This window comes from Peribacillus alkalitolerans (assembly GCF_010882125.1).
GTDB lineage: Bacteria > Bacillota > Bacilli > Bacillales > DSM-1321 > Bacillus_BN > Bacillus_BN alkalitolerans.
In genome coordinates this window covers 56,588-104,804 of the sequence record NZ_JAAGVZ010000014.1, presented here as the reverse complement: position 1 = coordinate 104,804, position 48,217 = coordinate 56,588, and the positions used below count along the sequence as shown (strand labels likewise).

53 protein-coding genes, 10 tRNA genes, 1 rRNA gene and 3 pseudogenes (1 of these 67 only partly in view) are annotated in these 48,217 nt (G+C 37.6%); 51 read left to right on the top strand and 16 right to left on the bottom strand.

Features of this window, described 5'->3' with window-relative positions:
* From rrf to rocF, 12 genes are all read left to right on the top strand, one after another.
* Positions 1-99 (top strand): 5S ribosomal RNA (gene rrf / locus G3O09_RS16285); the annotation flags it as partial.
* A gap of 9 nt (positions 100-108) precedes the next feature.
* A tRNA-Asn gene (locus tag G3O09_RS16280) sits at positions 109-183 on the top strand.
* A gap of 5 nt (positions 184-188) precedes the next feature.
* Positions 189-261 (top strand) — tRNA-Thr (locus tag G3O09_RS16275).
* A 16-nt stretch (positions 262-277) separates the two neighbouring features.
* Positions 278-352 (top strand) — tRNA-Glu (locus tag G3O09_RS16270).
* Between the two features lie 9 nt (positions 353-361).
* A tRNA-Val gene (locus tag G3O09_RS16265) sits at positions 362-437 on the top strand.
* Between the two features lie 9 nt (positions 438-446).
* Positions 447-522, top strand: a tRNA-Thr gene (locus G3O09_RS16260).
* A 14-nt stretch (positions 523-536) separates the two neighbouring features.
* Positions 537-621, top strand: a tRNA-Tyr gene (locus G3O09_RS16255).
* Positions 622-708: 87 nt separating this feature from the next.
* Positions 709-783: transfer RNA gene (locus G3O09_RS16250), tRNA-Gln, on the top strand.
* Between the two features lie 3 nt (positions 784-786).
* Positions 787-859 (top strand) — tRNA-Lys (locus G3O09_RS16245).
* A gap of 8 nt (positions 860-867) precedes the next feature.
* A tRNA-Gly gene (locus G3O09_RS16240) sits at positions 868-942 on the top strand.
* A gap of 20 nt (positions 943-962) precedes the next feature.
* A tRNA-Ala gene (locus G3O09_RS16235) sits at positions 963-1,038 on the top strand.
* Between the two features lie 209 nt (positions 1,039-1,247).
* A complete protein-coding gene (gene rocF / locus G3O09_RS16230; RefSeq protein ID WP_163102525.1) occupies positions 1,248-2,141 on the top strand; it encodes an arginase in 894 nt (297 codons plus the stop codon).
* A 49-nt stretch (positions 2,142-2,190) separates the two neighbouring features.
* Here rocF and G3O09_RS16225 read toward each other — a convergent pair whose 3' ends face one another.
* The gene (locus G3O09_RS16225) at positions 2,191-2,355 is read right to left on the bottom strand and encodes an aspartyl-phosphate phosphatase Spo0E family protein (RefSeq protein WP_163102524.1); all 165 of its coding nucleotides are present in this window, start codon (positions 2,353-2,355) and stop codon (positions 2,191-2,193) included.
* Between the two features lie 174 nt (positions 2,356-2,529).
* Between G3O09_RS16225 and sigW the strand changes: the two genes are divergently transcribed.
* From sigW to glmS, 6 genes are all read left to right on the top strand, one after another.
* Complete coding sequence (gene sigW, locus G3O09_RS16220) at positions 2,530-3,093, top strand: RNA polymerase sigma factor SigW (protein ID WP_163102523.1); 564 nt, start codon at positions 2,530-2,532, stop codon at positions 3,091-3,093.
* Positions 3,094-3,110: 17 nt separating this feature from the next.
* Positions 3,111-3,749 carry an anti-sigma factor family protein gene (locus G3O09_RS16215; RefSeq protein WP_163102522.1) on the top strand — a complete coding sequence of 213 codons (639 nt, stop codon included), beginning with the start codon at positions 3,111-3,113 and terminating at the stop codon, positions 3,747-3,749.
* Between the two features lie 238 nt (positions 3,750-3,987).
* Positions 3,988-4,809 (top strand): diadenylate cyclase CdaA, encoded by an 822-nt coding sequence (cdaA, locus tag G3O09_RS16210; protein WP_163102521.1) that lies wholly within the window; start codon positions 3,988-3,990, stop codon positions 4,807-4,809.
* Complete coding sequence (locus tag G3O09_RS16205) at positions 4,802-6,109, top strand: CdaR family protein (RefSeq protein ID WP_163102520.1); 1,308 nt, start codon at positions 4,802-4,804, stop codon at positions 6,107-6,109. The genes cdaA and G3O09_RS16205 overlap by 8 nt, the downstream gene beginning before the upstream one ends.
* A gap of 47 nt (positions 6,110-6,156) precedes the next feature.
* On the top strand, positions 6,157-7,506 hold the full coding sequence (gene glmM, locus G3O09_RS16200; RefSeq protein ID WP_163102519.1) for a phosphoglucosamine mutase: 1,350 nt from the start codon (positions 6,157-6,159) through the stop codon (positions 7,504-7,506).
* Between the two features lie 506 nt (positions 7,507-8,012).
* Positions 8,013-9,818, top strand: a complete 1,806-nt coding sequence (glmS, locus tag G3O09_RS16195; protein ID WP_163102518.1) for a glutamine--fructose-6-phosphate transaminase (isomerizing) — start codon at positions 8,013-8,015, stop codon at positions 9,816-9,818.
* Positions 9,819-10,183: 365 nt separating this feature from the next.
* On the opposite strand, the gene G3O09_RS16190 is transcribed toward glmS, so the two are convergent.
* Together G3O09_RS16190 and G3O09_RS16185 are read right to left on the bottom strand one after the other, a co-directional pair.
* On the bottom strand, positions 10,184-11,080 hold the full coding sequence (locus G3O09_RS16190) for a DMT family transporter (RefSeq protein ID WP_163102517.1): 897 nt from the start codon (positions 11,078-11,080) through the stop codon (positions 10,184-10,186).
* A gap of 278 nt (positions 11,081-11,358) precedes the next feature.
* A complete protein-coding gene (locus G3O09_RS16185) occupies positions 11,359-11,733 on the bottom strand; it encodes a GNAT family N-acetyltransferase (RefSeq protein WP_240338469.1) in 375 nt (124 codons plus the stop codon).
* Positions 11,734-11,913: 180 nt separating this feature from the next.
* On the opposite strand from G3O09_RS16185, the gene G3O09_RS16180 reads away from it, so the two are divergent.
* From G3O09_RS16180 to G3O09_RS16155, 6 genes are all read left to right on the top strand, one after another.
* Positions 11,914-12,717, top strand: coding sequence for an extracellular solute-binding protein (locus G3O09_RS16180; RefSeq protein ID WP_163102516.1), 804 nt, complete (start codon positions 11,914-11,916; stop codon positions 12,715-12,717).
* 38 nt (positions 12,718-12,755) lie between these two features.
* Positions 12,756-13,229, top strand: a complete 474-nt coding sequence (locus G3O09_RS16175) for a hypothetical protein (RefSeq protein WP_163102515.1) — start codon at positions 12,756-12,758, stop codon at positions 13,227-13,229.
* A 97-nt stretch (positions 13,230-13,326) separates the two neighbouring features.
* Positions 13,327-13,872 (top strand): RNA polymerase sigma factor, encoded by a 546-nt coding sequence (locus G3O09_RS16170; protein ID WP_163102514.1) that lies wholly within the window; start codon positions 13,327-13,329, stop codon positions 13,870-13,872.
* A 59-nt stretch (positions 13,873-13,931) separates the two neighbouring features.
* The gene (locus tag G3O09_RS16165) at positions 13,932-14,591 is read left to right on the top strand and encodes an anti-sigma factor (RefSeq protein ID WP_240338468.1); all 660 of its coding nucleotides are present in this window, start codon (positions 13,932-13,934) and stop codon (positions 14,589-14,591) included.
* Between the two features lie 278 nt (positions 14,592-14,869).
* Complete coding sequence (locus tag G3O09_RS16160; RefSeq protein WP_163102512.1) at positions 14,870-15,451, top strand: DUF4256 domain-containing protein; 582 nt, start codon at positions 14,870-14,872, stop codon at positions 15,449-15,451.
* Between the two features lie 390 nt (positions 15,452-15,841).
* Entirely contained in the window at positions 15,842-16,321 is a 480-nt protein-coding gene (locus G3O09_RS16155; protein ID WP_163102511.1) for a GNAT family N-acetyltransferase, read from the top strand.
* 273 nt (positions 16,322-16,594) lie between these two features.
* On the opposite strand, the gene G3O09_RS16150 is transcribed toward G3O09_RS16155, so the two are convergent.
* A complete protein-coding gene (locus G3O09_RS16150; RefSeq protein ID WP_163102510.1) occupies positions 16,595-16,867 on the bottom strand; it encodes an alpha/beta-type small acid-soluble spore protein in 273 nt (90 codons plus the stop codon).
* Positions 16,868-17,125: 258 nt separating this feature from the next.
* Here G3O09_RS16150 and G3O09_RS16145 point away from each other — a divergent pair, with 258 nt between their 5' ends.
* The 4 genes from G3O09_RS16145 to G3O09_RS16130 all read left to right on the top strand — a co-directional run bounded on the left by G3O09_RS16145 (position 17,126) and on the right by G3O09_RS16130 (position 20,416).
* Positions 17,126-17,794 (top strand): hypothetical protein, encoded by a 669-nt coding sequence (locus tag G3O09_RS16145; RefSeq protein ID WP_163102509.1) that lies wholly within the window; start codon positions 17,126-17,128, stop codon positions 17,792-17,794.
* Positions 17,791-18,921, top strand: a complete 1,131-nt coding sequence (locus tag G3O09_RS16140) for a SpoIID/LytB domain-containing protein (protein ID WP_275898324.1) — start codon at positions 17,791-17,793, stop codon at positions 18,919-18,921. Before G3O09_RS16145 ends, G3O09_RS16140 begins: the two co-directional genes overlap by 4 nt.
* 422 nt (positions 18,922-19,343) lie before the next feature.
* The gene (locus G3O09_RS16135) at positions 19,344-20,111 is read left to right on the top strand and encodes a nucleotidyltransferase domain-containing protein (protein ID WP_163102507.1); all 768 of its coding nucleotides are present in this window, start codon (positions 19,344-19,346) and stop codon (positions 20,109-20,111) included.
* Positions 20,112-20,209: 98 nt separating this feature from the next.
* Positions 20,210-20,416 (top strand): hypothetical protein, encoded by a 207-nt coding sequence (locus tag G3O09_RS16130; protein WP_240338467.1) that lies wholly within the window; start codon positions 20,210-20,212, stop codon positions 20,414-20,416.
* A 384-nt stretch (positions 20,417-20,800) separates the two neighbouring features.
* Here the strand turns inward: G3O09_RS16130 and G3O09_RS16125 are convergent, their stop codons facing one another.
* Both G3O09_RS16125 and G3O09_RS16120 read right to left on the bottom strand, forming a co-directional pair.
* The gene (locus G3O09_RS16125) at positions 20,801-20,980 is read right to left on the bottom strand and encodes a hypothetical protein (protein WP_163102506.1); all 180 of its coding nucleotides are present in this window, start codon (positions 20,978-20,980) and stop codon (positions 20,801-20,803) included.
* An 84-nt stretch (positions 20,981-21,064) separates the two neighbouring features.
* Positions 21,065-21,208 carry a hypothetical protein gene (locus tag G3O09_RS16120; protein WP_163102505.1) on the bottom strand — a complete coding sequence of 48 codons (144 nt, stop codon included), beginning with the start codon at positions 21,206-21,208 and terminating at the stop codon, positions 21,065-21,067.
* Positions 21,209-21,469: 261 nt separating this feature from the next.
* On the opposite strand from G3O09_RS16120, the gene G3O09_RS16115 reads away from it, so the two are divergent.
* From G3O09_RS16115 to G3O09_RS16095, 5 genes and pseudogenes are all read left to right on the top strand, one after another.
* Positions 21,470-21,946 (top strand): RNA polymerase sigma factor, encoded by a 477-nt coding sequence (locus G3O09_RS16115; RefSeq protein ID WP_045520132.1) that lies wholly within the window; start codon positions 21,470-21,472, stop codon positions 21,944-21,946.
* Complete coding sequence (locus G3O09_RS22540) at positions 21,943-22,401, top strand: DUF3955 domain-containing protein (RefSeq protein WP_163102504.1); 459 nt, start codon at positions 21,943-21,945, stop codon at positions 22,399-22,401. Before G3O09_RS16115 ends, G3O09_RS22540 begins: the two co-directional genes overlap by 4 nt.
* 395 nt (positions 22,402-22,796) lie before the next feature.
* Positions 22,797-22,990 (top strand): annotated as a pseudogene (locus G3O09_RS16105) (PadR family transcriptional regulator); the annotation flags it as partial.
* 72 nt (positions 22,991-23,062) lie between these two features.
* On the top strand, positions 23,063-23,416 hold the full coding sequence (locus G3O09_RS16100; RefSeq protein WP_163102503.1) for a DUF1048 domain-containing protein: 354 nt from the start codon (positions 23,063-23,065) through the stop codon (positions 23,414-23,416).
* A complete protein-coding gene (locus tag G3O09_RS16095; protein ID WP_163102502.1) occupies positions 23,413-23,745 on the top strand; it encodes a DUF1048 domain-containing protein in 333 nt (110 codons plus the stop codon). The genes G3O09_RS16100 and G3O09_RS16095 overlap by 4 nt, the downstream gene beginning before the upstream one ends.
* Positions 23,746-23,785: 40 nt before the next feature.
* On the opposite strand, the pseudogene G3O09_RS16090 reads toward G3O09_RS16095, so the two are convergent.
* Positions 23,786-24,001 (bottom strand): annotated as a pseudogene (locus G3O09_RS16090) (SDR family NAD(P)-dependent oxidoreductase); the annotation flags it as partial.
* A gap of 388 nt (positions 24,002-24,389) precedes the next feature.
* Between G3O09_RS16090 and G3O09_RS16085 the strand changes: the two are divergent.
* Both G3O09_RS16085 and G3O09_RS16080 read left to right on the top strand, forming a co-directional pair.
* On the top strand, positions 24,390-24,653 hold the full coding sequence (locus G3O09_RS16085; RefSeq protein ID WP_163102500.1) for a CD3324 family protein: 264 nt from the start codon (positions 24,390-24,392) through the stop codon (positions 24,651-24,653).
* 196 nt (positions 24,654-24,849) lie between these two features.
* Positions 24,850-25,491 carry a FusB/FusC family EF-G-binding protein gene (locus tag G3O09_RS16080; RefSeq protein WP_163102499.1) on the top strand — a complete coding sequence of 214 codons (642 nt, stop codon included), beginning with the start codon at positions 24,850-24,852 and terminating at the stop codon, positions 25,489-25,491.
* Positions 25,492-25,518: 27 nt separating this feature from the next.
* Here G3O09_RS16080 and G3O09_RS16075 read toward each other — a convergent pair whose 3' ends face one another.
* Complete coding sequence (locus G3O09_RS16075; protein ID WP_163102498.1) at positions 25,519-26,688, bottom strand: MFS transporter; 1,170 nt, start codon at positions 26,686-26,688, stop codon at positions 25,519-25,521.
* Between the two features lie 140 nt (positions 26,689-26,828).
* On the opposite strand from G3O09_RS16075, the gene G3O09_RS16070 reads away from it, so the two are divergent.
* The gene (locus G3O09_RS16070) at positions 26,829-27,587 is read left to right on the top strand and encodes a TrmB family transcriptional regulator (RefSeq protein ID WP_163102497.1); all 759 of its coding nucleotides are present in this window, start codon (positions 26,829-26,831) and stop codon (positions 27,585-27,587) included.
* A gap of 135 nt (positions 27,588-27,722) precedes the next feature.
* Here the strand turns inward: G3O09_RS16070 and G3O09_RS16065 are convergent, their stop codons facing one another.
* Positions 27,723-28,256: a YceI family protein gene (locus G3O09_RS16065; RefSeq protein WP_163102496.1), complete on the bottom strand. Its 534-nt coding sequence runs from the start codon at positions 28,254-28,256 to the stop codon at positions 27,723-27,725.
* Positions 28,257-28,437: 181 nt separating this feature from the next.
* Here G3O09_RS16065 and G3O09_RS16060 point away from each other — a divergent pair, with 181 nt between their 5' ends.
* The 4 genes from G3O09_RS16060 (at position 28,438) to G3O09_RS16045 (ending at position 31,479) form a co-directional block, all read left to right on the top strand.
* The gene (locus G3O09_RS16060) at positions 28,438-29,304 is read left to right on the top strand and encodes a GNAT family N-acetyltransferase (RefSeq protein WP_240338466.1); all 867 of its coding nucleotides are present in this window, start codon (positions 28,438-28,440) and stop codon (positions 29,302-29,304) included.
* A 429-nt stretch (positions 29,305-29,733) separates the two neighbouring features.
* Positions 29,734-30,120, top strand: coding sequence for a sporulation protein (locus G3O09_RS16055; RefSeq protein ID WP_163102495.1), 387 nt, complete (start codon positions 29,734-29,736; stop codon positions 30,118-30,120).
* An 88-nt stretch (positions 30,121-30,208) separates the two neighbouring features.
* Positions 30,209-30,853: a Type 1 glutamine amidotransferase-like domain-containing protein gene (locus tag G3O09_RS16050; RefSeq protein WP_163102494.1), complete on the top strand. Its 645-nt coding sequence runs from the start codon at positions 30,209-30,211 to the stop codon at positions 30,851-30,853.
* 170 nt (positions 30,854-31,023) lie between these two features.
* On the top strand, positions 31,024-31,479 hold the full coding sequence (locus G3O09_RS16045) for a hypothetical protein (RefSeq protein WP_163102493.1): 456 nt from the start codon (positions 31,024-31,026) through the stop codon (positions 31,477-31,479).
* A gap of 58 nt (positions 31,480-31,537) precedes the next feature.
* Here G3O09_RS16045 and G3O09_RS16040 read toward each other — a convergent pair whose 3' ends face one another.
* Entirely contained in the window at positions 31,538-32,374 is an 837-nt protein-coding gene (locus G3O09_RS16040) for an STAS domain-containing protein (RefSeq protein WP_163102492.1), read from the bottom strand.
* Positions 32,375-32,584: 210 nt separating this feature from the next.
* Here G3O09_RS16040 and G3O09_RS16035 point away from each other — a divergent pair, with 210 nt between their 5' ends.
* Entirely contained in the window at positions 32,585-34,042 is a 1,458-nt protein-coding gene (locus G3O09_RS16035; protein ID WP_163102491.1) for an FAD-binding oxidoreductase, read from the top strand.
* Entirely contained in the window at positions 34,032-34,586 is a 555-nt protein-coding gene (locus G3O09_RS16030) for an MFS transporter (protein ID WP_163102490.1), read from the top strand. The genes G3O09_RS16035 and G3O09_RS16030 overlap by 11 nt, the downstream gene beginning before the upstream one ends.
* 416 nt (positions 34,587-35,002) lie before the next feature.
* Here G3O09_RS16030 and G3O09_RS16025 read toward each other — a convergent pair whose 3' ends face one another.
* The 5 genes from G3O09_RS16025 to G3O09_RS16005 form a co-directional block, all read right to left on the bottom strand.
* Positions 35,003-35,626 carry a hypothetical protein gene (locus G3O09_RS16025; protein WP_163102489.1) on the bottom strand — a complete coding sequence of 208 codons (624 nt, stop codon included), beginning with the start codon at positions 35,624-35,626 and terminating at the stop codon, positions 35,003-35,005.
* Between the two features lie 57 nt (positions 35,627-35,683).
* A complete protein-coding gene (locus G3O09_RS16020) occupies positions 35,684-36,661 on the bottom strand; it encodes a sensor histidine kinase (RefSeq protein WP_163102488.1) in 978 nt (325 codons plus the stop codon).
* The gene (locus G3O09_RS16015) at positions 36,658-37,365 is read right to left on the bottom strand and encodes a response regulator transcription factor (RefSeq protein WP_163102487.1); all 708 of its coding nucleotides are present in this window, start codon (positions 37,363-37,365) and stop codon (positions 36,658-36,660) included. Before G3O09_RS16015 ends, G3O09_RS16020 begins: the two co-directional genes overlap by 4 nt.
* A 92-nt stretch (positions 37,366-37,457) precedes the next feature.
* Positions 37,458-39,383 carry an FtsX-like permease family protein gene (locus G3O09_RS16010; RefSeq protein ID WP_163102486.1) on the bottom strand — a complete coding sequence of 642 codons (1,926 nt, stop codon included), beginning with the start codon at positions 39,381-39,383 and terminating at the stop codon, positions 37,458-37,460.
* The gene (locus G3O09_RS16005; protein ID WP_163102485.1) at positions 39,358-40,128 is read right to left on the bottom strand and encodes an ABC transporter ATP-binding protein; all 771 of its coding nucleotides are present in this window, start codon (positions 40,126-40,128) and stop codon (positions 39,358-39,360) included. The genes G3O09_RS16010 and G3O09_RS16005 overlap by 26 nt, the downstream gene beginning before the upstream one ends.
* A gap of 359 nt (positions 40,129-40,487) precedes the next feature.
* On the opposite strand from G3O09_RS16005, the gene G3O09_RS16000 reads away from it, so the two are divergent.
* The 6 genes from G3O09_RS16000 (at position 40,488) to G3O09_RS15975 (ending at position 45,745) form a co-directional block, all read left to right on the top strand.
* Entirely contained in the window at positions 40,488-41,738 is a 1,251-nt protein-coding gene (locus G3O09_RS16000) for an MFS transporter (RefSeq protein WP_163102484.1), read from the top strand.
* A 108-nt stretch (positions 41,739-41,846) separates the two neighbouring features.
* On the top strand, positions 41,847-42,425 hold the full coding sequence (locus tag G3O09_RS15995; protein WP_163102483.1) for a GNAT family N-acetyltransferase: 579 nt from the start codon (positions 41,847-41,849) through the stop codon (positions 42,423-42,425).
* Between the two features lie 224 nt (positions 42,426-42,649).
* Positions 42,650-43,543, top strand: coding sequence for a DMT family transporter (locus tag G3O09_RS15990; RefSeq protein ID WP_163102482.1), 894 nt, complete (start codon positions 42,650-42,652; stop codon positions 43,541-43,543).
* Positions 43,544-43,571: 28 nt separating this feature from the next.
* Complete coding sequence (locus G3O09_RS22785) at positions 43,572-43,670, top strand: SDR family oxidoreductase (RefSeq protein WP_163102481.1); 99 nt, start codon at positions 43,572-43,574, stop codon at positions 43,668-43,670.
* Positions 43,667-44,296, top strand: a complete 630-nt coding sequence (locus G3O09_RS15980; RefSeq protein WP_163102480.1) for an SDR family NAD(P)-dependent oxidoreductase — start codon at positions 43,667-43,669, stop codon at positions 44,294-44,296. Before G3O09_RS22785 ends, G3O09_RS15980 begins: the two co-directional genes overlap by 4 nt.
* 633 nt (positions 44,297-44,929) lie before the next feature.
* Positions 44,930-45,745 (top strand): alpha/beta fold hydrolase, encoded by an 816-nt coding sequence (locus G3O09_RS15975; protein ID WP_163102479.1) that lies wholly within the window; start codon positions 44,930-44,932, stop codon positions 45,743-45,745.
* A 30-nt stretch (positions 45,746-45,775) separates the two neighbouring features.
* On the opposite strand, the gene G3O09_RS15970 is transcribed toward G3O09_RS15975, so the two are convergent.
* Complete coding sequence (locus G3O09_RS15970) at positions 45,776-46,252, bottom strand: GNAT family N-acetyltransferase (RefSeq protein WP_163102478.1); 477 nt, start codon at positions 46,250-46,252, stop codon at positions 45,776-45,778.
* Positions 46,253-46,439: 187 nt separating this feature from the next.
* Between G3O09_RS15970 and G3O09_RS15965 the strand changes: the two genes are divergently transcribed.
* The 3 genes and pseudogenes from G3O09_RS15965 to G3O09_RS15955 all read left to right on the top strand — a co-directional run.
* Positions 46,440-47,051 carry a TetR/AcrR family transcriptional regulator gene (locus G3O09_RS15965; RefSeq protein ID WP_163102477.1) on the top strand — a complete coding sequence of 204 codons (612 nt, stop codon included), beginning with the start codon at positions 46,440-46,442 and terminating at the stop codon, positions 47,049-47,051.
* Positions 47,052-47,614: 563 nt separating this feature from the next.
* The gene (locus G3O09_RS15960) at positions 47,615-47,755 is read left to right on the top strand and encodes an FbpB family small basic protein (RefSeq protein ID WP_163102476.1); all 141 of its coding nucleotides are present in this window, start codon (positions 47,615-47,617) and stop codon (positions 47,753-47,755) included.
* A 112-nt stretch (positions 47,756-47,867) separates the two neighbouring features.
* Positions 47,868-48,217, top strand: a pseudogene (locus tag G3O09_RS15955) (uracil-DNA glycosylase); it runs 296 nt beyond the window's last position.

The following is a 48,217-nucleotide window of genomic DNA, read 5'->3' as shown; positions in this document are numbered from 1 at the left end:
AGAGGTCACACCCGTTCCCATTCCGAACACGGAAGTTAAGCTCTTCAGCGCCGATGGTAGTTGGGGGTTTCCCCCTGTGAGAGTAGGACGTTGCCAGGCTGATATTATTCCGCAGTAGCTCAGTGGTAGAGCACTCGGCTGTTAACCGAGCGGTCGTAGGTTCGAATCCTACCTGCGGAGCCAAATATGCTTCCATAGCTCAGCAGGTAGAGCACTTCCATGGTAAGGAAGAGGTCACCGGTTCGAGTCCGGTTGGAAGCTTATTTAATTCAAGTATGGCCCGTTGGTCAAGCGGTTAAGACACCGCCCTTTCACGGCGGTAACACGGGTTCGAATCCCGTACGGGTCACCACTTAATAATGGAGGATTAGCTCAGCTGGGAGAGCACCTGCCTTACAAGCAGGGGGTCGGCGGTTCGATCCCGTCATCCTCCACCATTTATTTATGCCGGTGTAGCTCAGTTGGTAGAGCAACTGACTTGTAATCAGTAGGTCGTGGGTTCGACTCCTATCGCCGGCACCAGTTTATTAATATGTGGAGGGGTAGCGAAGTGGCTAAACGCGGCGGACTGTAAATCCGCTCCCTCCGGGTTCGGCGGTTCGAATCCGTCCCCCTCCACCATTTAAAAAACCATGTGGATCAGTTATATTAATCCAAGATCAGGGGATTATATAATTACCACCTATTTTTTTGCCTGTTTTTACATATTGGGGTATAGCCAAGCGGTAAGGCATAGCACTTTGACTGCTACATGCGTTGGTTCGAATCCAGCTACCCCAGCCATTAGAGCCATTAGCTCAGTCGGTAGAGCATCTGACTTTTAATCAGAGGGTCGGAGGTTCGAGTCCTCCATGGCTCATCTTTAATGCGGAAGTAGTTCAGTGGTAGAATACAACCTTGCCAAGGTTGGGGTCGCGGGTTCGAATCCCGTCTTCCGCTCCACTTGAATTACTATATATCATGGGGCCTTAGCTCAGCTGGGAGAGCGCCTGCCTTGCACGCAGGAGGTCAGCGGTTCGATCCCGCTAGGCTCCACCATCAAACTACATAACACCAATTCTTGTCTTAAATCAATTATGATTTAAGACTTTTTTTATAAAAAGGATTATAGTTTTCTCCTGTCTCAACGAGAATAGGCATTGTTTTGCTTTTTTAAAGAGCGAATAATCATACATTTTTTTGTCGAGTTGAGTCATTCATTTTTTTCAGGATACAATGTAAGTAGATAATGATTAGGAGGAGATTATATGAAGAATATTTCAATCATTGGAGTGCCAATGGATTTAGGGCAAACACGACGTGGAGTAGATATGGGACCTAGTGCCATCCGATATGCTGGAATTGTAGAGAGATTAGAAGCACTGCACTATGATATCGAGGATTTAGGTGACATCAGCATTGGACAGGCTGAACGCGCTTCAACAGAACTTAAATTACGTAATTTGAAATCGGTTGCAGAAGGAAATACAAAATTGGCTGAACAAGTAGATCAAGTCATATCCAATGGCTCATTCCCGCTTGTCTTGGGTGGGGATCATAGTATTGCTATAGGAACCATTGCTGGTGTGGCGAAACATTATCAGAATCTAGGGGTCATTTGGTATGATGCACATGGAGATCTTAATACTTCAGAAACATCTCCTTCTGGAAATATCCATGGGATGCCCCTTGCTGTTAGTCTTGGATTAGGTGATCCGACATTGACTAATATCCTTGGGTATGCTCCTAAAATTAAGCCTGAAAACGTTGTTATTATTGGTGCTCGTTCACTTGATGAAGGGGAAAGAGAACTGATAAAGGAAATTGGCATTAAGGTCTATACCATGCATGAAATCGATCGTATGGGGATGGCAAAGGTAATGGAAGAAGCAATTTCTTACTTAAAGGGTAAGACAGATGGCGTCCATTTATCATTGGATTTGGATGGTTTAGATCCAGCAGATGCACCGGGAGTTGGAACACCAGTACTTGGTGGGATTAGTTATCGTGAAAGCCACTTGGCTATGGAAATGCTTGCAGAAGCGCAGTTGATCACTTCAGCAGAGTTTGTTGAGGTTAATCCTATCCTGGACGAGAAAAATAAGACTGCTACAGTGGCTGTGGCACTAATGGGTTCATTATTTGGAGAAAAGCTACTTTAATTTTTAACAATAGTAAAGTCAGGGAGGTTTCTTGCTCCCTGGCTCCTTGTTATAGTTTTCCTCTCATGAGAAGATACTGATTTATTAAGGAATCTAATTCAATACTGGCTTGAATTACTTTAGAGTTTTCTAATGAAGTTTTTTGAGCTAAAGTTATCATTCTTTCCCTTACTTCTTCGATATTCTGTAATAATTGCTGCATTTCAACGGGCATATAGATTCCCCTCTTTCTCCCTATAAATAGTATTACATCTTTTTTCCCTTATTTTGGATAATTAAACACTATTTTTATTTTTTTTGTTACACTATTTTTGTAGGAATTATGAAACCTTTACGCTTACGATTCGTACATATCGTATAGCCGCATAGGGCGGAGGGTAAATAGAAGATGGAACTACTCGTCAAACAGAGAATTAAAGAAGTGCTAAAAGGCGATCAAAATGCCTATAGTGAGATTGTTGAAATATATAAGGATAAGGTTTATCAAATATGTTATCGTATGCTGGGGCATCGTCATGAAGCAGAGGATATGGCACAAGAAGCCTTTGTCAGGGCATATGTTAATATACACAGCTTCAATATCAATTTAAAATTTTCTACTTGGCTATATAGAATTGCTACAAACCTTTGTATAGACCGTATACGAAAGAAAAAGCCAGACTATTATTTAGATGCAGAGATCGCTGGCACAGATGGTCTGGATATGTACTCACAGGTAGCATCAAATTCTCCTGGACCTGAAACTGAAGTGGAAAGTTTAGAATTGCAGGATACAATCCAAGCAGAAATTATGAAATTACCTGAAAAATATCGATCGGTGATTATCTTGAAATATATTGAAGAGTTATCATTAAAAGAAATTAGTGAAATACTGGATATGCCAGTAGGAACGATAAAAACTAGGATTCATCGTGGAAGAGAAGCATTACGTAAACAGCTGAGCCATTTATAAAAAAGCAGGTGATGAAGATGAAATGTCCAATCGAAATAGAAGAATATATGCATGAGTTTCTAGACCATGAAATTAGCGCCGAGCATGAAAGGATACTTCGACACCACTTGCAGGGGTGCAAGGATTGTCAAATTCATTTTCATGAATTAAAAAGGGCCATTGCGTTAGTCCAAAGCACTTCTCATATTGAAGCACCATCAGACTTTACTCAAAAAGTAATGGCAAGCCTTCCAAAAGAAAAGAAGAAGGTAGGGGTACAGCGTTGGTTAAAGCACCATCCTATTTTAACAGCCGCCGCAGTATTTGTTGTATTAATGGGTGGAACCATGTTTACTTCTTGGAACGAGGATCATCAGTTTTCTTTCTCGAAACAACCAGAATTAGTCGTTGAAAAAGACACTGTGATCGTACCGGCTGGGAAAACGATCAATGGGGATGTTACTGTTAGAAACGGGAATATCAAAATTGAAGGAAAAGTGAATGGGAATGTCACGGTCATCAATGGAGATAAGTATTTGGCTTCCGCTGGGAACGTGACTGGTGATATAGAAGAAGTGAATCAAGTATTCGAATGGCTTTGGTATAAAATCAAAGATACAGCCAAGAAGTCTCTTCAATTTGTAAAGGGAGAAGAGAAGGGCGTGTCATCCAAATAGGATGGCTTTTCTTTTTGTATATTAGGACAGTAGTAAGGGCATTAATATTCCCAATTCTGGAATAAGAGTACCCTTTACCCTTATTTATTTTTTTGAAAAGTTCGTCAATCGATGAGTTTCTTAAAAGAACGGTGCATATTGGGAGAGAAATTATAGTTTGTGGTATAATAGTAAAGTTATCGGAAAAAATCGGAGGAAACATTATATAGTTTCTTATTCACCGACTGGAGGAAGTAACGTGTCATTATCAAATCTTACTTTCCTTGATGTATTCATAAATATTATTGATGTTTTGGTAGTGTGGTATGTCATTTACAAACTACTGATGGTAATACGTGGAACGAAAGCTGTTCAGCTACTAAAAGGGATTTTTGTGATTGTTATAGTTCGCAGCTTAAGTAGTTTCTTTGGGCTTACCACTCTAGGATGGTTGATGGAACAAGCGATGACATGGGGATTCCTAGCTATCATCATCATTTTCCAGCCAGAGCTAAGAAGGGCACTTGAGCAATTGGGAAGAGGAAAGATTTTTGCCAGGTCCACCATGCAAGAGGAAGAGGAACAAGAGAAATTGGTTGATGCCATCGTTAAAGCGACTGCCTATATGGCAAAGCGACGAATTGGTGCTCTAATCTCAGTTGAGAGGGAAACTGGTTTGAGTGATTATATTGAAACAGGGATTGGTCTTCAATCTAAAGTTTCATCTGAATTGCTAATCAACCTGTTTATACCTAATACACCTCTTCATGATGGTGCGGTCATTATACAAAATAATAGTGTGGCGGCAGCTGCCTGTTATCTTCCACTTTCCGAAAGTCCATTTATCTCAAAGGAACTTGGAACACGCCATCGTGCTGCCCTAGGTGTCAGTGAAGTGACAGACTGTGTGACCATAGTCGTTTCTGAGGAAACAGGGGCCATTTCTTTGACTAAAAACGGAGAATTGCACCGCGACCTAAGTCAGGATGCATTCAAGGAATTATTAACTAATGAACTACTGCTCGCCAATAAAACACAGGCTACTGCCCGTTGGAACTGGAGGGTGAAGAAACATGGATAAGTTGATGAACACCTCATGGTTTATTAGGGTAGTCGCTTTATTGTTAGCTGTTTTATTGTACATATCGGTTAGTTATGACCCCGAGACTACTCCAGGTGGTCTAGGCTTTTCTACTCCTTCCAAGTCTGACGAAGAAGTAGTAGAGGATGTACCGGTAGAGCTTTATTATGATCGTGAGAATTTAGTCGTGACGGGAGCCCCCGAAACAGTCGACGTAAAATTACAGGGTGTTAAGAGTTTGCTGATTTCAGCCAAGAACAATCGGGAATTCAAGGTATATATTGATTTATCCGACCCTGAAATTACATTAGGTCGAAAGCAAGTGCCTATAAAAATTAGGGATATCAGTGATAAATTGAAAGCTACTATTGAACCGGCATATGCAAATATTACGATTCAAGAAAAAGTAACAAAGGAATTCACCGTTGAACCCGAATTTAATCGTTCATTGCTTGAAGAAGGGTATTTGGCTGAAGAGCCTACTGTAAGTCCAGCAAAGGTCAAAATTACAGGAGCTAAAGATATTATTGATCAGATATCTTATGTGAAGGCTACTGTTGAGTTAAATGGCACTGTGAATGATACAGTCTACCGACAGGCTAGAGTACGAGCTTTAGACCGAGATTTAAATAAATTGGATGTCTCCATTGAGCCAGAAATAGTGGATGTTAAAGTCCCAATCAAGAGTCCAAGTAAATCTGTAGCGATTACTCCTATTCAGAAGGGGAATCCAAAAGAAGGATATGTTATTAAATCTATTTCCATCAGTCCAAATACAATATCCCTCTTCGGAAAAAAATCTGTGTTAGATTCTATTGATAATGTGGAGGTCCCATTCGATGTAAATGGATTGGATCAGGATACAGAATTAAACATACCAGTTAGCTTACCAGAAGGGGTTAAGACTGCATCCACTCCAGAAGTGAAAGTAATCCTTGATATTGAAAAAGTAGATGAAGCTGGCACTACTTTACCTGGTGAAGAAGGTAATGAAGAGAATGGTGAGGATATTTCTAGAACGTTCCAGAATGTTAGAATCCGATATGTGGGGTTAGGAAAGGATTTTGAAATAGCTTTCCTTTCCCCCCAATTGGGTACTTCAAATGTCACGATTTCTGGTAATACAATTGATGTAAACGATATAAAAGCATCAGATATTCAATTATCGCTAAATGTAGAGGGATTACAAGAAGGGGAGCATGAACTTCCTTTGCTTCTTAAGGTACCAAATGCGGTAAGAGGAAATGCTGACATAGATAAAGCATTGGTTTCCATAACGAGAACTACAGAAGGAACTTAAACAGTGGACTAATAGAAAACATAGCAAGCATAAGGAGCGAATAGATAATGGGTAAATATTTTGGAACTGACGGAGTCAGAGGCGTCGCAAATAGCGAATTAACACCAGAATTAGCCTTTAAACTTGGTCGTTTTGGGGGATATGTGTTAACAAAAGATACGCAACGTCCCAAAGTTCTAATAGGACGAGATACGCGTATTTCTGGTCATATGTTAGAAGGTGCATTAGTTGCAGGTTTGCTTTCGATAGGGGCGGAAGTCATGCGATTGGGTGTGATTTCAACACCGGGTGTGGCTTATTTAACAAAGGCATTAAATGCGGAAGCCGGCGTTATGATTTCAGCTTCTCATAATCCAGTAGCGGATAATGGTATTAAATTCTTTGGTCCGGATGGGTTCAAGTTGTCAGATGAGCAAGAATTAGAAATAGAACATTTGATGGATCTTGAGCAAGATACACTTCCAAGACCAGTTGGGGCAGAATTAGGACATGTGAATGATTATTTTGAAGGTGGACAAAAGTACCTTCAATATTTAAAACAAACAGTGGATGAAGAGTTCACTGGAATTCATGTAGCGCTTGACTGTGCACATGGGGCAACATCTTCCCTTGCTACGCATTTATTCGCAGATTTAGATGCGGATATCTCGACGATGGGAGCATCTCCAAATGGTTTGAATATCAATGAAGGAGTCGGGTCTACCCATCCTGAAGCACTTGCGGCATTCTTAAAAGAAAAAGGCGCTCACGTTGGACTAGCATTTGATGGTGATGGAGATCGTTTAATTGCAATAGATGAACTAGGAAATATTGTCGATGGCGATCAGATTATGTACATTTGCGGGAAATTCATGAAAGAGCAAGGTCGTCTGAAGCATTCGACTGTTGTTTCGACTGTAATGAGCAATCTTGGCTTCTACAAGACATTGGAAGAACATGATGTAAGAAGTACTCAAACAGCGGTTGGAGATCGTTATGTTGTAGAAGAAATGAAAAAAGGTGGCTTTAATCTAGGTGGCGAACAATCTGGGCACATCATCTTCTTGGATTACAACACAACAGGAGATGGATTGCTGACAGGTCTGCAACTAGTGAATATTATGAAGGTTACTAAAAAGCCCCTTTCTGAATTAGCAAACGAAATGAAGAAATACCCACAAAAGCTGGTTAACGTCCGTGTAAATGATAAACATGGCGTGACGGAAAATGAAAGGGTACATGAAATTATTACACAAGTAGAGGAAGAAATGGGCGGAAATGGTCGCATTCTTGTTCGTCCTTCTGGAACGGAACCACTGGTTCGTGTAATGGCAGAGGCTCCAACACAAGAAAAGTGTGACGAGTATGTCGGGCGTATCGTATCTGTTGTGGACGCGGAAATGGGACTAAAAGAATAGGTTCGTAAAAATATGCATAAGTGGCACTAATTGTCCTCTTATGCATATTTTTATTATAGGGGTTGTTGTTTATTTCATGAGCATGCAGGGAAAAGAAGCGTTGGAGTGATATCCCTTTTCTCTTGAGAATTCTACTGCCTTATATTTTCAGTTGACGGATTTGCATCCATCATGTATGATTATCCTGTTTTTGCAAAATCCATTTGTAAAAACTGTCAGTCGTCCAAATTCATAATGAAAGGTGGATCGTTTCATACTAACTTTATATAATTAAAGCGCCTGAACTAGGCTACGGACGTGAAAAAAGCTTAGTTGACGAGGAGGAGGAGTATCGAAGTTTCGGCGGATACCTCCCGGCTGTAAGTGCACAGCCGCAGAAATTTTTTCTTTAAAACATTGGGGCAACCTTATGGACAAAGAGAAAAAAATGCACACATTCAGAGATAAGGGGACAAGGGTGTCCCCGTACATTCTTGTCCCCCTTCAATTTTGGGAGGATACTAATTATGTGTGGAATTGTTGGATATATTGGAAATAAAGATTCGAAAGAAATTTTATTAAAAGGCTTAGAAAAGCTTGAATATAGAGGATACGATTCAGCTGGAATCGCAGTGATGAACGAAGTAGGCGTAACGGTTTTCAAGGAAAAAGGTCGCATCGCTGATCTTCGTGAAGTCGTAGAAGAGAATCTCATTGCACAAACAGGAATCGGTCATACTCGCTGGGCAACTCACGGAGTACCAAGCAGAGTGAATGCGCATCCCCATCAAAGTACTTCAGGTCGTTTCACATTAGTGCATAATGGAGTGATTGAAAACTACTCTTCTTTAAAGCGTGAATATTTAGAAGGTGTGGAACTTATTAGTGAAACGGACACAGAAGTAATTGTTCAGATGATTGAAAAGTTTGTGGAAAACGAAGATTTATCTACTGAAGATGCATTCCGTAAAACTTTAAAGTTATTGAAGGGTTCTTACGCTATTGCATTATTGGATTCCGAAAATGATCAAACGATTTTTGTTGCTAAAAACAAAAGCCCTTTACTTGTAGGTGTAGGAGAAGGCTTTAATGTTGTAGCTTCTGACGCAATGGCTATGATTCAAGTGACAGATCAATTCGTGGAATTAATGGATAAGGAAATGGTCGTTGTTACAAAGAATAAAGTAACCATTACTAAATTAGATGGTCAACATGTTGTTCGTGACCCTTATACTGCTGAGCTTGATGCTAGTGATATTGAAAAGGGAACGTACCCTCACTACATGCTAAAGGAAATCGATGAGCAGCCTCTTGTAATGCGTAAAATCATTCAAGCCTATCAAAATGAAGCTGGTGATTTAACAATTGATGCGAAGATTTTAGATGCGATGAACAGTGCGGATCGCATCTACATCGTAGCTTGTGGAACGAGCTATCACGCAGGATTGGTTGGAAAGCAGTTCATTGAGAATATGGCTAAAATCCCAGTTGAGGTTCATGTTGCTTCTGAATTCAACTATAATATGCCATTGCTTTCAGAAAAACCATTATTCATCTTCATTTCTCAAAGTGGGGAAACAGCTGATAGCCGTGCAGTACTTGTATCTGTTAAAGAGCTTGGACACAAGGCTTTAACCATTACAAACGTTCCGGGATCAACTCTTTCTCGTGAAGCGGACTACACATTGTTGCTACATGCAGGACCTGAAATTGCGGTTGCATCTACTAAAGCTTATACAGCGCAAATTGGTGTTCTTGCGATTTTAGCAAATGTAACTGCTGAGCACCGTGGAATCAAGTTGGGCTTTGACCTAGTGAAAGAGCTTGGAATTGTAGCAAATGCGATGGAAGTTCTTTGTGATACGAAGGATGAGTTCGAAAACATTGCTCGTAACTTCCTTTCAACTACACGTAACTGCTTCTTCATAGGTCGTTCTCTAGACTTCTTCGTTGGTTTAGAAGGTGCATTGAAGCTAAAAGAAATTTCCTATATTCAAGCTGAAGGCTTTGCTGGTGGAGAATTAAAGCACGGTACAATTGCTTTGATCGAAGACGGTACTCCAGTTATCGCACTTGCTACTCAAGAAGCGGTTAACTTAGGTATCCGTGGGAATGTAAAAGAAGTTGTTGCCCGTGGTGCAAACCCATGTATCATCTCTATGAATGGTCTTCAAGAAGAAGATGACACATTCGTCGTACCAGCTGTGCATGAACTATTAACACCTCTTGTCTCTGTAATTCCATTGCAGCTTATCGCTTACTATGCTGCCCTACACCGCGATTGCGACGTAGATAAGCCACGTAACTTAGCGAAAAGCGTGACTGTGGAATAATCCTATAAATGTAATAAATTTAAAAGTACAAATAATGATGGTAAGTAACAAATAAAGTTGGTAATTAACTTATTTCGTTATTTTATCAAAGGGATAGAGTTTAGATAACTCTATCCCTTTTTATGAATTTTTTTAAAGTAGTTATCCAAAAAAAGAGACAGTGTTTAGTAACTCTTTATCAATTAATTTAGAATAATTATGTTGAAATAAAGTGAAGGTTGTGTAGGAATATACTTAAACTAAAAGGAGAATTAGTTTACCAAGAAAAGCAGATGTTCCAAGATCCATACAAGACAGTGTGTTGCATCTAAAAACACTCTAAAATACAAAACAGTGGGAAACGAAGCTTCCCACTGTTTATTACGTTATTTAGCTGGTTTTTTCAATAATAGTTTTGAAAATTTCATTGATTGATTTTCGCTAACAAATGTGGAACCTAAAAGCAATGCCCCACCACACAATTGAACAAATGTCATATGTTCTTGCAAGATAACAGCAGAAATCAATAAAGATGTGATTGGGTCTATATAACTTAATGCAGCGATACTCTGTCCTTTTAATTTCTGCATACCAGAGAAGAAAAACAAGAATCCAATACCTGTGTGTACCATCCCTAAGATTAAAATAAATGGAATTGAAGAACTTGATACATCTAAAAAACCGAATCCTTCAGTAAAGAATACATATGGCACGAGAAGTAATGTCGCTGTTCCAAGCTGAATTAATGTAGTTTCTAACCCATCCATGTTTTTGATGAACTTGTTGAATAGCATTAATGAAGCGTAGAATACGGCTGCCATTAATCCATAGCCTATCCCAATTAAATCATCTAATCCTGATGTACTTAAACCACCATTACCAACAATTAATAACATACCTACCATGGCTACACCAATGCAGATTATTTTCTTTGTTGATAATTTTTCCTTAAGTACATGTGGAGAAAGAATCAGGACAAACACAGGTGCAAAATAATAACTTAGTGCTGCGTTAGAAATAGTCGTATGCTTGTATGCTTGGAAAAGGAAAATCCAATTTCCACCCAATGCAACACTCGAAAGTAATAACACTAAGGCATTTACTTTAACCAATCCCCATGAAATTTTTTTCTTCATCATGAAAATGACTGTAATTAAAAATAAACTACCAATTATACCACGTAATAAAGCTATTTCACTCGAAGCTAAATCAATGTATCTTACAAATACACCAATCGTACCAAAGATTATCATTGATAGTAGGAATTGAATTTTAGATTTCATCGTCTACTCCTTCGAATCTGCGAAACAGCTTATATTTCGCAGATTCTTAATCTGTTTTTAATATAAGCTTATTTTGTGCTGATTCAACAGCTGGAGTAAACGGAGGTGGTGATGTTGAAAATGACTTCCCAGTGTATAAATGTAAATTTGATAATGGCACAATAATCCCCCTATTTCTATTAGCATATTGTTATTACCAATTTTATCATATAAATGCTTTTATTGGACTAAAGGGAGATTAGTTAAATAACAACAGAGGAGCTTTGTGACCTCGGCTCCTATTCCATTAGTAGTTTTTCAATCAACTCTTTCTTAAATACTTGTTGTGACTTTGTGTTTTTGAAACCTAATTGGGTATAAAACTCAAGTGCATCTAACCTTGATTTATTGGTCCGTACTCTTATTTCATGGAACCCTGATAATTCAGTCCATTCTTCACATTTTTCCACTAGAGTTTTGCCAATTTTTAACCCTCTGAAATTATTGTCAACAATCAATCCCCCAATCTCTATATAAGGTGGTGATTCAATCAAATAACGACCGTGAGCATGAATCCACCCAATAAGTTTATCTGAAAGTTCTGCAACATAAACAACATTATCTTCTTGATTTAGTATTCTACTTAATCTCTCAATAACTAGATTTTCTTCCACAAATGCATGTTTTGAATCGAACTTTATTCAAAACCAACATATTTATTCTTTACCAGACTAATTTTCAATTGATTTATGAAACTTTCTAACTATTTTGTAATTATAATCAAACCGTTTACAGCCTGCCTTCGTTTCCTTTAATAGTACTGTAAAAATCATGTTTGAAATGGAGGAAGAATCATGAAGAAGACTGTGTTCCTATCAGCTCTACTGCTCTTTGTAATTACGGCTGCCGGATTGTCAGCCTATGCAAAAATGGACCGTAAGACGGTGACTCAGGTGACGTCAATTTCCAGCCAAAGTGATCCTGTCATCCGAGTGTACGGACCGGGCGGACCACTTGGACCGATCAAGGAGGCTGCTGAACATTTTTCAGCTGAAACGGGAATCAAGGTAGAAGTAACAGCTGGACCAGAGGGCAAATGGATTGACCAGGCAAAACAAGATTCAGATATTATTTTCGGTGGCTCCGAGTATATGCTGCAGGACTTCATCTTTAACCACCCTGAAATGATCGACACTAAATCACGTACGGAGCTTTACCCGCGTGCAGCAGGAATATTGGTGAGAAAAGGAAATCCTAAGAAGATTGAAAGCCTGGAGGATTTAACGAAAAATGGAGTAAAAATAATCGATGTGAATGGGGCTGGCCAGCTTGGCCTGTGGGAAGATATGGCAGGCAGAAAAGGGCTGATCGAAGGCATTTCCCAAAATATTAATCTTTCTGTCAAGTCGAGTGCCGAAGCCATTGAACGATGGAAATCGAATGATAGCTTGGACGCCTGGATTACCTATGAATCGTGGCATTACCGGCTCCAGGATGTGACCGACCTGGTCGAACTGCCCGAAGAAGAAAAGCTCTATCGTGGAACGCCGATCGCCCTGACGAAAATCACCGATCAGAAAAAAGAGGCACAGCAATTTATTGATTATTTAAGAACGGAAGAATCTCACCAAATCTTTCAAAAATGGGGCTGGAAGTAAGAACGAGCCTTAAATCTAAAAAACTGGGAGGAACAAACATGAAAAAAGGAATTTTTACCCTCGTGATACTTTCGATTATTTTTGCTTTGGCTGCCTGCGGAAAAAGCACAGTGGAAAAAACAGAGACGGATCAAACGGAACAAGCCCAAACGGAACAAGCCCCGGCTGACAGCCTCCAGCTTTTGGAGAATGAGAAAGCCAAAGAGTACCTGGCGGATCCACAGGGAAGGGCTCTGTATTACTTTAAAAAGGACGAAGTAGGAAAAAGCAATTGTAGCGGTGACTGCCTAGCAAACTGGCCGGCATTTACCCAGGAGGATTTCGCCGTCCAGGAAGGTTTTGATAAAAAGGATTTCGATACAATCACAAGAGAAGACAATGGGGAGAAGCAGGTCACGTACAAAGGCTTTCCTCTCTATTATTTTGCAAAAGACCAACAAGTAGGCGATGTAAACGGACAAGGAGTAAAAGATGTATGGTTTGTCGTAAACAGCGAAACAGATTTTGAATAAGCCTGCCCAGGGAACGATCAGTTGCGGTCGTTCCCATCCTTACTTTTAATATAGTAAAATGGCAAATATATTCTTATCCAATAGCAGGGAGTGCCACATGAAAGAAAAACACGCTGCGGAATTAATGAGATTGGTAAACGAAAAAAACGGTCACGCATTAGAGGAGCTGTATGATCGATATATAAAGCTTGTGTACGGCTTCGTTATGAAGTTTTGCAATGGGAATGAGGATGAGACGAAAGAGATTATTCAGTTAGTCTTTTTGAGGCTTTGGACAACAAACAGCCATTACGATCCCTCTCAAGGCAGCTTTGTAAATTGGCTCCTCACGATTACCCGCAATATTTGCATTGACTACCTCCGGAAAGAGAAGAGGCAGACGCAACACCATCAAGAGGAACATGAAGAGATCGCCGACCCTGCCAATGCAATCGAGCAACGTGTAAATACGAATGATATTGCGAAAGCGAAAAACAAATTGCCGACGGCGCAAAGAAAATTAATCGATTTGCTTTATTGGAAAGGGTATTCTCTTTCAGAGATTGCCAAACTGGAACAAGAACCGCTCGGCACGATTAAAAGCAGGCTTCACCAGGCTCTTAAAGGATTGAAGAAGCATCTAGAACTGGAGGATATAAAATGAGAAGGGATTGTGATCATTTAATTCCATACATAGCAAATGAGCTCAAGGAGAGCGAACATATGGCCTTTGTTGAACATTTAAAGAATTGTACGGAGTGTAAGAAAGAATATCAAGAATTGTCCCAGGCCTGGCAAGCTTTGCCGTTTGATTATACCGAAATCGAGGTGCCTGAAACGCTAAAAATCGAGGTGCTGGGGTTTGTTTTTGATCACAAAGAGAAAAGCGGTAAGGAAACAATCATGGCTAAGATAAGCAGGCTTGCTATGATGCTCAAAAGCCAGTTTACTCCAGTTTCAACCAGTATCGTGGCCGTAATGTTACTTGCGATTATTGGCCTTGGATTAGCGAATGTACAGGAAAAAAATCGCCATGTCGAAAATATACCCATTGAAATTTTAGCGGCCATTCCCTTAAAAGCAGCCAATCAAAGCCACCCGGGAACAAACGGCATTGCCTATATTGTCCAGCGGGAATCAGAGAAAAATTTGGTGGTACAGGTTCACGAATTGCCCGGAGTCGAAGGTTCACAGGTTTACCAGGTTTGGCTGCTGAAAAACGGCAAGAGGGAAAATGGTGGCATATTCAAGCCGGACGAAAACGGATCCGGAATATTGACCTACCAGCTCGCAGAAGGGCAGACTTTTGATCAAATCGGCATCACCGTCGAACCGGACGCCAACAGCAGCCAGCCAAGGGGAGAAAAAATAGCCGGGTCATAGAAGGTAACAGAAAAGGACAGATACATTTTAATTAGCTGGCTAACCTTATATGACGAACGGGTGCTAATGTTCAAGAAACTTACCCAAAAATGATCCGAATTTTTTATAAAAATTCCATCTGTATTCTAAACTGTAGAATCCATTTTGATCGATCTTTTTTCAAAATGGATTCTTTGCATTTGTAGCAATTAATCATTTAATATTTAAAATAAAGATTGATTTATTATAAAACAAATTCTTAAACCATTATGTGTAAAAACAATAAGGAGGAAACTAATATGACAAAAGGAAATAAAGTCAGCAATAATAAGGAGATGTCACTAGAACAACGGGAGGGCTTACTCAAAGTATTGAAAGCCCGTTTTGAGAAAAACATGAACCGCCATAATGATATTGAATGGGCTAAAGTCCAAGCAAAGCTGGAAGCTAATACTGAAAAACTGTGGTCGCTCAATGAAATGGAAGGAACTGGCGGTGAACCGGATGTTGTTGGTTATGATAAAAAGAAGGACGAATACATTTTTTATGATTGTTCAGCGGAAAGTCCTAAAGGTCGCAGAAGTGTTTGTTACGACCATGAAGCGCTGGAGTCAAGGAAAAATCATAAACCAGAAAATAACGCTATGGATATGGCAGCTGCCATGGGCATTGAACTATTAACGGAAGAACAATATCGAGCATTGCAGAAAATTGAAAATTTCGATATGAAAACGTCGAGCTGGGTGCAAACACCCCCTGATATTAGGAAACTCGGCGGTGCCCTTTTTTGCGATCGTCGCTTCGGACACGTCTTCGTGTATCACAATGGTGCGGACTCTTACTATGCTGCCAGAGGGTTCCGTGGCTCTCTAAGGATCTAAATTTTGCACAGACAGCTAAATTTGAATTGAGAACGGATCACCTGTTAGATGGTACCTATCTTATAGCCTATATTTACTAAGTTATTAATTCGGTAGAGTTAATCCAAAAGGGTAAACGCTATTTATCCAAAAGTTTTTGATCTAAAGGGGTAGTTGATCTAGGAGGATTAACGGCCTTTTTTGTTGAAATCCTTTATGAACAAACGCGCAAAAAAGTACTTTAGGCAATTCTTAAGACAGAAGAATTGCCTGTTCTATTAAAAGGGAATATCAGGGAAATATTATTATATAATAGAGGTACAAATTCATTATTAGAATAGTAATTAGAATAACTTTATTACAATAGATAGGGTCTAATCATTAAATTATTGGGAACTGGGGGATGAAAGAATGCAAATCCGTGAAATTGAAGAAAAAGACAATAAAACAATAGAGCAAATTATTAAAAGCTCATTAGAATCATTTGACTTAAATATTCCAGGAACAGCCTATTTTGACCCCCAATTAAGCAATCTAACACAATTTTACAAGCAACAATCAAATGCAAAGTATTGGGTTGCAGTGAATGAACAAGATGAAGTGGTAGGCGGTGTGGGTATTGCACCATTTGGACAGAAGAGGGGGATTTGCGAGCTGCAAAAGCTATACATTACTCCAGAAGTTCATGGTATGGGTCTGTCAAAGGAGCTGATGAAAGTAGCACTCGACTTTGCCAGGGAACACTATACATACTGTTACTTAGAAACATTGGAGAAACTACAAGTAGCTAATCTTCTTTACATCAAATTAGGTTTCCATCAACTTGAAAAAGCACTAGATGGTTCAGAACATAATGCAATGGACGCTTGGTATATAAAAGAATTATCGTGAATAACGTATTTTTGAACCATTTATACCACTAACGGTTGCGGTAATCTAGAAGGGTTATCAGATGATTTTCAATATATCCCAAAAGGGAAGTATGTTTTCGAATTTATATCTCACCATTTATCTGGTACCGAAAAACTTCAAGCTGAAGCAATTATGAAGTTACCATTGATGGAAATGTGTTTTCAGTATTTAAGTATCATAGAAATTATTAATAATGAGGAAAACGACCTTTGCATAAAAGGTCGTTTTTAACAAGCTGTCTGCAAAGGCAGCTTATTTTTTTAAATTCTCTTTAGCCATTTTAATCATCTCTTTTACCATACTGCCACCAATTACCCCGCCAATTTTTCCAGCTTGCTTAGAAGTTAGTGTGCCGTTGTAGTCTTTGTTAAGGGGAACTCCAAGCTCATCTGCGACCTCAAACTTAATCTGATCGGGCTCGTTTGGATTGGATTTATACCCTTTCTCTTTCATCACCTTTGCTTTTAAATTATCTAATTCTCCCCTAGCCTCTGGTATAAGTGGTCGGCGTTTTCTCTTAGTCACATAAATCCCTCCTTTTTCCTATGTTGCCCAATCTACAAGCAAAACATGATTGACATATTACCTAGTGTAAAATCCTATATCTACCACTAAAGTATGAAAATATCAGAAAAATTAAACGTTTTATTGACGCTGATTTATGCCTTTTCTATAATAAATTACTAAAATAGGAAAAAGGAGATTAGAGAAACGAAATCTTTCATTTTTCTAGTTTTTCTGAAGGAAAATGAAAGCGCTATTAAAAAATGAGGAGGGAAAATCATGCGATCAAAGAAGGTAAGTAAGTTAATTAGTGTATTTACAATCATTCTATTAATTTCTGCACTTTTTCCACAAGTGTTTTCTGGAAAATCTACCGTTGTAGAAGCAAAATCTTGGGATTCATATTCAGAAAAAATCATGGCGAAAGATATACCTAACCTAGCCCTAGAATTAGAGATCCAGGGAGTTCTAAAACTTGCTAAAAATTATAAGGTTTTTCAGAGAGTAGATGGAAAACTTTATCACAAATCACTTAATGATGTAAGAGTCGGTGCTGAAAATATCGCTGTATTAGTAAATCATAAGAAGGAAGTTACAAAAATCTATATTGATGGTCCTACACCAATCAAAAACATGAGAGTTGGTATAATGACAACTAATTTTGTGTCAACGGACCATAACTTGATTAAGATGAGTTCTCCAACAGGACTTACGATTGTTGATAAAGTCGCCAATGAAACACTTGTAATTGGTGCAAATGAGTCGATTACATTTACACCAAATTCCCATGAGATTACAGTAACAAAGGATGACAATACGGTATTACATACTTCAAAAAATAGACTCTATATTTCTACAGATGAATCTAGTAAAATCGCAATCGGTAGTATTATAGACCGAGTACTACAAAGCCTGAAGGGCCAGCGTATAGAGGCTTTTTTGAAATAACAGCATCAGCAGCAGGTGATAAACTTCATTTAATAAATGAAGTGAATTTAGAAGATTATTTATTACAGGTAGTACCAAGTGAAATGCCGGCTACCTTTGGTCTAAACGCTTTAAAAGCACAGTCAGTTGCAGCTAGAACGTATGCTTTAGGAGATTATTTAGCTGATAGATTTGCTAAGGAAGGCTTTTTTGTATTAGACAGTGTAATGAGCCAGGTTTATAACAATTCAGCGGAAAATGCACTTACGTCTCAAGCTGTACAAGAGACTAAAGGAGCCATTATGCTTAGTAAGGATGGAAGTTTAGTAGATGCTAGATACTATTCGACATCCGGTGGTTATGGTGCATCCAAGCACCAAGTATGGTCAGATGCAGATGGATCATTCCCAGGGCATGAAGTTCCATATTTATTAGCACAAAGTCATACGTTTGATCCTAATGATCAAAGTAAAATGCTAGAAATAGATACATCAAACGAACAAGAAATACTAGACTTTTATAAAACATTATCTCACACAGGATATGATGGAACGTCTCCTTGGTTTAGATGGAAAGTAACATTATCTAAGGAAGAACTATCAAATACGATTAATAAGAATATTGGTGCTAGACAAGTTGCAGACCCTAATTTTGTACTGACAAAAAATGAATCTGGTGAATTTGTAAGCCTTCCAATCCCTGCTGAAGGTATTGGAGAATTTAAAAACATGTACGTTGAAAAACGTGGTGATGGCGGCAATATTATGGAGCTCGTTGTGGAAGGCTCAACAGGAACCTATAAAATTGTAAAGGAATTCAATATTCGATTTACAATTAGACCAACATCTACTTATACAGGTGGTGGAACTGTAGTATTGCACCGTGCGACTGCCGGAAGTACAGTCTATAATGCACCGACAAATAACTATACGATTCTTCCTTCTGCATTCTTTAATTTCGAAATAGGCGAAGATAATAGTGTTACATTCTTCGGTGGTGGAAATGGTCACGGTGTCGGAATGAGTCAATATGGGGCATCTCACCTAGGTTTAAAAATGGGGTGGGGATATGACCAAATCTTAACAGCGTATTATCCGAATATGACATTGAGCGATGTTTCTGTTATTGGTGTTCCCTTGAATAAATAATGAAGACAGCACGTTAGAGAATAATTCATGAGAATGACCGGGCTTTGTCCGGTTTTTTTCATTGAATAAATTCATCTTTTTGCAGCTAGTTTGAGAGTAATTTTACGGAGAGATAACCAATTAGATAAACACGGTCTTGTTCTGCTTATAACCGGAATAATTAGTGGTATTTTCGGCTCTATGATGGGTGTCTTTGTTTATAGATGATATTTTTATTTTTTAGTTCATTTAGAGCTGTCTTTAAGTCAGCTTCTTCTTTTAGCTATAGGTGGTGCAGTTTAGTGGAAGAGTCCTGTTTGGTCTTTGTTCAACAAAAGTGCCATATTCTGAAATAAAGTGATTGATCAAATAATGGAATTTTGAAATTAATTTTTATTAATGGAGCAGTATAATTTGTTGAACAAAGAAAGGATGAAGATCACATGATATTTACTTCGCAGTACCGTGATAACCTACGTTCTGAACTAATAGAAACAGCTCAAAATGACCCCCGAATTAATGGTGCAGCGGTTACAGGTTCGGCATCAGTGGGTAAGGAGGATCGCTGGTCGGATATTGATCTCTTCTTTGGAATTGAAGAAACAATGTTGCAACAGACTTTAGCTGATTGGACGGAAATGATGTATGGTAAACATGATGTAGTACATCATATTGATGTGATTTCGAGGTCAACGATTTACAGAGTATTCCTTCTCCGAAACACGCTGCAGGTTGATCTTGCATTCTCTCCTTCTTCGGAATTTGGTGCTCGTGGATCTACTTTTAAGTTGCTATTTGGAGATCCAGTCGAGGAAGTTCATCCCACCTCTAAGCAAACGGTGGAGTATTTGATTGGGTTAGGTTTTATTTATGCACTTCATGTGAGAGCATGTATCCGGCGAGAACAATGGTGGAGAGCAGAATATTTTATTAGAGGTGTCCGTGATACAATACTGAATTTGGCTTGCATGAAATACAACCTTCCGTTACCTGAAGCACGGGGTATAGATAGTCTGCCGAGGGAGGTCACCGCACCACTTGAAAAGGCTCTTGTTAGAGAATTAAACGCCAGTGAAATCTTGCGTGCATTTAGGGCAACCATGAATGTTTTCCTCATTGAACTACAAACTATCGATGTAGCGTTAAGTAGTCGGATTTTGGAAACCTTAAAGGATGTGGTCGAAACTACCGTGGCAGGCGTAGCGCCATAAGTAGTCGTCTTTATGTCTGAGGCCAGCTGCCTTTTTGGTAGCTTTTTTTATTAAATAGTAGAGAATAACAACTATAAACCTAAGGGAGTGAGAAAGCGGTGACTAATAATGAAATTGTTGGTTCTAAAAGTATTCCTTTTAGATTGATAGAACAAAAAGAAGAAACAAATCATTTAGTTATTGTCTTACCTGGGGCTGGTTACACAACACAGTCTCCATTGTTACACTTTACAACAGGGTTATTCTACACTAAAGGTTTTGATGTATTACATATTAACTATACATACAATAGGCAGGAGCGCTAGCGACGAGGAGGCTCGGCGAACGCCCCCCGGAAAGCAAGCGTCTGGAACGGAAATCAACAGCAAGTTTAACAGAGCCAAAAACTAAAAGGGACAATCCTTTAAGAAGGATGCCATTTTAATATTGAACCAGAAAATGAACTTCAATTTGTGAAGAAATATACTTAAACAAACGTGCGCTTTTCCAGAACAAGGAAAAGCGCACGTTGTTGTTAAAGCAAGTTAAAGGATCACCTTTAAAAGGTCAGCCTGAAAACAAAATACACAGAAGGGGAAGGTGATTGTTTAAAAAAATGTTAACCCCATCTGCACAATCTTTCACTTTACCTTCCAAAAGTGAAAAAGAATGAATAATCCTGAATGGAAAATAAAATGAGGGTTACATAATCAGTTTTTCTTTTTAGGACTGTTTTTGAGCATTTGAATGTTTTTATCTCTTTCTCCACCATCGGAAAGCTCCTCTGAAAATTCATGGTCTGCTTTCTTACCTAACAGAAGTTCAGATGATTGGATTGTGTTGGATGGCAAATTATTATTCGGTGCCGCCTGCTCATTCCATTTTCCCATCAAATCCACCTCTTTCTTTACTAGTATTGGAATTTTGACATGATTAAATTAGGAATAGCTGATAAATGAACCAAACCAGTTCTGTTAAAGATTATCTGTATTAATTCTTGGGGTTTCTGGTTCAAGAGCTGCAGCTGCCCTAGCATTATCATTATGTCGATCGTTTTTGTCTCTATCTAAATTACTGAAACTTTCATTGTGTTTGGAAGTTTTCTTTTTGTCAGCCACCATATCACCTCCTAAGGATAATATGTCCAACATTTACCTTGAAAATGAAAATGGTTGAAGCATATTAATATTTCTTAACGCTTTTAACAAACAGGTGCTTGATCGATAGAAGGATTTGTCGTGATGGTAGCTCCCTCGCTTATTGAAGTAAAGGGGCAGGATAGTTGAACAAGAAATGAAGGAATATATATTAATTAAGAAAATATTTTTTGTAACGTTTTTGTGTTTAAAGAGTCTTACATATGAAAGTGTGGTGATAAGGTGACAGAATTTAATGAAGTTTATAATCAATATTTTGGTACAGTTTATAAATACGTATTTACTTTATGTAAAAATGCAACTCTTTCAGAAGACATTACGCAAGAAACTTTTTTCAAAGCACTTAATAGTATTGATACTTTTAATGGTGAATGTAAGTTAAGTGTTTGGCTGTGCCAAATTGCTAAAAACTCTTTATATACACATCTGAAAAAAGAATCTCGTTTTGATCAAAATATGACTCTTGAAAAAATAACGGATGATAAAAGTTTTGAAGAAAGATTAGGTAATAAGGAGACTGCATTTCAAATCCATAAACTTGTGCATGAGCTAAATGAGCCTTATAAAGAAGTTTTTAGCTTAAGAACATTTGGGGAACTATCATTCTCACAAATTGGGGAATTATTTGAAAAGACAGAGAGCTGGGCAAGGGTCACGTATTATCGAGCAAAAACAAAAATAAAGGGGAGCATAACATGAAAATTTCTTGTGAAGTAATTAATGATTTATTACCACTTTACCACGATCGAGTATGTAGCAAAGAAAGTGTCATACTTGTAGAAGATCATTTATCAAGTTGTGAAAAGTGTCAAAAAGAACTTCAGTTAATGGATAGTGAATTAATTATTACAAAAGACGAAAAAGACGAGAAACAAACTATAAAAAAAATAGCAGACAAGTGGGAGAATGAAAAAATGAAATCATATAATAAAGCCTTAACTCGCATATTAAATATATTTGGAAGTTTATTCATCTTAGCAGGTATAGGTTGCTTGGTAAGTTTTAATATAATAGGCTCAAAAGTTTTACCTGATGGTACACTTTCAGAACCTTTCTTCTTAATCCCTATGGGATTTTTGATTGGATTTTTGGGCGTATTCACATTCGGTGTATCATTATTAGTTTTTGTTTATAGTAAAAAAAGAAATAAGTAACTCATCTTCAATAAAAAATTTTCTTATACAACTAACGCATGCGTTAGTTGTACAAGATCAAAAGTCGAATTTGCGACTTTTTTTTATTGAACAAACGGGGCAGGAAAGTTTAAGTACATTTCTTCACAAACTTATTGAAAAATCTATCCCTAAAACAACAATTCCATCAAAATAATTGACTCAACGCCTTGTAACAAATTAGTATCATGCTTTTTTTGTGAATTTCGAGAGCCCGTAATAATGGTTTTTTTTTCGTGTATTTTTATTCTTGACAAACAAAGCTATTCTGCATTACTATATACTAGTAATGAGTATCACTAAATATCTGTAACGCTAAATACCTGTGCCACATAGTACTAAATAAGATTTAGAAAAATACAAATGGGGGGTTATAGTTGGAAAATATTACGGAAATGCTGAAAGGGGTACTTGAGGGCTGCATGCTGGAATTATCAGCCGTGGCGAAACCTACAGCTATGAAATCACGCGGCAACTGCGAGCACTGGGCTTTAGCGACATTGTGGAGGGAACAGTTTACACCATCACGATGCTGCTCGAAAAAAATAAACGGGTGGATATTGATAAGCAACGTCAAAAACTCAACGATGCGATTAAATAATAGAACTTTGCTGAACAGCTTAGTATCTTAAAGGAGACTACAATGAATTTTTTAGAAAAAATAACCGGTAGCGATATGACTAAAGAAATGAAAGGTTTTGAAGCACGAGCAAAAGTCTTGCCATCTGAATATCAAACTGCTTGGAATGAAATTAAAAGTAATCTCTGGATTCACGGAGATTTCACCGGTCGTAATCTGATGCCGATTCTTGACAGTGCTCTTGAACTGCTTGAAGTTACATCAGCCGACGGCCAGAGCGTCGAAGAAGTACTAGGAAATGATCTCAAAGGATTCTGCGCAGCGCTTGTTGGTGACGAAGGCGCAAAAACTTATAGAGATAAATGGCGTGACCAACTCAACAAGAACGTAGCAAGAAAATTAGGAGGATTAAAATGAGTATCAAAAAAATCATCGAAGGCAAAAAAGAATGGAGAGCCCATGTTTCGCGTGTCAAAGCGCTTCCACAAGATTACCAAATTGTCTATAAAGAGATCCAAAAATATCTCTTCAAAGTCGGTCCTGTTGAGCTAAACGAAGGTATCGGACTGCTCTCGGAAATTCTCAGCTTCTTTGAAGATGGCGCAGCTGCTGGGAAAGGTGTACTTGAAGTCACAGGAACAGACGTTGCTGCTTTCTGCGATGCGCTGATTGAAGAGTCAAAAACTTACGCTGATCTCTATCAAGAATCGGTCAATCAAAAAGTCGATAAGGCTATGAAAAAATAGAAAGGAACGTAGTACTTGACGGCAAAATTCTATCGGGCTTTGCCCAGGTAGATACAGCCATTTCATCTGAAACGTCAATAGTTTGGAAATGGTGTTTACTATCAAACTGACTTCGAAGTTGCTTAATTTTCTCTTCTGATCGACCACAGCCAGCTATGGTCCAGCCTAGTTCATCAAACCGATCAACCATAGCGCGTCCTAATCCTTGAGTAACCCCTGTAATGACAGCCAATTTTTTGTTTGTATGGTTAAACATAATAATCCTCTTTTAGATAGTCATGTGGCACTATATCTATTTTAATCCATTAAAATCATTTTTCCTGCAACGATTTTACGAATTGACACTACAATTTTTGATGGAGAAAGCGTTGGGAAAGTGAAATCATGTGTTTTTTATTCTATAATACAGATTATGGAATATTATAAATATTCTATAAGGAGGTGGAAAAATGGCAACTAAGAATAGATTGTCAGGGACTCCAGCTACTCATGCAAAGCCTAGTTTTAGAAAGGCGATACTTTGCATGGGGTGGACTTTGAATTAATTTAATATCGCCCTAGAAAAGGTTGTGCTTTATTATTCTAATTTCTTAGGCTTTGCACCTTATTCTTTTTTCCTAAAAATAAATAAGGGGCTGGCAGAAATGAAGTATGTAAAAGCAACTACAATATTACCTGAGAAACTAATTATAGAAATCCAAAAGTATGTTCAAGGGGAAACCATTTATATTCCTAAACCAGAAAATGCCCATCAAAAGTGGGGAACTCGTTCTGGTGGGAGAAAGCTATTAGATAATCGAAATGTAGCTATCAAACATTCATTTAAGAATGGTAGAACGATACATGAATTAGCGGAAGAATATTTCCTCTCCAGTGAAACAATCAAAAAAATTGTTTACTCAAAATAAATGACAAAAAGCGCTGATTACGAATCAGTGCTTTTTTACATATTAAATTTGCACGTTTATATAAAGTATAGAGTATATGTGTCTTTATCTTAGCCATGAGACTCGCAAATTATGTAAAAAATGATTCATACCCATTTTCTCCATTTTTTCTATCATGATAAATTATTAAAATAGAAACAGAGTAGGAGGGGTGAGAATGGAACCTTTTATAAGAAGTGACCAGTATAACTTTATCAATGCACAAACCCAGCTATTAATGAATGGACATTCTACTGTAAACGATAAAAATGTACTTCGAGCACTAAAAACGCTTGCTACAGAAAAAGTATTCAATTTGTTTACCGACATGAATGATGAACAAACCCAGTTATTAAATCCTATCAGTCATGTTGAGAATCACGTGGATGCGGAAATCTACTTAACCCAAATACACCCATTTGTTATCCCTTTTAAGAAGGTTTCGGAGCAAACGATAAAAAAATTATTTCCGAAGGCAAAGATGCTAAAGGTTCCAATTTTGGAAAATATAGATTGGAAAGAGATTTCATACTTAGGTTGGAATGACAAGGGTACAAATAGAAAATATATGGTAGCCCTTTATCAAAATAAACTGATTGGCTTGCACGGATCGTTTAGACTTTCAAACCATAAAGGAATATGTGCGTTATGTAATCGATTCGAAGAATTGGGGATGTTTATTTCTGAAACTAAAGGCTCTGTTCAAGGGACTTTTATTAAACGAGGGAACTATATTTGCCAAGATAGTCAAAAATGTAATCAAAATATGATTAATCTAGAAAAGTTACATGCATTTATTGATCACATTAAAAGAAGCTGAATCAATTCCCGATTCAGCTTCTTTCGATTAATTTGCTTCAGTAGTGAACCACGCTTTTACCTTTACCCTACCCATTGAAATAAATGCTGTCGCTAATGCAAAAATAATAAAGAGACCACCCACAGTCGGATTGAATTCTACAGAGGACTGTTCAATTACAATCCCTCCAATTAAAGAGCCGAACGCAATACCGAAATGAAGTGCCGAATTGTTTAAACTTTGTTGAATATCCGATGATTCAGGAGCAGACTCAATTAGATAGCTTTGCATGGCTGGTGTTATGGCCCAGCTAAGCATGCTCCAGATGACCATTACCCCCAAGAATAAAGGCATTGAAGTGGTTGTAAATGGTATCGAGAAAATAGATAGTGCAAATACAACAATCACTCCTAAAATGGTTGATTTTGTACCAAATCGATCCGCAAGAGTACCTCCTACCCCTCCACCTACAACAGCTGCAAAACCAAAAATTAAATACACGATGCTTACCCAAGTGCCATTGAGACCCATCGTATCTTTTAAGAAAGGAGTTAAATATCCATAAAACGTCAAGTGACCCGTCAAGAAGAGGAAGGAAGTCAATTGAGCATAGAATATTTTACGATTTTTTAACGTGCGTAATTGCTCCTTCAATGGAATGGATGGTTTAGGATGAATTTGATCCATAAAGAAATAAACTCCAGCCATCGAAAGAAGGGTTAAGACAGTAATTAATATAAATGGTGCCTTCCAGCCAAATGTATTTCCTAACATCAGTCCAATAGGAATCCCTAATACTAATGAGGCACTAATGCCCATAAAGACTACACCAATTGCACGGGCTCTATATTTTTCAGCCACTATATTGGAGGCAATTGTGACACATAAGACCACTAGTAAAGAGCCACTCACGGCAGAAACGATTCGTGAGATCAATAACATCGTGTAAGTTGTACTGAAAACTGCAAGTCCATTCCCAAGGAAAAAGACCAATAAGGAAAGTAAAGTTAGACGTTTACGCTCCATTTTTGCCGTCAAGGTTAATAAAACAGGAGCGGCTATTGCGAAAACGAGTGAAAAAATAGAGATTAACAATCCTGCCTTTCCAATCGTTACATGTAAATCCTTTGCGACTAAGTCCAAGACACCGCCTATAATCAATTCGACCATCCCAACTACAAACGAGACAATCGTTAATAAGTAAACACGTTTATTCATAGTTATCTGACACCTCTCTAGTTAGTTACCACTAAAAGAGTAACATTTTATAAAGGCGTCAACAAGGGTAAATTTATACAAAGGGAATGGCTATGCTATGATAATGTTATTAACAAATGGTTATTAAGGAGTCCAAAACAATGCTTCAACAATTCGGGTTTACACAATACGAAAGTCAGGTCTATCAATCATTAATAACGGTAGATCAACCATTAGACGCTACAGGTATTGTCAAACGTTCGGAAGTACCAAGGTCAAAAGTATATGAAGTCTTACATCGTCTGTCTGAAAAAGGTTTGATATTAGAATCGACAGTAGAAAAAAAACGCTTATATACGGCTCTGTCATTAGATGCCACGATTGAAAAGCTTAAAGCTGATTTTGAATCCAATGTGCAAAAATTGAAGGATACTCAAATAAAAGAAACGCTAAGTGACGATCGTGTGTGGACGTTGAAAGATAACCACTCCATTCAATCAATACTGAAGGACTTGTTGCATCAAGCAGAGCGGTCTATAGTGATTTCTGGGTGGGCGGATGATTTAACTTTATATCTACCTATATTAGAAGAAAAATTTAGCCAAGGAGTGAACATAAACATCCATGTCATTGGCGAAATAACCACAAACATACCAAACATATCAACCTTAATCCCTGATCAGGAACACGCACATCTTGAGAAAAGTCGCATCTTGATTGTCGATGAACAAGAAGTGATATTTGCTGGGATTGAAGAATTGAAATGGCAAGCGATTCGCACTCAATCGCAACCATTGGTAAAGTTTTTTACAGAGTTTTTCTATCATGATGTCGCATTAACCAAAATTACTCAAAAGTATAGAGATATTGTTATGGATGATGAAGAGGTTCGAGAAGTGCTGTTAAATTTGAGGTATTAAGAAAAGAGCAAGCGCCCGCTTAGCACGTCCTGTGCGTCGAAGCTAGACACTGCTCTAATTATAAAAAATAATACTATCTACTATTAAAAAAAGCTGATCCTAAATTTTTTTAGGATCAGCCTTTTTTGATTGTTATTATGCTTGTTTAGCAGCTTGGATTTCAAGTGAGATTTTCACTTGGTCTCCAACTAAAATTCCACCAGTTTCTAAAGCAGCGTTCCAAGTTAAGCCGTAATCGCTACGGTTGATGCTGCCTTTTCCACTGAAGCCAGCCTTTTCGTTACCCCATGGATCCTTACCTGCTCCTTCAAACGTTACAACGAACTTTTCTGGACGAGTCACACCATGTAAAGATACGTCACCCGTAACATCGTATTCATTTTCGCCTGTTTTAACGATGTTAGTAGCAACAAACGTTAATTGTGGGTATTTTTCAATATCAAAGAAGTCAGCCGTACGTAGATGATTATCACGATCAGCATTGCGAGTATCTACACTTTCAAGATCAATCGCGAATTGGATGACTGCAGTCGTTAAATCAGTTGGATCAGCTTCAATAGTCGCTGAGAAGGAGTTAAATGATCCTTTCACGTTACTTACCATCATATGTCGAATTGAAAAATCGATGCTGCTATGTGTTGTATCAAGTGCCCAAGTATTTTTCCCCAAAGTAAATTCCCCTTTATTTAAAAAGTTTTTAATTCGAGATAATTATCGCACGGATATTCCATTAAATGCAATAGGAAAATAAATTATTCTTAGTGGAATACTTGAATATAATCAATTTCTTTTATGATTTATTTATATTCGGTATGATTAATGAAAGTGTAAAAAGATGGGAGTGAGATAGGTGGAATTCAAAAAAAATTATAAAGATAATCCTAGTATTAGAAATAGTTTTTTTGAACTTGCGCAAGAAGTTTTTGGGATTAGATTTGAAAGCTGGTTTCAATGTGGATATTGGACAGATAAATACCTGCCTTTCTCGTTCTTAATTGGGGATAAGGTAATAGCTAATGTTTCAGTGAACAAGGTCGGGCTAATCGTGAATGGAGCCAAGATGAAGAGCTTGCAGATAGGAACCGTCATGACTCACCCCGATTTCAGAGGAAATGGTGTTTCAAAAAAGTTGATGGAACATGTATTAGAAGAATTTGAGGATGAGTATGACATACTGTACTTATTTGCCAATCATTCCGTTTTGGACTATTATCCGAAATTTGGATTCAAGGCTGTGGATGAATGCCAGTATTATATGAATTACATTCCCACTGTCCCTGATGGTAGTAATGTGAAAAAATTAAACATCGAAAGTGATCGGGATTTTCTGTACCAATTTGCGGCTGAAAGAATGCCCGTATCAAATTTATTCTCTTCATACGATACACAGGAACTCCTTATGTTCTACAGCTTAAATGTATTTAGTGAGGATATTTATTATCTGGGGGATGAGGATGTTATAGTCATCTACCAGGTTGATGAAGAAACATTGCATATTTACGATATAATCAGTAAATCAGAGGTTCATATTCATAGAATCTTAAAAAGGATTGCAAGTTCTAAAACGAAAAAGGTAGTCTTTCACTTTACTCCTGAATTTAAAGAAATAAAATTGAAGACTGAGAAGTATGTTGGGAGTGAAGTTTTGTTCATAAAAACAAAAGAAGGCATATCCTTGACTACAAAATTTAAACATCCAATGACTGCTCAGGCATAATAAATAGTTGAAGTGTAGTAATAATCACATTGACAATGGAATAAGGATTAAATATACTATCTTTATCTTACGAAAACCTAGAAGTAGCTCGACGTTGGGGTCGTAAGTAGGAAGATAGTGTAAGAGCAACTAGGCAATTGCCGGAGCTAATGCTTGGCACTAGCCCAAGTTTTCTAATAATTGATTCATAGAATTGTATATCTCCTAAAGGGGAGTAGCTTTTACAATAAAGTCGTCATTCCAGAGTTAGTGACTCTCGGCTTTATTGGCAACAGTTTGTTGTTAGCAAGACCTTTGCCATCGGGTAAAGGCATCCATATGCGAGTATAAACCTTTACCTAAACGGTGAAGGTTTTTTTGTACTTTTTCACTTTTCTTTAAGTGACGCTATTCGAAGAGTACTAATTGATAATTTTAGGAGGGTTTAATGTGATACTAAGAAAATATATGTCACTTTTAGGTGTAGGCTCGGCTAGTGTAGACCTGATCTTGCCAAAGGAAGAGTACAGGCGTGGAGAACATATTCATGGTCATTTTATGATTAAGGGTGGAACTGTTGAACAACAAATCAAACGAATCGAATGTGATTTGGTGATGATAAATGAGTTAGATGGAAACGAAGAGGTTATCGATTCTACGAATATCCTATCTACTAGACAGATTGAGTCTGATGAACTGAACAAAGTGGAGTTTACTTTCAAGCTTCCTACCACTATTCCAGTTTCTTCAGAAGAAATTTCATATCGTTTTAAAACAAAGTTAGCCTTTAACGAAGGGATCGAGAGCAGAGATCAAGACTTTATAAAAATCGTATAAATATAGAGGGTTTAGCTCCCCTAGTAAAACTAATATTAATATAACTTCCAAATATAGGTATAATCCTAGTTGAAAAGGGGAGAGGCACATGAAAAAGTTGGTCCTGTTAAGCGACTTGAATATCGAAGGCAATTTTCTACTAGAAAAGAAAATACAAGAATTATTAGGAAAACCTTCCGCAAAGCTAGGTTATATCCCCTCTCAACTAGATAGGGAACGAAAGTATTTTTCGGCTGCCAAACTACACTTTAATCGTCTTGGATTTCAAGAGTTTTTGTATTTTGATTTAGATGAAGATTATGATGAAAGACTAATAGATGAGTTACTTCATTGTGATGCTATTTATCTATCAGGTGGAAATACTTTTTGTTTTCTTGAAAACTTAAAAGTAAAAAATGTCCTTTCTCTTATTAGAGATGTTGTTGATCAAGGAAAGCTTTTAATCGGAATGAGTGCTGGGGGAATTATAATGTCCTCGAACATTCAAATTGCGGGGTTAATCGATGAAAATGAAAATGGTTTAACCGATTTGGATTCACTGGATTTAGTGGATTTTGACTTTATGCCACACTGGGATGGTGTTCATTCAATTGAGGAGTTAGTCGCTTATTCTACACAAAATCATAAAAGTGTATATGCATGTCAGGATGGCAATGGTTTGGTTGTAGTGGGAGAAACAGTAGAATCTTATGGGGATATAATTTGTATTCAAAGGGGCAGCAAATATGAATGAATCATCGTCCAAACAACAATTGGTATAAAGAAGTTCATGTGGCAAAATGATGTATTGAAAAAGGTCTATACAAGAGAGATACTTAAAATGACGTTATAATAATGGCCTTTAAGTATCTTTTTTTATTATTCGAAGTCTGGTTAATTTAAAAATTGGGAGGAAGCGTTTTCATGGAGAAAGTTAGAATTTCTGTGCACGTCGCATTATTACTAGAAACAGTTAAATCCAATGGTTTAACAAACGATGAAATAATGAGGCTATTGGAAGAAAGGGATTATTCGAGGTTCCACGAAGTCCTTGAAGGACTGTCAGAATGGGCTGATTTGGCCGATTACTATCACTGGAATAAGGATGAGTTTAAAAAAATCGTAAACGATGGATATAAAATAAAGTTCCTTACAAAAGGCGGTTTAAGAACTCTTCTTCGAGTCAAATATGGGTTGAACCCTAATGAAGATTATGAAGATGGAGTGGATTATTTTCATGATGTGAAGCTCTCAACCAAAGAATTAGAGTCGCTTTGTGACAATCTTTCTTTGAACTGGTCTGTCATTGAATTGGTTAATGATGAAAGTGGGTACGACCATGTCATTAGAATCCACCCCACTTTTAAAGAAATTGTATAAACCATATGGATATTAAAAAGCTCAAGAGGTGAAAAATCATCCTTTTGAGCTTTTGTCTTTATTTTTCACTTAACGTAATAGCTTGTGAAAGGGTAGAGGTAATTTTTACATTTTCAAAAGAAAGGCCTAATTGTATAGCAGTTGCAGCAATTTCAGGCCGGATCCCAGAGAGGGTGGTATTAACCCCTAACATACGCAAGGCTTCCATTAATTGAAAGATTTGATTGGCTACCATTGTATCGACCATAACAACTCCTGATAGATCAATGAATAGATGTGATACGCCTTTATCCGTACATTGTTGGAGTGTGTTTTCGATAAGTCTCTTGGCACGTGAAGTATCGATGTCTCCGACTAAAGGAAGTAAAGCAGTGCTTCCTTTAAGGGATATGACAGGAGAGCTTAATTCATTAATCATATCCTGTTGAGCTTCTAATAAGGTATTGGAATGTTTATAGTACTCTTCAATGAATCTAGTAATCGTAATATCAATGACACGAATGACTAAACGATTCCATTCTTCTTTTTGACATTGAGGAACCACTTCAGGGTATTGTTCTATGAACTTCTTAAGGTAATCTAAATATTGCTCACGTGTTCGAATGAATTCACGAACGATATAATGTATCGGTGTCACAGCATGTTGACTATCTTGGGCTATTTTGACAATCCAACTATTAAATCTAGTAAAGAAACTAGATTCTTCTTCGACGAAAATATCGTTAACATAATGATGAAATTCATTATTTTGCTGTTTTAGTGTTTCTACGATTTTTGGGTCGGTCGCAGAATACACGGACTTAGGATCATGATCTTCCAAAGTAGCGTACCATTCCTCGGTCAATTGATTCGCATGCTCTTTAAAAAAGCCTCTCAACGCTAGGTTCTTTTCCATGACGTTCCCCTTCATTTTTTAGTATGTCTATTTTAAAGATTATACGATATAGGAAAGAAAATACAAATTGTTTTGAATATATAGTGATCAAGGATTTTCAGAAATAACTATATCTGAGGCTGTATAAAAATAATAAAAACAATATGCTATCAGAGAAGTCTAATTTATGATGGAAATAACGTAGTATCTAGGGAAGTAAGGGGGGAAGAAATGAGAAAGAAAACCTTGTTTATTTTAGTAATTACTTTTTTATATCTTTCAACGATGTGGTTTGTCTTAGCCAGAGACAATGAAACAATCAAGGATCCATTAGTGATACAGGATGTTAGTCGGCTTCACCCAGTCAGGGTGAAAGAGGTCATCGGAGGAAAAGAAGAGTCTGTTTTAGTTGAAGCACTTCAAGTTGCGCAAAAGGAGAAGCTGAAAGTGTCCATATCTGGCGCCAAGCATACGCAAGGTGGTCATACGTATTATAAAGATGCATTGGTATTAGATATGACGGGCTATAATAAAATTTTGGATCTCAATCAAGAAAAGAAAACCATCCGAGTTCAATCTGGGACGACTTGGAAAGATATTCAGGAGTATATCAATCCTTATGGACTATCCATAAAAGTTATGCAATCTTCCAATATTTTTACAGTCGGAGGTTCCCTGAGCGCAAATGCGCATGGTCGTGACATCGTATATGGTCCAATCATTAACACTGTTAATTCATTCCGACTTTTAATGGCAGATGGAACCATCCTGAACGTTAGTAGAAATGAAAATGCTGAGTTATTCAAGTCGGTAATAGGTGGGTATGGGTTATTTGGGGTCATATTGGATGTAGACCTACAATTAACAGATGACGAGTTATATAGACTTGAATATCAAAATGTCTCCTACGAAAAGTATCCTTCACATATCCTGCATCTGTTAGAAACTAAAGATTATAAGATGCATATTGCACGCTTGTCCACAGCCAAGAGTTCCTTTTTAAAAGAAATGTATACGATGGATTATAAATCGATTAACGAGAGTAATGGAGAAACATTACAAGACTATTCTGACCTTAAGAATGAAAAAAACGTGGCACGAAACAAGTTTTTATTTGGTTTATCACGGCATTCAGAGTGGGGCAGGGAGCGGATCTGGGACGTTCAAAGTCTATTATATAAAGACGGTTCGTATGACCTGATTTCTAGAAACAATGCAATGAGGCCAGAAATCAAATTTTTGGAATACGAGTCAACCAAGGATACGGATTTACTCCAAGAATATTTTATCCCAGTTGAACAATTTCCTAGATTTGTCGATGAGATGAGAGAGATTGTCGTACGGAATGACATCAACCTTTTTAACGTGAGTGTCAGGTATGTAAAAGAAAATCATGATACCATTTTATCTTATGCCATTGATGATAGTATTTCGTTGGCACTTTACATTAACCAAGGCTTTTCCAAAAAGGAAAGGGAAAAGGTTCGAATGGCTACCCAAGATATGGTGGATGCTGCACACGAATTGGGCGGAACGTATTATTTAGCTTATCAGGAATATCCATCTAGAGTGCAAATGGAGAAGGTGTATCCTAACAAGGACCAATTCTATCAGTTGAAACAAAAATATGATCCGGAAGAAAGATTCTACAATTATTTCTATGAAAGATATATAACCGATGAAAAATAAAAACTACCATTACCTAATACATTCACAAAACCTTGCCATGCTGGGTATGAATATGGCTTTTCCTTTTTACCTATTATTTATTAAAGGTGTAGGAACAAGTTATACTCAATTCGGCTTAGCATATGGGCTGTTTACAGTGAGTTCGGCACTGTTCTATCTCCCATTAGGAAAATGGCAGGACCGTTATCCTAAGCATTATTTTTTAATGGGACATTCTTTTGGCATGGCGTTTGCTTTTTTATGGATTCCTTCCATTTCAGAACTATGGCAGGTATATTTGTTTCAGATATTATTTGGCTGCTTAGGCGCAGTTCAAAAAAATAGTGAAAAGGCATTGCTTGCGGAGTACACTGACACGTCAAAGCGGGGTACTATGTTGGGGAACTATCACTTTTGGACAACGATCTTTTCTGGGTTAGCCATTATGGGAAGCGGCTTCCTAATCGATTTTTTTACGATCGATTATCTCTTCTATATAAGCTCGGCATTTCTGTTTGGAAGTGGTTTGTTTTTGTGGCGTATTGAGGTGAATGAAAATAACTAGGATTCAAGCTAGATTATCTCATACACGACAATATTAAGCATTTTGAAAAATTTAAAGGCAAGGGCATATTTACCTCCCCTTTTTATATGAACGAAAAAGGTTATACAAGGTTAACAATTGGAAAGAGGTTAGAGAATTTTTTCTAAAATGGCTCTGTTAAACGGAGCTGTTGATTTCCGTACCAGGCACTTGCTTTCCGCGGGGCGGGCGGCGGTGAGCCTCCTCGGTGCACTGCGCCTGTGGGGTCTCACCTGTCCCGCTGCTCCCGCAGGAGTCAAGTGCCTTCCACTCCAATCAACTAAGTGGAGAAATCAACAATAAGATTTAACAGAGCTTCTAAAATAAAGCTTATGATAAATGTAAAAGAGGATGGTACAAAGCAAATCACGACTATGCTTTGTACCATCCTTTTATTGTTATGGGCGCTTTTTCCATTTCACCAATAAATAGCGCTGTAATCCACGAGTGAGTGAAATGGCTTTTTCAATATGAGATTTTTCGTCTTCTTCATTTCCTTGCTTCCCGTGTAGCTTGGCTAAAATAACTTCTTTCATCCAAGGTTTAGATGCTTGGTTAGCTTTTTCTTCGGCCGTCTCAAAATCTCTCAGTTCAACAGCTAGCAATCCTTCGTAATAGATTTTCAGTTGCTTATGTTTCAGTTGCTCAACCGCTCCTTGTTCGGAGCTCAAGTCATTTTTTCCAAGTGCGAAGGCTAGCTTATAGGCGGCTTGATATTGAGGAGAACGATACTTTTTAAGGACTAGCAAAAGGGCATCGTGAGCTTCTTCCATTTGATTATTGGCAAGGAAATAGTAAAAAGAGAAAATGGGTTGTTTGAATCGCGCCTTTAAAAACCTTTCAACCCTTTCCATGTTCTTCGTCAGATATAAATGGTTCACAAGTGGCACAAAGATTACAAGAGTGGCCAAGAGTATGAGAATAGGTACCAGAGTTGGAAAAGGGATGGAATAGAATCCTGCTACTAAACCTATAAATACGCATAGAACGAATAGTAGTGAGTATTGTTTTAGTGTAGCCATATCGTCCTCCGAATAAATAATTACGTCCATCATTATCGCACATAATATCTGGATTTATCAAAATGGTCTTGTAGGTATGATTAAGGAAACATCCGTTCCTTGTCCTTGAACAGAATCGATTTGAACTTGAATTCCTAGACGCTTAGAAATTTCAGAGACCAAGAATAACCCCATGCCCGTTGATTCACGACTGATCCTTCCATTCTCACCTGTATAAAATGGACGGAATATTTGCTTTAGATCTTGAGCAGGTATACCGATTCCTTCATCATGGATGGTTAAATTCCAATTATTAAGTTCTTGGGTAATATCGATTTTGATTCGTTTGCCTTTTCCAGATGAGTATTTCACTGCATTATGAATTAACTGTTCTAATATAAAAGAAAGCCACTTTGGATCTGTATAAACAAAATCCTCCTTCACTAAGCTTACTTCAGGAAACACTTGATTCATAATGAACAAGCGCTTATTTTCACGGATGGATTGTTGGACGAGTTCTGATATGGAAACTTGTTTGATCCGAAAGTCCTCTTCAAACTGTTCAAACCTGGCAGTATATAAAGCCATTTTCAACCCTTTTTCTAATCTTTCAGCCTCTTCACGCACATTTTTCCAATCTTCTTCCTCCATTTTATCTTCCGTGAGTAATTGAATGACGGATAAAGGCGTCTTCATTTGGTGGACCCATTGATGAATAAATTGAAGATGGCGGTTCCGCTTAGTTTCAGATTCCATTTTTTCGTTTTGGTGTTTTTCGTGAATAGTCGAGATCCACTTTTCTGTCTGTTTAATAAGGGGGTGGGGACCTTGGAGAATAATATCCTCTTCTGGTCTTTCTAACTGTTTATAAAGAGAGAAGGTTAAATAATACCTAATGGTTAGAAATAAGACAATAAAGACGGTTTGTAACAATAGAACATACCATGCTACTTTGCTATTTCCGTATCCATCTAAATAAAATATTCCCCACATGACAAACGTCTGGAAGATAAAAAACAGGATAAAGACAAGTTGATCCTTTAAAAAAAGCCTCATGACGGAGCACTCTCTTTTTTATACAGTCTGTAGCCTGCACCACGTATTGTTTCAATGCAATCATCAAGCATTAGCTCCGAAGCTAATTTCTTTCTTACACGATTGACGTTTACATTCAATGTGTTTTCATCGACCCAACCTTCATCATCCCATAGTGCTTCGAATAAAGAATCTCTTGAAACGATATGGGGAGCTTTTTTCAATAAACATTCTAATAGTCTGGATTCTTTATAAGTTAAAAGAGTCGTTCTTCCGTTAAAGCTTACTTCTAATCTCTCTGGAAAGAGGTTGATTCCTTGGAATTCAATCTTTCTTTCGGAGGCTAAACTAGCATACTCACCTAGAGAACGCCTTAGATGACTCCTAATCTTCGCCATTAACACATCGGTATGAAATGGTTTAGTGACATAGTCATCTGCTCCTTGTTCTAAAGCCAAAATTTGCTCCATGTCACCGGCTCGTGCTGTAATAAAGATGATAGGGCATGTAGTTATGGTGCGTATTTGTCTGCACCAATAAAATCCGTCAAATTTGGGAAGTTCAATGTCTAAAAGGATGAGTGCAGGTTTTTTTACTTCGATTGCCCCTAGGATATTCTCGGTTCCGTTAAAAACCTCGGTCTCAAAATCATTTTGATTTAACTTTTTGGTTAGTAATTCTGCTAGCTTTATATCATCTTCGATAATAAAAATTGGTAATTTCATTTTTCACACCTCACTCAGCCGATCAATTCTACCAAAAAACCCTCTTAGCCAGTGATCAAGAGGGCTTAAATCAAGTATACATTCTATTTCCATTAGATGACAATTTTCCTTTTTACCTGGGCAAAATATCGTTGTCTGATTAAAAGGAAGTACAGGATTTGCGCAATGAAAAACACTAAGATGACAATTAACGATTCTTTAATGATCGATAAAGTATATAGACTTTGCAGGGCTGTGAAAGCAAAGAGACTATGGATAACGGCTACTAAGATAGGGATAAAGAATAGACATTGGAGCTGGGAAGTAATGATTTTTTTTAACTCTTTGTCTGTTAGTCCAATTTTAGAAATCGCTCTATAACGAACTTGGTCCTCTTCAAGATCCGTATATAACCGGAAATAAATAAAACTGCCTGCAGCGATAAAGAACACCGCACCTACAAGTAAACCGATAAACATCATTGTACGATAAGCTAATTTTGTCATTTTATAATCATAGCCAGCCGAAGTAAAAGTAAATGGAGGCTGGTCAATTTCGCCTTTTTGGAGTTTTTCAAAGTTTTTTATTACTTGGTCACGAACCGGTTCACCAATTTGGGAGGTTTGCTCGAAGTTCTCCAACCAACCATCGATTATATATCCAACATAATGAAAAGGTTTAGTTTTGGCTAATGTTTTTATCACTTCATCATGAACAACCAATTGATTGACGTAAATGGAGTATTGATTAAAGATCGGTTGGTCCACCATCCCTTTTAACGAAAGAGTTACGTTTTCTTCAGCAAGGGGGATATCCCTAGGACTTGCATCAATTGTACTCTTATATTTAAGATTGGCAGGAACAATCATCGCCTCGTTTTCTACTAGTTGAATAGTCTTATACCCTTTTGCTGTCGCAATTTCATTATAAGAAGACAGGGGAATAAGCAGTACTTTATTTTTCGAATTCCCGCTTATAGCCTCTTTCCCATGAACCTCTACCTTCTGATAATCCATTCCTTTAATATCCCTTTCAATGGTTCCAAGATTTTTTTCGTGTAAGGGGTCTTCTTCAGAATATAAATATGTCAGGGCAAAAGGCCGGTTAGTCTCGAATTGTTTAGAATACACATTTAAAGATGCCATCGCCCCAACGGCTGAAACCGCTACGGTAGCTACCATCGTAACAAGGAAAAACATTCGCGCATTGTCTTTCATTCTAAAAACTAGGTCTGAAATGATCAGCATCCTTGTGCGATTCCAAAAAAACGATCGGCTTTTTTTCAATCTTTTAAGAATAAATACACTCATTTGCGTGAAGAAAAGATAGGTTCCGAGCGTAACTGATACAACGCATGGGAGAAGTCGTAAAACCATATTATTCTCAGTAGTCGTAATCGCTAGGTAATAGCCAATACCAAAGAGAATGATTGCCAATAGTGAAAGCCAAATAGATGCTTTCGGTTCCTTTTTCGGCTTGGCACTTCCAACTAACAGTTCGATTAATTTGGTTTGCTTCAACATCAATGAAGTAAATATAGTTATAGTCAAAAATAAAGCTACGAAGGCAAACGTTGTTAAGGAAAGAGCTTTCCAGGAAATATAAAACGAGAGCGGTTCGAGCCCTAAAAACTTAGAACCAAGCAACAAAAAAACTTTAGCGAAAAGTAATCCAAATCCTATACCGGTAAGAATAGAGAAGAATGAAATGAACATATTCTCCATAAAAACTAGTAAACGAAGTTTTTTATTCGTCATGCCAAGCATGGATAGTAGTCCAAGCTCTTTTTTTCGGGCAGAAAGAAAGGCACTTGTCGAATAAAGAATGAAGAAAAATGAAAATACATAAATCAACCATTGGGCAACTTTCATGGCCTTTACTGCTAATGCTTCAACAGTGCCTGATTCTACTTCGGGATGAAAGATAAACATCGAATAAATGAAAAACACCATGACAGAAAAGGAGCTGCTTAAGAAAAAAGCTCCATATGTTCGCTTGCTCCTGCTAACATTTCTATACGCGAATGAGAGTAGGTTCATGGTTTTCACCCCCAAGCATGGACAGGACATTGACAATGTTTTGGTAGAAAACAGATCGATTTTCACCTTTATACAGTTCATTAAAGATCTGTCCGTCTTTTATGAAAAGGACTCTGTCACTATAACTTGCGGCAAACGCATCGTGTGTCACCATCATCATGGTGGTCTTAAGCTCCTTGTTCATTTGCACCATCATTTCCATAACATCCTTTGATGCTTTAGAATCTAGGTTTCCTGTTGGTTCATCGGCAAGGATGAGTGCAGGTTTATGAATAAGGGCACGGGCAACGGCTGTCCTTTGAGCCTGGCCACCGGAAATTTCATAAGTCCTTTTGTCAATTAGACTTTCAATTCCTAGCCTTGTGCTAATATCCCATAATCTCTTGGATGCTTCTTTTTCCTTCACTCCATCTAAAATAAGTGGTAAAACGATGTTCTCTCCCACTGTTAATGTAGAAAGGAGATTGTAGTCTTGGAACACAAATCCTAATTGCTTCCGTCGAAATTGTGCAAGCTTGTCTCCGTTCAAATGGTGCGGATTAATTCCGTTAATAAAGATCTCCCCAGAGGTTGGAGAATCGATGGTGGAAATGACATTCAGCATTGTTGTCTTTCCACTCCCCGATGGACCCATCACCGCAACAAATTCGCCTTCTTCAATTGAAAAATTGACTTCTTTAAGGGCTTCAAACGAGATATTCCCTTTATAGATTTTTCTTACATTCTTCACCTGTAAAAGTGCCATGAAATATTTCCTCCTATTTAAACGTACTTAATAAATAAATGCTGTTGAAATCATCAATCCAACAACTACTGAATACATCGCTGCAATCCATTTCGTAATGACAGGTGCACGCATTCCATCATCAACTCCTAATTAGTATTCTTCTTATCTTCACTATATAGGAAGGACGCATTGCAACCCATTGTTCTCCATTACAACAATCTTACATTTTAGTAAGGTTGATATTTTGCTCTTTTCTTATGACAAAATAAATTTTAAAAAATAAAGAAAATTCATAGAAAGTTACGTGAAATAGGAGTACACTCCAAATATAAGTAAATCATTTCGAATCCCGAATTAAAAGAAGGAAGATGACAGAAATGGGATATTCACCTGAGATAATCAAGCTGAATGAAAAGTACAGTATATTAAATGGGGCAGCTTCCACATTTTCAAACGGAATTGTCACAAGCTATATTCCATTATTGGCGATTAGTGTGGTTGGTGCTTCAAACCATCAAGTTGGTTTAATCAGTTCGTTACCATCGCTTATGACCATGATAGCTATGATTCCAGGTGCTTGGTGGATTAACCGTCTGGATCGTAAAAAAGGATTCACGGCAGCTTCCATTTTCGCTGCTCGATTCTTTATTTTTTTACTCTTGCTTATCCCTTTCTTAAATAGGGAATGGCAGGCTTGGATTTTGGTGGGGGTTGTAGCGGCTATGGGTTTACCTAATGCTATTGCCACGCTGTCATGGCAGTCCTTTATTGGGGATTTAATTCCGGATGAAAGAAGAGGAGCATTTTTTAGTGAGCGAAATCGGGTTTTAACGTTGGTTGGGTTGATTGTAACCTTCCTTACTGGATTCATCATGCAATTTTTTGATAAACATCTACCTGGTCCATATCAAGTAGTGTTTCTTATTTGTTTCATATTTGGATTGATTGAAGTGTTCTATTTAATCAAGCATAAAGAAATCCCACTACAACGAATGAAGGTAGAAACCTCGAGAGGTTTAGGTAATTCCTTATCAATATTTAAACATAAACCTTACTTTTACTTTTTAGTGTGTGCGATTTTGTTTAATTTTGGCTGGCAAATGGCTTGGCCGCTTTTTAATATTTATCAGATTAATTATGCCCATGCTTCCGCTTTTTGGATTAGTCTCTTCACGGTCGCTAATCAAATATCGCAGATGGCAAGCTATAAATGGTGGGGAAGAAGTGCGGAAAAATGGGGGAACTCAGTCATGCTGTCAGTCGCTGGAATTGGTATGGCATCAGCCCCGATATTGACCATCCTTTCAAAAAACCTAATTTATTTGACTTTAATTAATTTACTGACTGGAATCTTTGTCGCAGGAACCGTCATGCTGTTATTTAACCAGCTACTCCATGTGTCACCCGATCATAACAGAACGAGTTTTATTGCCAATTATAATTTCTTAATTGCAGGAATGGGGTTTATTGCACCTCAATTTGGGGTTTATTTATTAGAGGCGTACTCCATGAATAGTGCTATGATCATTTCCACAGTTCTTAGAATAGTGGGTGGAATCTCATTTTTGTTTGTTGTACTTTATATTGATCGGCAGAAGCTTCGTCCATTTAAAAGACGAACAGCCTAAAATTGGGGCACGCAATAATTGCGTGTCCTTTATCATTATTTTATGGATGTATTGGACAATTTTTTCAAATAATACCTGATAGGACAGAAAGATGGAAGGAGATTACATATGCATTGGTATGAAAAATTAAATCAGTATTTCCCTATTGAAGAAATGAAATCAAAGGAGCATATAGAAACACTATTGGATGAGAAATCATCAATCTATCATAAGGATGAGGGTCCACATCATGTCTTGCTTTATGTGGAAACACCTACTTTCATTTTTATTGATTATCTATTTGTATCCAAAGAGTCACGAGGGCAAGGCCTAGGAGGAAAGCTACTAAAGAAACTGAAGCAAAAAGAAAAGCCGATTATTCTTGAAGTAGAACCTGTTAACTATGAAGACACTGACACGGCCAAACGCCTTCACTTTTACAAAAGAGAGGGATTTGAACACGCACAATCCATTGGTTATCGAAGAAGGTCCCTTGCAACTAAGGAAATAAATGAAATGGAAATCCTTTATTGGGCTCCACATCATGAAACAGAAGAAATGGTATATGAGGCAATGAAGAAGACATATGAACATATCCATACCTATAAGGATCAGCATTTTTATGGGGAATCCTATCAACCGGTTGCAGAAGTGCTGACTTATGAAGAGAACTCAGATCGTGAGAATATATTAAGTAATTTAGATTAAATAACTAGGCAGGAGTGTTATTACTCCTGCTTTTTCACTTTTGCAAATTATTAACGTAGAAGAATACCACTAGTTGCCTATTCCAGTTGAAATAAGGTTGATTTAGGAGGATTGGCCCTTTCTTTATCCCTATACTAATTAAAAAGCAAGAATTTGGATGTCATAATTAATAAGGAATGATATAAAGAGAGTAATAAATTTATTAGGCAGAGAGAAGGGGAAACATGAAACGAAATGAAATGATGACCTTATTCGGATTGGCGGCGCTTTGGGGAGCGTCCTTTCTCTTTATCCGGATTTCTTCACCAGTTCTAGGACCATTCCTAACTATTCAAGGGAGAGTTACTATTGCAGCGCTGGCTTTATTAATCTATATGATATCAGTCAATAAATCTCTTGAATGGAAGAAACGCTGGAAACAGTATCTAATAATTGGACTTTTAAACGCAGTAATCCCATCGATATTCATTGCAGTGGCAGCCTTGCAATTGCCTGCCTCCATGTCTGCAATTTTAAACTCCATGACACCTCTATTTACAGCTTTAGTGGCATGGGGGTGGCTGGGTGAGAGCATGACTATACGAAAATGGTTAGGGATTTTCATCGGTACCTTTGGAGTAGCATTATTAGTAGGGTGGAGCTCAGTGCCGTTTACTCTAAATATTATCATAGCTTGCTTCATCTCCATATTATCGACCGTTTCTTACGGATTTGCGGGTGTGTATACGAAGAAATATTTAGCGGGTGTACCTTCATTATCCCTGGCAACTGGGCAGCAGGTAGGGGCTACCCTCATATTGTTACCAGTCACTCTTATCTTTTGGAAAGAATCTTTTCAAGCAGTAACACCAATAGCTGTATTCTCAATGATTGGATTGGCCCTATTCTGTACTACATTTGCTTACCTTCTATATTTCTATTTAATTGAAAGCGCAGGACCGACCATAGCGGCTAGTGTTACACTTCTTATCCCATTTTTTGGTATAGTGTGGGGGATGGTATTCCTTAAAGAAACTATAACTTGGGGCATGATTGTCGGACTCTTCATCATATTGGGCAGTATTTTCTTAATCTCTGATCAAACATTGCCGAAGTTTAGGAAACAACCATCGAGATAAAGCGATATCCAATTGATGGAGGTTTAGTATGTTACTAGAGAATAAGATTGCTATCATTACTGGAGGGAATTCAGGCATCGGCCTATATCCGCAGCCGATCTATTTGTTGAACAAGGAGCAAAAGTGATCGTCCTTGATATTTGTATACATAATGTATCTAATCTCAAAAACGTTACTGCGATTGAAATCGATATGCGTGATCATGAAGCCATAAAACGTTCGATTACAACGATTATCCAAGAGTTTGGATCAATTGACATACTGTTCAGTAATGCAGGCATCAACCCGCATATAGGAAACATAGAAGCCACACTTGATGAAAACTGGGAAACTATTATACAAACTAACTTAACAAGTTGCTTTCATATGATAAAAGAAGTAATTCCCCAAATGGTGAAGCAAAAATCCGGTGCAATCATTGGCACTTCCTCCATTTCAGGAAGAGTCCGGGCTGCCAGTCATTCTGTTCCTTACGGAGTAAGCAAAACGGGAATTGAGGCTATCATTAAAAGTGTAGCTGCCCAATACGGACCCGAAGGAATACGTAGCAACTGCATACTTCCCGGATTTATAGAAACTCCTCTTAATTGGGTCAAGGATGAACAAGTCAAAGAAAACATTATGAAACGAATTCCTTTACGAAGAGCAGGAACTCCTATGGATGTTGCTAAAGTCGCGTTATTTCTAGCATCTGACCTAAGTTCTTATGTAAATGGTGAATCTATTATTGTGGATGGTGGATTTACGATATAAGTTGCGGCGCTTGGGGTGCAGTTCAGCATCCAAGCGTTTTTTTATTGGATTTTTGGTGCTTCATATATTTTTCCTTTATTTTTTCCTGTGGACTGTAGGTTTAGGGAAGAAAGCATTCGAGTGGCAATGTCTGAAGAGGGGAAATGAAGAAATCGGTGGGAAATTGTATAGTATTTTGGATCGAGCTGGTCTGAAAGTAATCTAATGATTGCTTCTCACCAAATTTTTTCGTTCTTTTAGCTAAATCCTCTTCAATTTTTGGCCTTTTTAATGATAATTCCTTGCCAATTTGAGTTTTCATTCTCTAACTGTGCACTATAATGTGAATTTGCGCTTTTTACTGCAGATTTGCGCTTTTTGCGGGAAATTTGTGCTTTTTAGTAGAGATTTGCGCTTTTTACTGGCTTGATTCGATTTTTAGAACAGGGATTCGTTTTTTAGAACCACGATTCGCTTCTTAGAACCTGAATTCGTTTTTTAGAACCACAATTTTTTGATACACGTGAAAATTCAGCTGGTTTCCGAGACTCAACAAAAATGAAAAATCCTTTTTTCTAGAAGTACACATGGAAATAGGTTGCGATCTAGTGGAATATTATAACAAACTCGTATTTATCGACCGGGGGATTATTAATGGAATGCAAAGTAAAGAAAGGCAGCGTTTTTTATGAGGTTTGTGGGGAGGGACTTCCGTTGTTAGTCCTACATGCAATGGGCACGGATCATCTTTCCATGAAAACTTGGATGGAGCCAATTTTTCAGAAGGAATCAGATTTTCAACGAATTTATATCGATGTTCCAGCTCATGGGAAGAGCATGATTGATTCATCGGTAAATTCATCTAGCGATATGCTGGAAAATCTGCTGGAATTCATTGATTCAACATTTCCGAATCAAAAGTTTGCTTTATTAGGAATGTCTTTCGGGGGGGGGTATTTAGCGCAAGGGATCATGCATGCAAAGCTAAAACAAGTCAAAGGCATTGCTCTTATGGCCCCGCCTATCCATGGTACAGAGAGAAATGTACCGCAAAAAGTTGTGATACATAAGGATGAGGCCGCTTTAATGAAAGTCGATGAGGATATCCGAGTTGCTTTTGAAACATTACTAGTCTATCAAACAGCTGATAATCTCCGAATCTTTATGGAAGAAATTCATCCTGGAAGATTGCTAGCTAATAGGGAGTTTCTTGGGTCTAATTGGAGAGAGGACAGATATTTGTTGAAAGATGAACCTTTCTTAGAAATAGACTCAATGGAACAACCGTCTTTGTTTATTTTAGGAAGACAAGATTCTATTTGTGGTTTTAAGGATGTTTGGAAATTGCTCGATAAATTTCCGAATGCAACCTATTCTGTTCTAGATCAAGCGGGACATCTTCTTCAAATTGAGCAGAGAGAATTAGTGAAAGATTTAATTGGTAATTGGCTGAAAAGAATACAGGACTGAAGCAGGGGTTGAGTTCCCTGCTTTTTCTACTTAAGTATTTTGAAATGTCTGTGATGTAGTCCTTTCTTTCGTTTCTTCTTTAAAGTTAATACCCATCTCCAAATAAAGTTTCTTCCAAAAATGTACGGCTGGGAGATTGGATAAAAGTTGCTCAATGAAAAAATCACCTTTGCACATGTTAAAAATCTGTCGAGCCGCCGATTTTCCTACCCCTTTTCCTCTATAAGCGTTAAGGATGAAGAAGTCATTAATGCAGTAATCAACTTTTTTAAGTAAAGGTGCTCCTAAGAGTAATACAAAACCAGCTAATTTGTCATCTGCTTTTATGAGATATGGATTGATACCATCCTTTTCCCAAATTTGTTCAAATGCATCGAATTCAAATAATCCTTCCTTGTTAGGGGCAAGTTCATCTGAATATAAGGAAAGGTCATGTAGGTAAAGAGCATAAAGATTTTTAAGAGTTTCCTTTTGATCGATAGAAATTACCTCTAGAGTTACGTTCATATTGGTTTCCTCACTTTATGGATTGACTCTTCCATAATATAACAAAAACAATGAATATTAGAAGATGAATTTTAAGGGTAAATTCAATTTTTATACAGATAGGTTAATATTTATTGTGACAGTATTTTAAGTATGTTTTAATTAATAGATAGAGGAATAAGAACGGAAAGTTAGAGGAGGGAACACATTGCCACCTATCGTATCTGATGAATACAAAGAGAAAAAGAAAAAAGAGATTTTGAAGAGCGCGCTAGCCTGCTTTGCAAAGAAAGGGTTTGAAGCCGCTACAATTGACGACATCGTTGCTCATTCAGGTATTAGTAAAGGGGCTATTTATAACTATTTCAAAAGTAAGGATGAAATATATCTGGAGCTTATGGGTGCGAATACTAAACGTATTCTAGAGGAATTAACGAGTGAACTGAATCGCCAGAATACGGCCTATGAGAAAATGGAGTATTTATTTAGAGTTTACCTAGACCGTGATTTAACTGTTAAAAGAAATATTGAAAATTCGGTTGTTCAGTTTGAATTTAAACTTCATTCTTCAAGGAGTGAAGATCTTATCTCAATCTTGAATGTTCGAAGGAAAGAATATTTCATTCCCTTAATTGCCGAAATATTATTAGAGGGACAACAATCGGGTGAATTTGTTCAGGATTTCAATCCAGAGCTTTATGCAGATATCTTTTGGTCTTTGATTGATGGTGTCAGCCTACAAATCGTTTATGGAGATTATCCGTATAAACCTGTATTGACTGAGATGAAAAATATGTATTTTACAAAAATTAAAGCATAAGCAAAAGGTGCCCAGATGAGGTACCTTTTTTTATTAGGCTCTGTAACTAGTCTTTTGTTTTTCCGCTCCATGCGCTCGCTTTCCGTTGGCGGTACGGGAGCCTACTCGGCGCACTTTCGCTCCTGCGAATACTCCCTTGTATAGATTTTCCCAAGGACATTGAACAGCATCCTTGAATTACACCGCACGAAGGAAATACGAATGTATTTTCGAGGAATCTCGGCCTTCCGCTCCAAACAACAATGTGCTTTAACATAGTCATTTATCAAAGCCAAAAAATGTAAATTATTTTATAATAATATTGATTATTCTGTTAATTAACCTTAAAATAAACTTAATGGTCGCTTTACTCCTTGACCTAATTTTCTCCAAAAAGGGGGCTGAAACTATGCACAATAATAAAGATGAAGCAGAGTTTGAAATGGATTGCATAGTGGCGGTATAAAAGTTGAACAAATTTTTAGTATTTTGCAACTTTTCTCCGGCGCATTCGTCTAATGGAGTATAAGCAGGTGAAAGTTCAAATCTAAGCTATTAGCTGGAATAGTTGGAGGATTAATTTTATGGCAACTCGGCATGCGAGACGAAAGAAGTTTGATGACTTAGTCTCCCATAATAAAAAAATGATTTTAAAAGATAAGAAATTACTTGAAGAAATAGAAGAAAAGGTTGAAAATCGATATCTCCGTAAATTGAAAAGATAATGCCTTTTTCGAATAGATGACCAGACAGTTTACCTGTCTGGTCTTTTTAGGTTTGAAGCATATAATTAAAGGCAAAATGAATAGGACATGATTGAAAATTGGAAGTGATTGAATGAGGATACCAGAAGAGTTGGCCGAATTCGGAAAGAAGAGAATATCTAATTACCCTGTGGAGGGATTTGTATATGGTACTGGACCGAAACATCCCAATTTGATGCTCGTAGGTGAAGCTCCTGGTGAGACAGAGATTGGCAATGGAATTCCCTTTAGTGGCAGGGCTGGCAAGGAGCTGATGAAGTTTTTAGAAATGGCTGGTGTCAGTAGGGATGAGGTATATATTACAAGTGCTGTCAGAAGCCGTCCCTATAAATGGGGAGAAAAAAGGGAACGAAATGGGACTATCATTAAGAAAAAATATAATCGTCCACCCACTCAAAGAGAAATACTTGCACATGCACCTTT

Coding starts and splice junctions, on each gene's coding strand:
- G3O09_RS15990 (WP_163102482.1), top strand. CDS start 42,650: ATGAAACGAAATGAAATGATGACCTTATTCGGATTGGCGGCGCTTTGG.
- G3O09_RS16040 (WP_163102492.1), bottom strand. CDS start 32,374: ATGGAAAAGAACCTAGCGTTGAGAGGCTTTTTTAAAGAGCATGCGAAT.
- G3O09_RS16000 (WP_163102484.1), top strand. CDS start 40,488: ATGGGATATTCACCTGAGATAATCAAGCTGAATGAAAAGTACAGTATA.
- G3O09_RS16085 (WP_163102500.1), top strand. CDS start 24,390: ATGAAGTATGTAAAAGCAACTACAATATTACCTGAGAAACTAATTATA.
- G3O09_RS16005 (WP_163102485.1), bottom strand. CDS start 40,128: ATGGCACTTTTACAGGTGAAGAATGTAAGAAAAATCTATAAAGGGAAT.
- G3O09_RS15970 (WP_163102478.1), bottom strand. CDS start 46,252: ATGAACGTAACTCTAGAGGTAATTTCTATCGATCAAAAGGAAACTCTT.
- G3O09_RS16075 (WP_163102498.1), bottom strand. CDS start 26,688: ATGAATAAACGTGTTTACTTATTAACGATTGTCTCGTTTGTAGTTGGG.
- G3O09_RS16205 (WP_163102520.1), top strand. CDS start 4,802: ATGGATAAGTTGATGAACACCTCATGGTTTATTAGGGTAGTCGCTTTA.
- G3O09_RS16180 (WP_163102516.1), top strand. CDS start 11,914: ATGAAGAAGACTGTGTTCCTATCAGCTCTACTGCTCTTTGTAATTACG.
- G3O09_RS16160 (WP_163102512.1), top strand. CDS start 14,870: ATGACAAAAGGAAATAAAGTCAGCAATAATAAGGAGATGTCACTAGAA.
- G3O09_RS15995 (WP_163102483.1), top strand. CDS start 41,847: ATGCATTGGTATGAAAAATTAAATCAGTATTTCCCTATTGAAGAAATG.
- G3O09_RS16070 (WP_163102497.1), top strand. CDS start 26,829: ATGCTTCAACAATTCGGGTTTACACAATACGAAAGTCAGGTCTATCAA.
- G3O09_RS16095 (WP_163102502.1), top strand. CDS start 23,413: ATGAGTATCAAAAAAATCATCGAAGGCAAAAAAGAATGGAGAGCCCAT.
- G3O09_RS16035 (WP_163102491.1), top strand. CDS start 32,585: ATGAGAAAGAAAACCTTGTTTATTTTAGTAATTACTTTTTTATATCTT.
- G3O09_RS15975 (WP_163102479.1), top strand. CDS start 44,930: ATGGAATGCAAAGTAAAGAAAGGCAGCGTTTTTTATGAGGTTTGTGGG.
- G3O09_RS16170 (WP_163102514.1), top strand. CDS start 13,327: ATGAAAGAAAAACACGCTGCGGAATTAATGAGATTGGTAAACGAAAAA.
- G3O09_RS16165 (WP_240338468.1), top strand. CDS start 13,932: ATGGCCTTTGTTGAACATTTAAAGAATTGTACGGAGTGTAAGAAAGAA.
- G3O09_RS16030 (WP_163102490.1), top strand. CDS start 34,032: ATGAAAAATAAAAACTACCATTACCTAATACATTCACAAAACCTTGCC.
- G3O09_RS15960 (WP_163102476.1), top strand. CDS start 47,615: ATGGCAACTCGGCATGCGAGACGAAAGAAGTTTGATGACTTAGTCTCC.
- G3O09_RS16125 (WP_163102506.1), bottom strand. CDS start 20,980: ATGGGAAAATGGAATGAGCAGGCGGCACCGAATAATAATTTGCCATCC.
- G3O09_RS16015 (WP_163102487.1), bottom strand. CDS start 37,365: ATGAAATTACCAATTTTTATTATCGAAGATGATATAAAGCTAGCAGAA.
- G3O09_RS16175 (WP_163102515.1), top strand. CDS start 12,756: ATGAAAAAAGGAATTTTTACCCTCGTGATACTTTCGATTATTTTTGCT.
- G3O09_RS16010 (WP_163102486.1), bottom strand. CDS start 39,383: ATGAACCTACTCTCATTCGCGTATAGAAATGTTAGCAGGAGCAAGCGA.
- G3O09_RS22785 (WP_163102481.1), top strand. CDS start 43,572: ATGTTACTAGAGAATAAGATTGCTATCATTACTGGAGGGAATTCAGGC.
- glmM (WP_163102519.1), top strand. CDS start 6,157: ATGGGTAAATATTTTGGAACTGACGGAGTCAGAGGCGTCGCAAATAGC.
- G3O09_RS16155 (WP_163102511.1), top strand. CDS start 15,842: ATGCAAATCCGTGAAATTGAAGAAAAAGACAATAAAACAATAGAGCAA.
- G3O09_RS16135 (WP_163102507.1), top strand. CDS start 19,344: ATGATATTTACTTCGCAGTACCGTGATAACCTACGTTCTGAACTAATA.
- G3O09_RS16190 (WP_163102517.1), bottom strand. CDS start 11,080: ATGAAATCTAAAATTCAATTCCTACTATCAATGATAATCTTTGGTACG.
- G3O09_RS22540 (WP_163102504.1), top strand. CDS start 21,943: ATGAAAATTTCTTGTGAAGTAATTAATGATTTATTACCACTTTACCAC.
- G3O09_RS16045 (WP_163102493.1), top strand. CDS start 31,024: ATGGAGAAAGTTAGAATTTCTGTGCACGTCGCATTATTACTAGAAACA.
- G3O09_RS16145 (WP_163102509.1), top strand. CDS start 17,126: ATGCGATCAAAGAAGGTAAGTAAGTTAATTAGTGTATTTACAATCATT.
- G3O09_RS16215 (WP_163102522.1), top strand. CDS start 3,111: ATGAAATGTCCAATCGAAATAGAAGAATATATGCATGAGTTTCTAGAC.
- G3O09_RS16020 (WP_163102488.1), bottom strand. CDS start 36,661: ATGAGGCTTTTTTTAAAGGATCAACTTGTCTTTATCCTGTTTTTTATC.
- rocF (WP_163102525.1), top strand. CDS start 1,248: ATGAAGAATATTTCAATCATTGGAGTGCCAATGGATTTAGGGCAAACA.
- G3O09_RS16100 (WP_163102503.1), top strand. CDS start 23,063: ATGAATTTTTTAGAAAAAATAACCGGTAGCGATATGACTAAAGAAATG.
- sigW (WP_163102523.1), top strand. CDS start 2,530: ATGGAACTACTCGTCAAACAGAGAATTAAAGAAGTGCTAAAAGGCGAT.
- G3O09_RS16080 (WP_163102499.1), top strand. CDS start 24,850: ATGGAACCTTTTATAAGAAGTGACCAGTATAACTTTATCAATGCACAA.
- G3O09_RS16050 (WP_163102494.1), top strand. CDS start 30,209: ATGAAAAAGTTGGTCCTGTTAAGCGACTTGAATATCGAAGGCAATTTT.
- G3O09_RS16225 (WP_163102524.1), bottom strand. CDS start 2,355: ATGCCCGTTGAAATGCAGCAATTATTACAGAATATCGAAGAAGTAAGG.
- glmS (WP_163102518.1), top strand. CDS start 8,013: ATGTGTGGAATTGTTGGATATATTGGAAATAAAGATTCGAAAGAAATT.
- G3O09_RS16025 (WP_163102489.1), bottom strand. CDS start 35,626: ATGGCTACACTAAAACAATACTCACTACTATTCGTTCTATGCGTATTT.